The organism is Wolbachia endosymbiont (group A) of Pogonocherus hispidulus, assembly GCF_964028195.1.
In the GTDB taxonomy this organism is placed as follows: Bacteria; Pseudomonadota; Alphaproteobacteria; order Rickettsiales; family Anaplasmataceae; genus Wolbachia.
Window position 1 is genome coordinate 230,685 of the sequence record NZ_OZ034750.1, and the last position, 57,671, is coordinate 288,355.

The window sequence follows — 57,671 nt, forward strand, 5'->3', positions numbered from 1 at the left end:
AGAAATTTTGGTCGTTGCTTTAGTGAGCATAATTGTTCTTGATAGAAATAAGGTGCCTGTATTTATTGATCTTATTAGGAATACATATAGGTATCTTATGATTATAAAATCAAAAGCTAGGAGGTTATTGAAAGACGCAGGAGTTGAAGACTTATATAAAGAGTGTAATACTGAGAAAGTAAATTATATAGTTGGTAAAAATGGCAAGCTTTATCCTACTTACGATATAGATAATACATCTAAAGATAATGACAGCGAAGATTCTGGTAGTAGATGATGTACTATCTAACGTCAAGCTTTTAGAAGCTCGACTAAAAGCAGAGTACTATACGGTTATCGTAGCTCATGATGGTGAAGAAGCTATAGATTTAGTAGCAAAGCAGCAGCCCGATATTATATTACTTGATATCATGATGCCAAAGATGAATGGCTTTCAAGTTTGTAAGGAGCTAAAGAGTGATCCCTTGACAACCCATATTCCAATAATTATGGTAACTGCGCTGCATGACACTCATGATAGAGTGCAAGGTTCTCTAATTGCATGAAAGTCAATAATAATTTTTTGTATCATGAAAAATATTTTTTGATATAAAATTCAGCTCTAATGCAACCTTTTATTTACTATTGTATTATCTTATTCAATCAAAAGGGGTTTTATTGGCAATAAAAACACCAGCACTAAATTTCTAATTAATCTCTTTTAAATTATGCAGCCAATGAATATGTGAATAAGTACGCTACACACACTTAAAGTGCTTATTCACATATTCATTAGGTTTATAAAAATTAAAGTGTCATATTTTCCCCATCACCCTAATGATTTTACATAAGTTAAAGTAGTATGCTTCCATGGTTCTCTCCGCGGTCTAACATGGCCAAAATTTTAATTTGCCAAGCCGCACTATACTTGTTAGGCGGAAGTGGACGGCAACATGTCTTTCACGAAGTCTATGCTTCAACCTAAATTCTTGCTTATCCCTTCCATCGGCATTACTATCTTTACTTTCAGTAAAATTATTGTTTATACTCCTTTAGTGTTTATTGATAACAAAATTCTGTTTTGTTAACCAACATCCTATGCATAATTACAGATAATTTTCTTGCTACAGCAATAATTGCTTTCTTCATACCCTTCTTTTTTGCAAGCTTTAATCCCCAGCTTCTTAATTTAAATGTCCTTTTACATTTTACCAGTAAGACTTGTGCAGCTTCATACAACATATTCCTACATTCCACTGGCCCCATTTTTGATATACTTCCGTGTCGATCAATCTCACCAGAAGCGTACTGTCTTGGGCTTAATCCCATATAGGCTCCAACCGTATAGGATGTTTCAAACCTATATGGATTATCTATTGCAGCTTTATATGTCATTGCTACTATAATACCAACTCCTGGAACAGTAGTTAATAATTTACAATCCTCATCTTTTTTACCTTGCTTTGAGAGCATTTTATCAAGTTTTCTTATCGATTCTTCTATTGTTTCTAAACTATGTACTAATGATTCAATTGAGTTTTTGCTAATTTCATCTAGATTGTTAATTGTTTCTTGCATTTTGAAAGCAAAGTTTGCAGAACTAAGACGTTGATTAACTTTTATTCCGTATATTTTCAGTAATCCTCTTATTGTCCCCGCAATTTGCTCTCTGCTACGTATTAATTGTCTTCTGCTTCCAAGCATTATTTTAACCTGACAAGCTTCGTCTGATTTTACTAATACCTCCTTAAATAGCCCAACTCTCATCATTTGTGCTATACCTCTTGCATCATTTTTATCATTCTTATTGATCCTTGCAGATAATGCTGCTGCCATATGTCTCGCATCTACACAAATTACTGGCAATCCAAGATTCCTTAACTCTTTGCACATTGGTATTGATAACTGTCCACTTTCTATTCCTATGGCTTCATATTTTTTGCATTGACTAAGCAAATACTCTGCTATTGCCTTGCTTTCGCTTGCAACAACTTCCTCTTTAACAATCTTACCTTTCTCATCAACGATACTAATAAAAGTTTCTTTGAGTGAGACATCTAATCCACTATAATATTTCATGAGACTACTCCTACCGTAAAAGTTTAAATTATTTTTGAAGAACTCATTCTATTGAATTTGTTACTTCGCGCTAAAATAATGGAGTATGTCTCTCCATCATTCAATTGCAATTACAGTATGTCTTTCAGAAATTTTGGTCGTTGCTTTAGTGAGCATAATTGTTCTTGATAGAAATAAGGTGCCTGTATTTATTGATCTTATTAGGAATACATATAGGTATCTTATGATTATAAAATCAAAAGCTAGGAGGTTATTGAAAGACGCAGGAGTTGAAGACTTATATAAAGAGTGTAATACTGAGAAAGTAAATTATATAGTTGGTAAAAATGGCAAGCTTTATCCTACTTACGATATAGATAATACATCTAAAGATAATGACAGCGAAGATTCTGGTAGTAGATGATGTACTATCTAACGTCAAGCTTTTAGAAGCTCGACTAAAAGCAGAGTACTATACGGTTATCGTAGCTCATGATGGTGAAGAAGCTATAGATTTAGTAGCAAAGCAGCAGCCCGATATTATATTACTTGATATCATGATGCCAAAGATGAATGGCTTTCAAGTTTGTAAGGAGCTAAAGAGTGATCCCTTGACAACCCATATTCCAATAATTATGGTAACTGCGCTGCATGACACTCATGATAGAGTGCAAGGTATTAATGCTGGCGCGGATGATTTTCTGACTAAACCAATAAACGAAACTGCTTTATCTGCACGAATTAAGTCTCTCACGCGCTTAAAAATGATTATAGATGAATTGCGTTTAAGAGGAGAAACCAACGCTGAGATTGGCGGAGTAGCAGGAAACAGTATTATGGATTATTCTAATCAGATTTTTGATGCTAACATACTTGTTGTAGATGAAGATGTCTTTCAAGCAGAGCAGATATATAATGTACTAAAGCACCGCTTTAGGTCAATTAAAATATTGAGTGATCCAGTGGAAGCATTAAAGGTTGGTATTAAGAATAATTACGACCTGATCATTTCTGATATGCAGTTTTCAAAAACTGACGGCCTGCGTTTGTGTTCTGAGTTTCGTAGTAAAGTAGAAACACGTTATACACCAATTCTAATTCTTTCTGAGGATTATGATAAAAACAATTTAGTAAAAGCACTTGATGTAGGTGCTAATGATTATTTAACAGTACCTTTGGATGAGGGTGAGTTAATAGCAAGGGTTAATTCGCAAGTAAAACGCAAAAGATATCAAGATGCCTTGAGAATGAATTTATTTAATAATGCGGAAATGTCTATAAAGGACCCATTAACTAACTGTTATAATAGAAGATATTTTGATGCACACTTAAGAAACATTGTTAAGGACTCTGTGGAAAAGGATAGAAGGTTGTCTCTTATGATACTTGATATAGACTATTTTAAGGTAGTGAATGACAGTTTTGGGCATAGTGCTGGAGATGAACTTTTAAAGCAAATACAGAGAAGAATTTCTGAAAATATTAGAGTGACAGATTTGTTAGCTAGATTTGGTGGTGAGGAATTTGTTGTTGTAATGCCAGATACCGATACATCAGATGCGTATACTATTGCGGAGAGAATACGAAAAATTATTGCTAAAGAACCTTTTATACTTGCGGACAAAAATACAACCCATAACATAACTGTGAGCATTGGAATTGCAGAAATGCAAGGATCTGACTTTGATGATATTAAAAAATTTATAGTACGCGCTGACAGATATTTATATAAGGCAAAAAACAGTGGTAGAAATAGAGTGGTTACTGGCTATGGCTAAAGTGGCTTAAGTTTACCGACAACCGTCATTCCACTACTCGTTAGCGGAATCTATGCTGAGATACCGCGAATGAATCGCGGTATGACGTGTTGCTTGGGTTAGCTATAGATTTCTGAAATGATTTCAAAAAAATGATAACTAAGGTTAAAGCGACAACATGAGGTTTCTCAGCTCCGGAAATTTCATGTTTAACTGCAAAAATAGATACTTATTTAAAAAATATCCTGTGACTTTCAGTCCTAACTGAAATTCTTGGAATGAGTAGCTGCTTTGTAGGTTATTATTGTATACATCATACAACATTTGTGGAAAAGGTAGGAGTTTATCTGCATAATAATCTCCTGCTTTTTTTGACACTGCTCTACCAGTTTTTGGAGAAATAAATTGTAAATTTTCCTTAACACCTGTTATAGCGCATTTGGATAAGTCTAACTTGAATCCCAATTGCGTAAGAAGCAGAAGCTCTAAGTTAAGATAATGGCTTTGCCAAGACTGATTGTTGTGTTTAATTACATCGATGAAATATCGAAAATTGTCATACAGCACGGCACAGGGTTCACTTTCTGGAAGCACTTTTTCTAAAATAGAGGAGAAAGAGACAATAGTAATGCTTTTTAACCTATCTTGAAAGAAATGATGGAATGGAGATTCGATTAATTCGCACTTTAAAAAACCTAGATTTTCAGGTAACTTAGCACTCCATTCTGCATGTAATAGATTACTTATTTGAAACTTATAATTGCTATTGTTTGTTAGCTTAGTTAATCCCCTGCGCTTTCCATGATTTTTTGTAAACAGAGAAAGAATTAAGTTTTTATCGCCGTATTTTTTAGCAGCTATAATGATGCCTTCATCTTTCCATCTCATTTAGAGTATATTGACCGTATGATATTATAGGATAGTACACCTAGAGCTTGTAATCCATAAAAATCGCTTACTCTGTTACTGTTTGCTTCCAAAGTTTCAAGGCTATGAGAGAGTAAGTTATTGGCTGCCACTCTTCTTCCTGAGCCTCCATGCTGAGCTTTTGGTTTTTGGTTTGCTAAATAATTGTTTGAATGATTTTAGTAACATTACTTTTCCTTATCTGAAATTTTGGATAATTCAGCTTCTAATTCTTCTATCGTCGGTAGAGCTGTTTTTATGTTCTCTGGTAGATTTTCAGTTATTCGGTATTCTGCAAGACCTATTGGCTTTGTCATGTCTCGCAGTGTATATTCGGCCAGTACATTATTTTTTGATTTACATAAAATTAATCCTATAGATGGCTGGTCTGTTGAGTGTTTTAGCAAATTATCCACTGCAGAAAGATAAAAATTCATTTTTCCAGCGTATTCTGGTTTGAATTTATTATCTTTCAACTCAATCACTATAAAGCAACGTAATTTTAAATGGTAGAATAATAAATCAATATAAAAGTCTTCATCTCCAACATCTAAATGAAATTGTCTGCCAACAAAAGCAAATCCTTCACCGAGTTCTAACAGAAATTTTTCCATATGTCCTACGAGTCCTTTTTCTACTTCTCTTTCATGAGCATCCTTACCTATACTTAAAAAATCAAAAATATACGGATCTTTTAATGTATAATGTGCTAAATCTGATTGAGAGGATGGTAATTTTTCTTCAGTGCGACCCGGAAAGCCGTGGTTTTGTGATGGTTAAATTCCATCTTCCCTAGACGTCGGGGATAATGTATGTCTCACATTTCAAAGGGTGGCAACCTTTGGGATGCAAGCATGAGATAAAAGCAGGTAACACTAAACCTCATCCTGCAAACAGAGTTAGATATGATTACGAGAGGAACCTATGTTTGAATTGTCGTCAAAGCATAGTATGCGAAAAGAGGTTGAACTACGCATAGACCAAAATGGTACGAAGCAAAAGGGGAACTAAAGATTGAAGACTTTAGTTATTGATGTTCCCAGCTTCCGGCAAATAGTAGGAATCTAAGTTTAACGTGAAACGAAGCCATGGAACGGGGTAACCACATAAAAGCTCTTATATTCATTAAAATATAAGTAGGTAGCCAACCACAAGCTGCTATCTTACTATTACCCACAAATATGAGGTTGATGAGCGAGCCTCCACCCTTCTGATAAATCAAAGAGACGTTTCCATCCTTTCCAAAGAGCAGAAGGTCCTGGTTCTGGATCATTTTTCCTTGCTAAGTAACCACCTAATTGAGCAATCCATGAAACAGCCTCTTTTATCGTAGGTGTTACATTTGGAAATGGTTTTTTGTGTATTTTAACGTATAAAACTTTCCACTCTTCTTCAGCTAACAAGGCAGTACACGGTAATGTTGCTTGCAATTGATGTAATAAATAAAATTCTCCAAGCAATAATACTCATCACTGTTAAATACCGCACTAATCTTTCTGCTGTTCCAAGTCTACATTCCTCAACTTTTAGACCAGATTTTAAGATTTTATGAAATATCTCTATCTTCCATCTAAGGCAATACCAACTAACTTTTTCAACAGCTTCGTCAAAGGTATTGACTGGAAGGTTTGTTAAAAGCATCCACTCTAGTGGATCTGCTCCAGAGAAAGGATCTTTTTCAGCAACATAAACTGCATAAAATGGTAGGTCAGGTAATTTCTCCGTCCTATGCCTAATATTATTTTTAGATGGATTCATCATAAATTTTTCAAACCTAACCTCTAAGAACCTGTCTTGAAAAGGAATGAGGAAAAGAATATGATAGTGTAAGTAAAAAATAGGAGGGGAAATTGTATCTAAGTGATAAGGAATGGGAAATTTTGGAGCCACATGTTGCACAAGGAGAGATAGGGAGGCCAAGGAAGCACAATATCAGAACGATTATTAATGCAATAAGGTATATAATGAGAGGTGGTTGCCAGTGGAGAATGCTGCCAAAAGATTTTCCGCCATGGAAAACGGTGTATGATTATTTTCTCAGGTGGCGTAATAGTGGCAAATTGGAAGAAATACACGATATGTTAGTAAAAAAGGTAAGAAAAATGGTTGGCAAAAATGAAATACCTTCGGTAGGAATAATTAATCAGTGAAAACCACTCAAAAAGGGGATCCAGAGGATATGATGCTGGCAAGAAGATAAAGGGTAGAAAACGTCACATTGTTGTGGATACTGTAGGTCTTATAATTGCTGCTGAAGTACACAGTGCAAGCATTCAGGATCGTGATGGTGCCCCAAATCTTTTTGTTCAAGCCAAATGCAAAGCTCCAACTTTACGTAAGTTTTTTGCTGATCAAGGATACATAGCAAAACCGCTGTTTATTGAAAACAGGATGTTTATTAACCATTACCAAGAAAGCTGTTGATGTTACAGGATTCCAGGTTATTCCTAAGCGTTGAGAGAACCTTTGCTTGGCTTTCCAATTTTAGACGTATGAGCAAGGATTATTCCTCTTACTTCAAAAACTAATATCTCCTTTAATATGATTACTATTATGCTTGCTAAATTAGCTACTTAAGCCCTTTCAAGACAGGCTCTAAAGATGCAGTCCTTTTTGGCTTATTATCTTTTGCAGGAATTTCAACTTTTATTATACCTGCACAAGTGGAGGATTTAATAACTTCCCACAACTTTTGTTCGTTTTTTCTAGGACATCGATATTTTCTATTTACTACTCTATTTTGGCAAGCTCTTACTAAAACTGCTGAGTTAAGACTATGTGCAAGTTCAAAAAAATCATAAATATCTGCTTCCCTATCGCATACAGTTATAGCTTCAGTCTGAGATGAATCTAGACTAATGTTTGTTTCTTTTAACGTTTCTATCCATTTTATACTCTCTTTATCTTCAATATGGACACTATCGTTTTTTTTAACATGGCTTTTGTCTTCTTCAGAAATAGTAGACCTCAAATAAACCTTTTGATCTAATATTCCTAGCGCCAAGCCTTCTGTACTCACAGTAAAGAAATACCTCAATCAATTAATCTCTGGTTATCACGGCTTTATTTAACAGATAAACTATACAAACTTTACTTAATGGTAAAAGATTATTATGAAAGATTTGAGCTTGATATACAGGTATCTTTAGATGATGGAAAATCGATAATAAAGCTGAAAAAAGCATTGTCTAACTGCAGCACAAAACTGAGCATTTTATCTGATATGGGAATGCTGTCCGAATACATACCTGAGCTAGAAAGATCGATTGACGACAGCAGTAGATTACTGTTTAGCTTAGATGATTTTGCACCATTGTTTTTAAATATCTTGCCGGTGTTAAAAGCAATTGGCGTTATAGTTATCTTACCGAAATCACTGGAAAAAATCCTAAAGCCAAAGTTGAGTCTTAATTTATCTGCTAAAGGCAAAATTGAAGAAGATCGGAAAAGTTTCTTAACGCTTGAAAAATTATTGAAGTTTGATTGGAAAATAGCGATAGGTGATAAAGAGATAAGCATTACAGAATTTAAAAAGCTACTGAAAGATTCTCGTGGACTTATAAAGATTATAGACCAATATGTGCTTTTGGATGATAAGGAGGTAGAAGCTCTACTGAAAAAATTTGATAAGTTACCTGAACGCTTGAGTCAAGCAGAGCTGATGCAAGCTGCTTTAGGAGGTGAACTAGATGGAGCAAAGGTAGGACTTGATCAGCAGATTAAAAGCCTATTTGAAAAGCTTAACACTTATGTACCTGTTGATGTACCAAGTAACCTAACAGCACAGTTACGTCCATATCAAAAACGTGGATTTAGTTGGCTTGTGCAGAACATAGAGACGGGGTTTGGTAGTATAATTGCTGATGACATGGGTCTTGGTAAAACACTACAAGTTATTGCAGCCATTTTATACTGTAAGAATGCAGGATTTTTAGATGAAGATAAAGTCTTGATAGTAGCACCAACAAGCATATTAAGCAATTGGCAACGAGAGATGGAACGTTTTGCACCAGAATTAAAGCTTTTTATCTATCATGGACAAAATCGAGAATTGGCAAATGATTATGATGTAGCTCTCACATCCTATGGTCTTGCACGTCGTGATAAAAAAGAGCTTAACAGAGTAGGATGGTTTTTGCTCGTGATTGATGAAGCCCAAAATATAAAGAATCCCCATAGTGAACAGAGTAAAGCTATAAAAGCTATTGCAGCAAAAAATAAAATAGCTATGAGTGGTACACCTGTTGAAAATAGGCTACTAGAATATTGGAGTATTTTTGATTTTACTAATAAATATTACCTTGGTACTCCTAAGGAATTTAAAACTCGTTTTGCAACGCCAATTGAAAAAGCGAGAGATAAAGTTTGTCTAGAGAGGTTCATGAAAGTTACTCATCCCTTTATGCTACGTAGGGTAAAAAGTGATAAAAGCATTATAGAGGATCTACCAGATAAAATTGAAAATAATCGTTATTGTTCTCTAACTCCAGAGCAAACAGCACTTTATCAAGAAGTAGTTAACACAACTATGAAAAAGATAGAAAGGAGTGAAGGAATTGAACGTAAGGGTCTAATTCTTAAGCTTATCAATGCTTTAAAGCAAGTTTGTAACCATCCATCGCATTTTGGCAAGAAAAAGCGTGCAAGTATTGAACAGTCAGGAAAGATGCAGATGCTAGAAGAGATATTGATAGGAATTAGTGAGCTTGCAGAAAAATCATTGATATTTACTCAATACACTGAAATGGGTGAGATTATAGCTAGGCTACTTGAAGAAAAGTTTGAATCAAAAGTGCCATTTTTGCATGGAAGTTTATCCCGTAAAGCACGAGACAAAATGGTTAATGATTTTGAAAACTCATTTCGATCAAATATTCTCATAGTATCTTTAAAAGCTGGTGGAACAGGGCTTAATTTAACAGCAGCAAACCATGTAATACATTACGATTTATGGTGGAATCCAGCAGTGGAAGCACAAGCAACAGATAGAGCGTACCGTATTGGACAAGAACGTAATGTTATGGTGTACAGGCTACTTTCAACAGGTACTTTTGAAGAGCGTATTGATGAGATGATTCAAAGCAAGAAAGAGTTAGCAAACTTAACTATAAGTAGCGGTGAAAGTTGGATTACAGAATTTAGCAATAATCAATTGAAAGATTTGATCAATATAAGAAATGCTGTATAAAAAACAAGTTCAGCTATCCACTTCTTATCTTAAAAATGTAAAAAAACAACATTTGGCCTGCTAACACATATCTTATCGCATTCGGACTATTATAAGAAAGGCTATATAGAGTATGAATCTGATTTTGATGAATTAATTAAAGCAGGTGAGAAAATAACTACAACAAAGACCAGCTTGTAGTTGAGTTATCTGTGTTTGACATCTTGTCTACCACCTTTTGTTTTAATTTCAAGGGGGGTGACCCACCCTTTAGAAAGCCCTATCTGCCAATAAATAGTGAAAACATAAATCTTTGTCTCCATTGTACGCGATGAAATTGGAGACGTAAATAAATAAATTTAGATCTTTATCTCCATTTTAAGCAGTTTACGAGCTCCATAGCTTATGTTTATGGCAAAACTTTTTTTCTTTAACTTCACCTACAATTTATTTATAGAGATTATCTAAAATAACCAGCTTTTATTGCACCGATTTAAAAGATCGTCCACTTTTTTTGAAAAAATATTTTACAACAAATAAAAAACGTGATAGACTAGAGTAAGCCTTTTTTATAGCAAGTAAAAGTTTAAGGTAAGAAATAATTTAAAAATGACTCTTAACCGGGTTTTGAGCTACCTTACATGAGTAACTTAGGTTCTGATTGTACAATTGTACCCTGAAGTCGTAGAATCTCTTTAAAACGCTATTATTAGCCATCTTGTCTTTTGTAAGCATTTATCTTTTTCAGGTTATCCAAAATGCAATAGTAGGTTTTTCATATTTTTGTCTCTGTGTTGTATTTTTATTTAGGGCGATCTGATTCATTAAGTCTTTTGGAAATGGAAAAATAACGTCTTATAGGTATTAAATGGATAAAAATGCAGAATTTCAATGGTTTAAGTGTATTATATTTCTATTTCCTTATTTTGAAATTTTGCTGGAAAACTCAGAACGGCTTTTTACTCCTTAAAACCTTACTTTGAAGAATAGGCCACAGTAGTAGATTAGGCATTTACCATAAAAATGTTACCTTTAGCTATTTTTAAAGGCTATTAAAGTTTAGTGATACCTTTAATTATCTTACAATAACTCGGTTTATGTCTACTAATATCATGAAATGCAGCTGGTCCACCTGTATGCATAAGTAGTTAGAGTAGGTTATAGGCGGCTTTAAAAAACCGGTTAGTTGCCACTTGAGTTTATTTTTTAAATGACTTTTATATTTCGGTTAAAAATTTAAATGGACGGTATATTAGCCTTTTTGAAAACCATTTCAGTTGAGCAGACGGCTACCGCGGAACTTCTCTTAAGGTTTATATTATAATAAACTTATTACAGTTCATGTTTTTTTGCTTAACTTGTTATTTAAAAATTAAAAAAGTAATAAATTAAACACTTAAGCGCGTTAATAATATTTAGGTAGGTATTATGAAAGGTACATATCCTATATGTTCTATTATTATATATTATTATTTATTATATATATAATATATAAGGTTTTACCTGAAACTGGGCTACACTCAAAAACCCTCTATAATCCTAGCTTTTAAAGCAATTAAGAAGTTTTTTTGAATTTCAAACTTAAATTACTCTTAACCCTTTAATATAGCCGGGTTTTTCCTTTTAGGAGATTTCATTTTCCAATCTAAAATGGCTTAAACTGCCAAAAATCTATGTAATCTCGAATCTAAAGTACTTAATTCACAAGTAATTATTATGAATACCTTTACCAATATAGCGTTTTGTGGCTACTTCTTATAGACGGAAAATCTCTCCCCTGAGTATATTGTAAACACGTTAAGCTCTATTAAAGTTTAATAGAAAAATCGTAATGAAAAAAATTTTAGAGCAAATCATATTTCAGACTGCATTTCTAGTATATATCTGTTATGGAGGAGAAAAAAGGATGGCTTATTTGGTTATTCTCATAAGCAAAGTATAGTATATTTTGCAACATAATGCAGATGCAACTTATAGGCGGCCTTTTTGTTTAAAGTTAAAATGAAATTAAATTTTGTAATTTTTTTGAGGAGTGTAAGTTGAGAGCAGAGTTAAATTTTCAATACCACCATTTACCTCTACAGAAGAGAACTTTTTTAGTGTTGCCTATATATTTTTGTAGTTTTTCGGACGAATTTGAAATTGAACGTGTATATATACTACAGGGGAATATGAAAGATAAGAGAACGGAGTTGTGCAAAATTTTCTAAAAAGTGAACAGTTTTTGTAATTTTGTTGAACTTACTATAGTAAGACCTAGCAGACCTGGTCTTCTGAATTGTAAATATTTGGGGTAAATATGGACAGTGTCAACTTACGCTTGAAAAAAATTTCTCCACTCTTCCGGAAAAACCTATGAGAAATCCGGTATTACTATAGTAAAAGGTACAGAGACATCTCTCTACCCATTTATGACTGTATTTTAAATTACCAGCCTTTAAAAACATCATCATGAGCTATGTAGCAGAGACATTTTGTCAACAAACATAGCTTATTTTAACAGGAGAAAACAATATGCATGACAAGCAAGCTTTATTTGAAAGAGCAGCAGAAGTAAAAGCAGAACTACTCTCAAGAATAGAATCATCTTTATCCTACTTATTACCAAATGGTACTTTCCACGGTGGTAAGTTCTATGTTGGTAATATTAGAGGAGATAAAGGGAAAAGTTTAGTAGTAGAAACAAGAGGAGAAAGAGCCGGATTATGGCACGATTTTGCTACTGGTGAAGGCGGAGATATACTTAATCTCTGGTGGGATGTTACTAGTCAGACTAAGTTTCTTGATACCATAGAAGATATAGAAAAATGGCTTGGTCACTCAACAAACCATAAAGAAGAATTTTCAGAACATTTAATAGCATGTTGGGACTATCATGATGAAAATAATCAAGTAATAGCTAAAATTTACCGTTATGATAGCACTTCAGGGAAAAAACGATATAGCTGTTTTGATGTAAAAAACTCAAGTAGTACTGCTCCAGATCCAAGGCCTTTGTACAATGTTCCAGGTATAATTAAATCCGATAAAATTGTTTTCGTTGAAGGTGAAAAATGTGCTGAAAGTTTAATCAGTAAGGGCATAACAGCCACAACAATGATGTTTGGAGCAAATTCACCTGTAAATAAAACAGATTGGGCTCCACTCAAAGGTAAACACATAACCATATGGCCAGACAACGATAGTTCAGGTCAGAAATATGCTGAAAATGTTGCAAAGAAGCTTTTAGATATAGGCGTTGCATCGCTTTCTATTCTTAAAATTCCACAAGATAAACCAAAAGCTTGGGATGCTGCTGATTGTATTAAAGAAGGAGTAGACGTAAAAAGATTTTTAACCTCAACTGTTTCTCTCCCATATACAAAAAACGTTACTTCATTTCCTGTATTGCAGTACCTAAATGACAAATCACCAATGCCAGAAGACATAATTGCTCCTAGAGTTTTAACTCCTAGTGGTCTTTTAGTTTTTGCTGGCGCGCCTAAAGTGGGAAAAAGTGACTTTCTTATTTCTTGGCTTTTTCATATGGCATCTGGAACTCCATTTTTTGATATGGTGCCAAAAAGGCCCTTAAGAATCTTCTACCTTCAGACTGAAATCGGTTACCACTATATGCGTGAACGGTTGCAACAGATGAAACTTAGTGAAGAACTTATTAAACTTGCTGCAAACAATTTAGTTATTACACCACAGACTAAGCTGCTTTTAAATGAAAATGGCATTAAAGATATCGTAACTGAAGCAGAAAGAAACTTTGACCTAAACACCATTGATATCATAGCGGTAGATCCATTGCGTAACGTTTTTGATGCTGATGAATACGGTAACGAAAATGATAATAATGCCATGATTTTCTTTCTCCAGGAGAGAGTTGAAAAACTGCGTTCTCTAATCAATCCAGATGCTGGAGTTATTCTTGTGCACCATACAAAGAAAATGCAAAAGAAACTATTAGAAGAAGATCCATTTCAAAGTTTTAGTGGCGCTAGCAGCTTACGAGGATTCTATACCACTGGAATGATCATGTTTAGGCCTGATGAGAAGAACAGCTATCGTCAACTGATGTTTGAGTTACGTAATGGAAATTCTGTTATGCCAAAATTTGTTGATAAAATTAATGGTCATTGGTACGAAGTTGACGCTGAGTCACAAAGGTTAATAAATAAAGACTATGGTGAAAAACTAGATGCCGAACGTTCTCGCAGATATGACATCATCTTGGACTTAATATGTGCAGAAGGACGTAAGGGTCATGCTTATACAATTAATCAGTTTTGTCAGGCATTTGAAAATAAAGAAGGTCTCGGCAGTACACATTCTATTCGTGATCGTCTCGATGTTCTTGCTACCAAAGGCTACGTTAAATTCAACAAAGAAGGCAAAAACGCTGCAAGAAACAAATACGGAGTACTTTGCGTTGAAGGTATGGAATTTGGGCAAAAAATATTTGATCCAGAGAAGAACAAAAAGGTTACAGTCTATCACAGATTACTACCCACACACTACAAGTCACCACACTATGGCAGCGTAATTCCTGTAGAAAATCCAAATACTTGGGTTTATCACAATTAACACTTTAATCATTTCTTAATTAGAGGGAGAAAATATGCATTCTAAAAATTCCTATACTGGTATTAACCCAAAAGTTGTTAAACACATACGACACTATGCTAAACTTCTGAAAAGAGGTAAAGCTTTTGCTTATAAAGACATTGAAGATGTTGAGCAAGATCTTTTACTTGACTGTTTGCCTGGCCTTAATGAACTTGAAGGGCATTTTATAAAACAGTACGTTAAATGCCGTGCCCTCAATTTAAAAGAAAAAGAACTATGTAAAAAACGTACCATTAATTTTGTTGATGAAACTTTACACGAAGAGAGTGATGAAAGTCTTGAATATAGCTCCGCGGTACGGATTGATGTAAATGAGGCAATTGCAAAGTTACCTCGAGAGTTAAGAAAAATATGTAAACTATTGGCAGAAGATCACAGCATTTGTGAAATTTCCAGAAGGACTGGTATACCAAAATCAACTCTCTACGACACAATTAACAAATTACGCAAAGAGTTTTCCCACCTTAAAACATACCTAAAACGAGATTTCTAACTATAAGGGGGGAAAATATGAAAATAATAAACAGCAAAGAAAGAGCAAAAATGGTCACAGGTGTGAAGGTAGTAATCTTTGGACCTTATGGAATCGGTAAAACTAGCCTACTTAAAACTCTTGATGAGTCAACAACACTTTGTCTTGATTTTGAGGCAGGTTTACTTGCTGTTCAAGATTGGCAAGGGGATTCTGTAAGTATTCGTACTTGGAATGAGGCAAGAGATATTGCATGTCTCATAGGTGGTCCGAACCCTGCACTAAAATCTGATCAAGCGTATAGTCAAAAACACTATGAGCATGCCTGTAGCAAGCACAAAGATCTTCTTTCTGAAGTTTCTAAATACCGATGCATCTTTGTGGATAGTATAACCGTTGCTTCACGTTTATGTCTTTTATGGGCAAGGATGCAACCTGAGTGTTTTTCTGATAGATCGGGAAAAGAAGATAAAAGAGCTGCTTATGGGTTGCTTGCACAAGAGATGATGGCTTGGCTCAATCAGTTTCAACATATCAGAGATAAAGACATCATCATAGTTGGCACATTAGGTCAATATCTCGATGACTGCAATCGTCCAACCTGGCTACCTCAATGTGAAGGAGCTAAAACTGCCAGTGAGATTCCAGGGATAGTTGATGAAGTAATTAGCATGGTTGGAATCAAGAAAGATGATGGCACAGAGGTTCGCTCATTTGTCTGTCAGACTATTAATACTTGGGGATATCCAGCTAAAGATCGCAGTGGCTGCCTTGATATGGTTGAAGAACCGCATCTTGGTAGATTATTTGCGAAAATTAAAGCCAAAACCTTGGCTTCTGTTGCCTAATTTTAAAAGGAGTAATATGGAACAAAGCTTTTTCAACATCGGTCAAAAAATCCCTTTTTATAGCGTAAAGGAATATTTAAGTGATCAATCGCCAATACCAGAAGATATAATTTCACCAAGGATTTTAACAAAAAGAGGTCTATTGGTGCTGGGTGGCCCACCTAAAATCGGCAAGAGTGACTTTTTGATCTCTTGGCTTGTTTACATGGCTGCTGGTAGATCATTTCTCGGTATGACACCAAATAGACCTTTGAAAATCTTCTACATGCAAACTGAAATTGAGTATGAATATATGAAAGAACGTTTGCAACAACTTCAACTGGATAACGAACTTTTGAATGTAGCTGCCAATAACTTAATTATCACGCCAAGAGTGCAATTATCATTTAGTAGTGAAGAAATAGATGAAATTAAAAATGTTGTTAAAGAGCGTTTCAAACCTGATATTATTGCGATTGATCCTCTTCGTAACATTTTTAACTCAAGTGAATATGGTAATGAAAATGACAACAGCGCTATGCTATTCTTTTTGCAAAAAACGCTTGAAAGACTGAGAAATGTTATCAATCCAGATTCGGGCATAATACTCACTCACCATACAAAAAAACTATCCAAAAAAATGTTAGAAGAAGATCCATTTCAAGGCCTAAGCGGTGCTGGATCTTTACGTGGATTTTATAGCACTGGCATGGTGATGTTTGCTCATGATGAAGAAAGCACTACCCGTCAAATAGTGTTTGAGCTGCGAAATGGTGAACGTGTGGCAAGCAAGCTTGTCAATAAGATAAATGGTCGCTGGAAGGTTGTAGACCAATGGAGTAACTGATTCTTTTTTTCACTTAATTTATAGGAGACAATATGTTATCAGATTTTTTAACTGATTTTAATACTGCAAAGTCGCAAAGTAATTTAATACCGAAAGGTACAATGGTCAAGGTAAAAATGGCAATAAAGCCTGGAGGTTATGAAAATTGGTTCACGAAAAGCTACACTACTGGCAGCATCTATTTAAACGCTGAATTTACTGTCACTGAAGGTCCATATGCAAAACGCAAGATTTTTCAAGTAATTGGTATTAAAAGTGGCAAAGCAGAAGGTGAAGAAGACATCTGGGGAGAATCTGGTCGTTCTATGCTTAGAAGCATTTTGGAGTCAGCACGAAATATTCATGCACATGACACTTCAGAGAAAGCAGTTACTGCTAGAAAAATCAACTCTATAGCTGATTTTAACGGGTTAGAGTTTACAGCAAAAGTTGGTATTGAAGCTGATCGGTATGGAGAAAAGAACAAGATTGCTACGGTTATTACTCCAGAACAATCTGAAGTTGATTGGTTGCCATTTTGAAGTACGACGAATATGGATTGCTGCCATTGAGAGGGCTATGAAAGATGCAGCAGGAAAAAACGTAAAGCTGAAAGAAGAAGCGATAAAATGCAGAGTCTTTTGAAACTGTTTGTGAGCTTTGATTTTCAATATGTCAAAAAGCATTGTTTCGATATTCTCAAAAGAAAAAAGTAGTTCTGGTTTCTTAAGATAAAAGAATATTTAAGCATAGAAATGCACTTCAAAAAAAAATTTCATTTTTTCCGGAAAAACCTGTGAGAAATCCGGTATATATATAATAAGAGGGGCAAACATGTCAATACTCACACAATCGGGTCGAGCAGCAATAGCAGCAAGCATAAAAAAGCAATCTCTACATCTTGCTTGGGGCAGTGGTGATGCCAATTGGGAAAGTAGTCATCAAGTCGAAAAAGTTTTTGTTGAGGATGAAATAGCCCTAGATCAACATCCCATTAAAGACGTAAAAGTTTTTATCGGACAAACAACTTATCAGCCAAGTGTTGACTATACAGTTGATAGTAGTACTGGTCTAATAAAACGTACGGAAAATAGCTCTATTCCAGTAAGTGATAAAGTTACTGTACAGTATACTGAAAGCACACCACCTGAACCTATAAATTCTATAAAGCTCTTGAATGAACTTGGCAGACGTACTGCAGATGAAGTGCTATTCTGCACAGGTGATGAAAATGGCGAACTTATAACTCCTTCTGGAAGGTTTAGGCCCTTAAATGTACCAACTAATAACTTGTACCTTAAATTTACTTTCGATTTCACGGACGCAGCAAATCAAGTTATACGGGAATTAGGGGTTATGGTTGGTACTAAAATAAAAGAAGGATTACCTGAAGGACAGAGATATTTCGAGCCAAAAGACGTGGAAAATACTGGAATTTTGTTAGTTTTAGAACATACCGTACCACTTATCAGAACATCTGCAACTCGGGAAACTTTTTCATTTGTTGTAACTTTTTGAAACAAAATGACCTTAAATAGTTATTATAACCGCTTTAATCCTGACAAAGAATACGAAAAAAGTTTGTTCCTGGCAGGAAGAGGTCTACAATCAGCAGAATTAAACGAGACTCAGGAGTATGCTCTCTCTAAGCTTAAAGGCATAGGTGATGCAATATTTCGTGATGGTGATGTTATAACAGGAAGCAATTGTATTATAGATAGAGAAACTGGTAAAGTTACACTTGAATCAGGAAAAATCTATCTTCGTGGAGCGGTTAGAAAAGTCGAAAAAGAAGAGTTTGTTATTCCTCTTAATACTATAGTTCGAATAGGTGTTTATTATCTAGAATCTACGATTACAGAACTTGAGGATGAAAACCTTCGTGATCCTGCAGTTGGTACAAGAAATTATCAGGAAGTAGGCGCAGCAAGGCTTAAAGTTTCCATCATTTGGGGATACCAAGTAGAAAGTGTTACTGTTAACTCTACAAATGGCGAATTTTATCCAATTTACAATATTGAAAATGGAGTATTGATAGAACATTCACCTCCACCACAAGCAAACATAGTAACTACTGCTCTTGCTCGTTATGATAAAGAAGCAAATGGTTCCTACGTCGTAAATGGCCTTGAAGTGATGTTCCTCCACAAAGAAGAAAAGGGAGAAGAAGGGGTAAAAAAAGGTAAAAAAGAAATATTTGTGATTAATGAGGGTAAAGCTCATGTTGATGGTTATGAGATTGAGTTACCTCACAGTATTCGCATTTCTTTTGATGAAGATCCAGATATAAAATCAGTTGAATCAGAACCGCATACTTTTCAGCCAAATAGCCAAAGAGTAATGGAACTTAAAGTTAATGATTTTCCAATAAGTGAAATCAAAAAAGTAGATATAACCGTTCAAAAAACCATTACCATTACTCATGGTTCATATTCAGGAGCTGTTGATCCAATACCTGACTCTGCGGTACTTGAGATTATTCAAATTAAACAAGGCAATGTTATTTATGAAAATAGTATAGCAGTTGTGTTAAAAGTCAATAGAAAAATGAAAAATATCAAAGAAATTTAGCCCGTTAAATATAATGTGCTCTTCAATGTATTTTTACATAATATAAGCTATAACTCTTAATTGATGTAGCTGTGTATAAGTACTTATAGTTTATGTGGGCGTACTTATCCACAGCTACACTAACTTACTAGAGAAGTAGACTTAGGGCTATATTCCTCAGTGAACACTCTACCGTCTCTTACCAAGGAGTTAGCAAGTAAAAGTAACTTTCTCATAGCAGCGGTAGAAGCAACTTTATATGGTTTTTTATATTGATTATACAACCTATCAAAAAAAGTTTTTATGTAAGAATTCCATTCCCGCGCACTAAGAATACACATATACAAAACTGTTCTAATTTGTGACCTACCGCCTTGAATACACCTTTTTCCTTTACTAAAACCACTGTCTCGATTAAAAGGTGCAACCCCGGCAAGGCTGGATATTTGCTTTTCTTGAAGCGTCCCTAGTTCTGGTAGATAACAAATCATAGTAATAGCTGTGATTTTACTTGCACCTGGTATACTAGTTATTGATATGTATTTTCTTTTAAGCTCTTGACTTTGATCAATCAACTCCATCATCTCATCTTCTAAGGCTTGGATTTGATTTTGTAAAATGGCAAGTAGCTCTTCCATTTGTTTTATTATGGATATATCAGTTACCTGGTAAGCTTGGGTTTTTTGTATTTTTGCTATTTCTACAAGTTGATTTCTACGAGATAGCTTTTGCCTCAAACAATCAACATTACTAACTTTTAAAGGAGTAACACGCATATCTGTATTATTAATATAACGTGAGATGATACTACAGTCTATTTTATCGGTTTTAGTAGCAACGCCAAGGCTTTTTGCATAATCTCTAACCCATCTAGGTTGAATAACATATACCTCAAAACCATTGCTTAGTAAAGTATAGGCACATAATTTTTCATATCCACCTGTTGCTTCAAGACCAACTTTGCTTACATTATGCAAACGTAAAAAGTCGAGTATTTGATCAATAGCTTGCACGTTATTTTCAAATACTTTATGATATCCAAGTGGATGGATATGAATATCAAGTTTAGCTTTGCTAACATCAATGCCAGCAATAATATTTGATGAATTCATAATTCCTCCGTAAATGTTGATAAACAATATATACTGTATTTTCCACCCTTATATACGAGTCTAAAAACTCAATCAGTTGTTCGGAACTTCAGTATAAACCAGAGAAGAAAACCTTGCTATACTACGGTCCTTATGACCAAGACTGGACACGGTTCCTCTTCTCTGTATGTCTTTACATTACTACTTTGTAGTACTTATAAAAACCTATTTTTAACATATAAGACTATAAGTTAAATGCAGGAAACGTTGATTGGTCATTACCAGGTAAAGAGGCAGCTCCTGGAAGTAGTTATCAAATAACTTACCGCTGTCGTACTCATGTAAGCCCTGAAGATATAAGTGAAGAGGGATGCAAAGTAAAAGGAGCAGTTGATAATAGCTTGGTTCTGATTGATTACACCTGGAAAATGCCCCGCTATGATTTAATTACTATCGATAGCAAAGGAGTAGTAAGGAGAATAAAAGGTATAGCTCACCCTTGGCGACCATCAATGCCTAAAGCACCTAGCGGACAACTTTTGCTCTGCTACATTCATCAGACATGGAAAAACGGAGAAAAAGAAGGGGTAAAAATAGTGAATAATGCTATTCATGCTGTACCGATGAATGAGCTTGAAGCAATGAAAAAAGGAATAAATGATCTTTATGCGCTGGTTGCACAGGAACGTCTACGCAATGATGCAAATTCAAGAGAACCTACCACCAAAAAAGGAGTATTTGTTGATTCATTCTTTGATGATGATATGCGTGATCAAGGAATTTTGCAATCTGCAGCAATAGTAAATAAGGAACTAATTTTACCGATAGACGTAGAAATTATTGATGTTGAAAAGAGCACAAAACCTTATCTTTTACCGTATGAACTTGAGCCGGTACTGGAGCAGCTTTTACAGACTAGTGAGGCTAAAATCAATCCTTATCAAGCCTTTGATCCAGTTCCGGCAAAAGTTACCATGAACAAAAACATAGATCACTGGACGGAAGTTACCACAAACTGGAAAAGTCTAGTAACTAGAGAATTTAATACTAGAGAAACAACAGAGCTGCTGTCAAGTACTTCATATGAAGCTGAATTTATGAGAGAAGCAGTACAGAATTTTGAAATTGAAGGTTTTGAGCCAAGTGAGAAGCTTAAAGAGATAAAATTTGACGGAACAATTATTCAACCCACAGCGTAAAAAAAGATGTTAACAGCTAACAACCAGGGAAAATTAAAGGGAAAGGTGAAAGTACCAGCAAACATTCCAGCAGGTACTAAATTAGTACAGTTTTATGGGGATAAAGGAAGCTATGGAGAGGCAACTTATACTGGTAAAAAAACTATTACTATAGAAGAAAGAAGAAGAGTGATCGCAGCAAGAAGAGTTGATCCTTTAGCGCAAACATTTACTTTAAATGAGAGCAGACACATAGGAGGTCTAGAGTTATGGTTTGTAAATAACGGCAAAAAACGTGTTGCTGTGCAGATTAGAGAAACAGCAGTGGGAATGCCCTCGCAGACTGTCATTGCTGAAAGTTATATTGAGCCAAAAGATATAAAGATAGATGGCACAGCAACACGTATAACTTGGTCACCAGTGTTTTGCCATGCAGGAGAGGAGTATGCAATAGTACTGCTTACTGATGATCCTGGTACTGCAGTAAAGATAGCAGAACTTGGCAAATATGATGCAGTAAATAGCCGTTGGGTAACAAGTCAGCCATATCAAGTAGGAGTATTACTATCATCGAGCAATGCAAGCACCTGGACTCCACATCAAAATTTAGATTTAACGTTTCGACTACTAGCTGCAAAATTTAGTGAAGTTTCTCATGTTGTTGATCTGGGCAAAGTTACTGTAAATAATGTATCAGATTTAATTGTTTTGACGAACGTCGAAAAAGTAGCATTTGATACCAATGTGGAATTTATCTTAACAGATGAAGAGGGAAAAGAAAATTTTCTATCTGATAACTTGCCGCTCGCGCTGCGTGAAAGACTATCTGGAGAGTTAACAGTAAAGGCAAATTTAAAAGGGTCAAAAGAAAAAAGTCCAGTGCTATATCCAGGGTTACAGCTAGTTCTAGGTAATCTTTCAGAGTCTGGAGATTATGTTACAAGAAGTATTACAGCAGGAGCTAACACTAAAATTACCATAACATATGATGCGCTAATACCTGGCACTGCAGATGTTAAAGCATATGTACAAAAAAACGTGGATTGGCAATTAGTAAATTTAACATCAGGAAAACCAATTGGAGAAAATTTGGTAGAGAGAACTCATGTGCTATCAAATTTTAATGGCAATGAGACTAGGGTAAAATTAGTTTTAAGTGGAACAGTTGTTTATCGCCCTAAGGTAAAAAATCTCAGAGTGATTGTCACATAATGACTGTTGACCAAACCAAACGAGGATATCCACTGCCTCATCCAGAAAATATTGCAGTTCAAGATGTGGTACGTATTCGAAGAGCTATAGAAAAAATAGATGAAGATATTACCGAAAGAGAAGATGAGCATAATCAACTTAAGAGTAATTTTGAGCGGTTTAATTTTGAGACTTTTTTAAATTTTTGGAAATGAAAGAAGCAATATACCAAAGGATAAAGGATTTAGCAGCAAGTAGCACACCTGATCAACTGGCATATCTTGCAAAATCGCTGGAATTGATAGCAGATAAAAAAGCTATTTCCAACGTTGTGCAGATGACTGAAGTAAAAGGAATAATTGATGCACTACAAAAGAGGCTTAAGGATTTAGCAGCAAACAGTACACCAGATCAATTAGCATATCTTGCTAAAGCATTGGAATCAATAGTCGACAAAAGTGCAGTTTCTGAAATTGTACAGATGACTGATGGTAAGCTAAAAGAACTTCTTGATAGTGCAAAAAAACACCTAAATGATATAAACAGCAATAAAACAAACTCAATATCAGCAATAACTGCAGTAAAAACAGATTCTGTTAATGAAATCAACAAGCTTAGGGATAATTCCTTAAATACTTTAAAAGCATCATCAGATTCACATATATCACTACTTGATACGAGAAAGAATGCCAATATTACAGCAATAAATAGCATTAGTAATAGTCATAAAGATGGTCTTAAAGGTTTAGTAGAAGATTTTCGTGCTGTTAATAATGTACCACCTGGCTCATCAATTATAGGAGAAATAGAAACTCGAATTGAAAACATCTCTAATGAGGTAAAAACTCGGGATGAACAGTTAAAAGCGTCTCTTATAAATGAAATAAGAAAGCGCAACATGGTTGAACCAGGGTCATTACCTTTCTTATTTGGTGTACTTGGCAGAAAAAATAATTATTTTGGCCACGGAACTTTTACGACAGAGCTTGGAAAGTGGAGTAGTGATATAACAAAAACTGACTATATGTTACAACTACTAGCAGGTAGCCATACGTACAATACAGATTACGTTAGTTTTTATCGGCCAAGACAACTCTATTTTATAGAGGGAAGTAAAGGAACATTTATTTACGGAGAGTTATGCACAAAAAGTTTTTCGGGTAGTTATGATGAGATATACTATTACCCATATGCTGCACTTGGAGTAGTATTTATAAAAAATACAACGAATGTGAACATAAATAAAACAATAGAATTTGTTGGATCATCATACTCTAGTACGGAGTATGGGGGTGCAGGACTATTTGTGGGAACACCAGATAATACCAATTCTAATAAATCAAGAATTTCAAGAATAATATGGAAAAATGTTTACCAATACACGAGTTCTGATAGCAAGTTAGCCGGATCTGGTAATGTGGAGATTCCAGCAGGAAAAACAGTTGCAACATTACTTTACACATCATCTTACCTATGTTCCAGAACACAAGTCAGTCAAGGTATGCTTGCATCAAATTATGTATACAACTATGGTCAATTTATCCAGTGGGGAATATATAACATACGTAGCAATTTTCTAACCACAGGGCTTGAGGTGGATGTAGAGAGAACACTAAAGGCTTGGCAATGTCCAGGATTATCTAACACGCATGAGATTTGGAGGTAACAAACAATGTCTATCTACATTAGATTTGAAAATGATAAACAAGTAGAAACAACAACACTTGAAAGCAAGCCAACTGGAAATAATTGGTATGAAGCACCAGAAGATTTTGATTGGCAAAAAAGTTATTGTTTAACAGAGGGAGGAGAAATTGCTCAGCGTACTAAAGAAGATATACAAAAGGAGTTACTGGATAATGCGAAGCTTTGTGCATTTGATAGTATGCGTTTCTATTATGATAATCATACTCACCAATATGCAGGTCATTCTCACCAAAAAGCTAAATCTTATGAGATTCAAGCGGAAGCCGCAAAAAGCATTCTAGCAGCACCAGAATCTATGAATAAAAAGGATAAAGAAATTATAGAACCTTTAGCAAAAGTCCGTGGTATTACGGTTATTGAAATGGCAAGAATAATTGAGGAAAAAGTGAAAAAAGCAGTAAAAGCAATAATTAAATGTGAAGAGCTTGAAGATTTAGCCAAAAGAAAGATTGAAGAAGCTAGAAGTGAAGTAGAGCTACAGACTTTGCTAGATGATTTCAGGAAAAAAATACAAAGAAATGGCTGAAGAATTTTTACATGGCGTAAATGTTATTGAGGTAACCTCAGGAGCAAAGACAGTACGTACAGCTAAATCATCAGTGATAGGTGTAATTGGTACTGCACCTGAAGCAGATGAGCAAAAATTTCCACTGAATAAGCCAGTGTTAATTGCAGGAAGCTTAAAAGAGGCTGCGAAGCTTGGTAAAACAGGTACCCTTCCACAAGCAGTAAGCTCTATCTTTACACAAATTGGTGCAACAGTAGTGGTTATTCGAGTTAAAGAAAGTGAAAACAGCGATCCAAAACTAAAAGAAGAAGAGACGCTGAAGAGTATAATTGGCGGTGTTGATAAAGAGACTGGAGAGTATCAAGGGATAGAGGCATTCCTCAGCAGTGAAAGTATAATTCATGTTGCTCCAAGAATATTAATTGCACCTCAATTTACTCATCAATTGCCTGAATCTGAAAATCCTAAAAACCCAGTAGTAGCAGCTTTGATAGGAGTAGCAGAAAAGCTGAGAAGCATAATAGTAGCAGATGGTCCAAATACCAATGATGAAGAAGCAATAAAATGGAGAAAAAGTGTAGGCAGCTCAAGAGTTTACGTTGTTGACCCATGGGTTAAGGTGTTTATTGAAGGAAAAGAAGGAACCTTGCCAGCAAGCCCATTTGTAGCTGGTTTAATAGCAAAAGTAGATAGCGAACAAGGATTTTGGCACTCACCTTCAAATAAAGAGATAAATGGTATTGTTGGAACAAGCAGGCCTATTGATTTTAGCTTAGGTTATGCAAATTGTAGAGCAAACCATTTAAATGAAAATGAAGTAACAACGATAATTCATCAAAATGGCTACAGGCTTTGGGGAAATAGAACATGTTCAAATGACTCAAAATGGGCTTTTTTATCAGTGAGAAGGACTGCAGATTTAATCAATGATAGTTTACTTCGAGCTCATTTATGGGCAGTTGATCGCAATATTACCAAAACTTATATAGATGATGTAATTGAGGGGGTGAATTCCTATCTGGCAAACTTAAAAGCACAAGGAGCAATTTTAAGTGGAAAGTGCTATGCAACTCCGGAACTTAATACTCCAGCAAATATTGCAAGTGGAAAAGTATTCTTTGACTTTGAATTTACACCACCATATCCAGCGGAGCAGATAACATTTCGCTCTCGTCTTGTAAATAATGAAATTTTATAAATGAAAAAAAGAAAATGCTGCCAAAAATATTGAGAAACTTTAATGTCTTTGTAGATGGAAGGGGCTATGCAGGAAAAATAGAGGAAATTACTCTACCAAAGCTTACCATAAAAACGGAAGAGTATAGAGCTGGTGGTATGGATATTCCAGTAAGCATTGACATGGGAATGGAGAAACTTGAAGCAGACTTTACTTTCGCTGAGTATGATTCAGAACTATTTAGACTTTTTGGCTTGATAGATGGAAACTCAGTATCTTTAACGCTCCGTGGAGGGATGCAAGGAAGTGGTAGCAATGATATTGAAGGAGTAATAATCAACCTTAGGGGCATATTCAGAGAATTTGATTTTGGCAGCTGGAAACCTGCTGAAAAAGCCACTCTCAAATGCACTGTAGCTGCCCATTACTATAAACTTACGATAGGTGGTAATGAATTAATAGAAATCGATGCTGAAAATATGATTAGAAAGATAAATGGTGTTGATCAAATGGCCTTGCTGCAAACGGTTTTAGGTATTTAGGTTTAGTTTTAAAAAGATTTTAGAATTTTATTTTTTAGGAGAAAGTATGACAACAGTAAAACTTAATAACCCAATAACAGTTGATGGAATTTCTGTCTCAGAACTTACCATTAGACGTCCAAAAGTTAGAGATTATTTAGCTATTGAGAGACTTAATGGTAGTGATCTAAGTAAGGAAGTAACTTTGACTGCCAATCTGACATCAGTTGCAAAAGAAGCAATTGAAGAGTTGGATATTGCTGATTATGTAAAAATGCAAGAAGTATTAAAGGATTTTTTTTCACCAATTATCCAAAAAACTTGAGATTAGAAATACTAGTGCTTGGCTCTATCATAGGTGGTGGAGTTGAGCACATTCTTGATATGGAGATTAGTGAATTTATTTCATGGAGCAAATTAGCAAGGGAGCTTAAATGTCAACGTTATCTATAAAAATCGGAGCTGTTTTAGATGGCAGTTTTAATACTGTAATAAAGGGCAGTAGTAATCAACTTACTTATCTTGGTGAGAACATAAGGAAGCTTGACTCATCTTTAAAATCAGTATCAAAATTTAAGCAGTTGGGTCATGATGTTTTGACTAGCAGGAGGTCGTGGAAGGGCTTTGAAGATCAAGTAAAATCTTTAGCTAAACAAATGAAGGCAATAGAGAAACCGAGCAAAACCTTAAAAGCAGAATTTGACAAGGCCAAAACCTCCGCAATAAAAGCAAAAGAAGCATATTTGAAAAAGAGAGATGCTTTGCATTCATTTAATGAAGCAGTAAGAAAAAGTGGAAGAAATATTAAGTCATTAGTAAGTGATCAATATAAACTTGGTTCTTCTATTGAAGTGCTAAAAGGTAAGTATGGTAAGCTTGGGTCTGCAATACGTAGCCACCAAAGTTTTTTAGCAAGCAAAGCACATTTTAAGTCACAAATTATAGAGACTATTGGGCTAGGGCTAACGCTTGCAGCGCCAATTAAAGTTGCTGTTGATTTTGAATCGGCTATGGCTGATGTAAAGAAAGTAGTAAAATTTGTGCAAAATGACACTAAAGATGAAGCATTAAAGTTTGCTAAAGAGTTAAAGAAATTATCTCGGGAGATACCCTTGTCAGCTGCAGAATTAGCACAAATAGCTGCAAGTGGTGGTCAACTTGGTATTGACAAAAATGATCTTATTAAGTTTACAACAGTAGTTGCCAAAATGACCACAGCGTTTGATATGTCGGCAGAAGAAGCTGGTAATGCTATTGCGAAAATATCCAACGTCTATGGAATTAAAGTTGATGGTATGGAAAATGTAGGTAACATAATAAACCATCTCTCAGACAATACCGCTGCTAAAGCACAAGAAGTGGTTCTTACATTAAATAGAATTGGTGGTAATGCTAAACAGTTTGGTTTAGAAGTTGATCAAGCAAGTAGCTTAGCAAGTACGTTCATAAGTTTAGGTAAACAACCTGAAAAAGCAGCAACTGCTATAAATAACTTTCTTAGTAAACTACAGACTGCAAGAGAGCAAAGTCCTGAATTTCACGATGCATTAGATGAGATGGGAACAAGTATAGAAGAGCTCGAACAAACCATTAAAAAAAATCCTCAAGAGGCAATATTACAATTCCTTAAAACTTTAAAAAGAATAGACGATCAAGAGCGTGCCGGTATTCTTATGAATCTATTTGGCGCTGGGTTTCAAGATGACATTGCTCTTTTAGTAGGAAGCTTAGACATTTATAAGAAAGCTATTGAACAGGTAGCTGATAAAGGAAAGTACCGCTCCTCAATGCAGAAAGAATTTGAAAATCGGGCAAACACTACAGCTAATAAATTACAATTACTTAAAAATGCAGTATTTGAAGCTGGAATGAATCTAGGGTCAGTGATGTTGCCTACTTTAAATTATGTAGCTGGAAGTTTGAAAGCAATAACAGAGCGTATAGCTTCTTTTGCAGAAAAATATCCAACTTTAACTACAGTAATCATGAGTACTTTAGCAGCTTTGATAAGTTTGAAAGTCTTAGTAGTGGGAGTAGGCTATGGAATTACTTTATTAGGAAGTACAATTTTTGGTCTTAAAGCAACGATATTGGCAACATTTTCATTTTTATCAGCCATAGTTTTCCCTGCAGTAATAACAGGGCTAAGAGCAATAACACTAGCTGTAATGACTAACCCAATTGGACTTTTAATAGCGAGTCTTGTTTCTGGTGCAGCTTATGTTCTAACTAACTGGCAAAAAGTGAAAGACTTTTTCTCTAGCTTTTGGAAATCACTCATTGAACCTATAGGAAAAGCTTTTTCATGGATGGGAAATACAGTTAGTAGCATATTTGCTGAGAATAACCCGATTAGAAAATTTGAAAATAATGGAAATTTTGTTAATAAGCTTTCTAAAAATAGCATTTTCAGTAACGGAAACCCATTGACAAGTAATAGTGCTATTAAACAATTTTCAGAAAATAGTAAAGGCAATTTTGAGAGTTTTAAAGTTAAAGGTGTTATAGAAGAAAAAAGAGCTATAGAACAAGAAGAAATTGAGAAAGCATTCAAGAAAAGTAGATATGAAAATAGGGAATCTAAAGTATATAACCAAGCATTCTATCAAACGTTTAATATCAACATTAAGTCTGAAGATGTCCGCAGCGTTGCTGATGCAGTAATAGAACGATTTAGAGAACAAGCACGTGGGGCACTTTTTGATATAGTTGAAGAGTTACATTGATGTTGCTTGGAAAATGTAAGCTTGAACCAATAAGCCTAAGATACAGTAAAGAAAAAAGGTGGTATACAATTGAATGTATTGAAAAAACGTCGCTACAAAACATTGGTTCAGGAATTGAATGTATTGATTTAACAGGAGTGATTTATTCACGTTATCAGAGTAATGGCTTAGAACAGCTAAAAAATATACGTAACACTCAAGAACCACACGTTCTAGTTGATAATTCAGGAAGTGTATTTGGAAATTTTGTCATTACTAATGTAGAAGAAAAGCAGATATTATTTTTTCCTGATGGAAAACCGAGAAAAGTTGAGTTTATTTTGAAGTTAAAAAGTTACAGTAAGTGATTTATTATTACACGAAAGAAAACGAAATGTTGGATTACATTTGCTGGAAACATTATGGATACAGTAGTGGAGCAGTGGAGGAAGTATTGCTTGAAAATCCAGGCCTTGCAGAATACGCAAGCTTTTTGCCCGCTGGATTAAGAATTAAGCTTCCTAAAATTCAGAAAATATCGAAAGAATCTGTCATAAATATTTTAGATGAATGACGCCAGACTTTGATATAGTAGCAAAAAATAACCCAGTAACAGAGGTTTTAAAAAAGAGTTTAATATTATTACGTGTTACTGATGGATCCGGTACTACAAGTGACGAAGCTGAGATATATATTAGTTATAACTCTAGCGCTTTAGAACTTAAGGGTAATTTACAGGTTTTTCTAGGATATAAAGAAACAGGTTTATTACCTATGGGGGTATATAAGGCAAATCAAATTACAATACAAAGTCCACCACAAACTTTAAGAATAAAATGTGACGCTGCAAGTTTAAGAGGATCATTAAAGGAAAGAAAATCAAAGGAATGGAAAGACATTACCTTGGAAGATTTGATTAAAGAAATAGCACAAGAACATGGGTATGAAGGTAAAGTCGCTGAAAGATTTGAAAATATATTTATACCACATACCATTCAAGCAGATGAAAGCGACATGAGTTTTTTGGAAGGATTAGGCAAAAAATATGATGCACTAGTAAAACCAGCAGGAGGATATATAATTTTTATTCCAAAGGGAGAAGCAAGATCAGCGACTGGAAAGATGTTAGGTACAACAGTATTAACACCTAAAGATATTATAAATTGGGAGGTAAATTTTAATGTGCGTAACAAATATGGATCTGTTATTGCAAAATGGCACAGTTATGAAAAGGGAGAAACTATAGAAGAGAAAGTGGGAAATGAGGGTCCAAGTTATACCCTGCAAACGCTTTACTCTACCGCAGAATCAGCAATTAGTGCAGCAGCAGCTAAGTTAAAACAACTAAAACGTAGTACATCAAATTTAAATGTAACTGTTCCTGGTAATCCAGAATTATTTGCAGAAGCTAAGATCAGCCTTTCAGGATTTTGTCAGGAAATTGAAGGTGAATGGATAATTAGCAAGGCAGAACATATTCTGAATAATAGAGGATATCAAACTATAGTAGAGGCAACAGTGAGCAAAGCTGTTTAAGTGAAACTTAAGCAAATGGTCATTTAATTCCAAATAAATATATAATACATGAACATAAATTCGATCATATATAAAAATAGACTAATTTTATTAATAGCACTAGCAGTATGTATTGTAATCGTATGTATTTCCTTATCTGAAAAGAGATATAAAGATAGCATTACTAAATTAGAGATTGCATCTGAAACTTGTGACCTAGAAAATATCGAGCTCTTGATACAAAATAATGTAAATATTGGCGAAAAAGCATTGCATTATGCTGCAGAAAAAGGATGTTTAGAAATTATAAAATTTTTAGTAGAAAAGGATGTTGATATAAATACTGCCAATAAATTTAAGCGAACAGCACTACATTATGCTGCAGATAATGGACATTTAGAAATTGTCAAATTCTTATTAGATAAAGGATCAAATCCTATAGCTACAGATCGAGATGGAAGAAGACCAAGAGATATGGCTGTAGTGGAATTGCGATATGATAAAAACAAAGGCAAAACATATAGAGAAATCATAAAGCTACTTGCTAAAGCAGAGGATCAATATGAATCAACAAAAAGTAATCACTAAAGCTGTAAGTTTTCTATAATCTATACATAAATTTCTAAAACTATCCATAACAAGTTAATATTTTCACATGAAAAAGCAAAAAATCCCAATTACGGTAATTATTACCATATTAATCCAAACCGTAGCATTGATATGGTGGTTATCCAAGCTAGACTCAAGGGTACAATTTCACGATAAACTCATTGAATATGGTTTAATGGAAAAAGTGTTAGTACTTGAGGAAAGGGTAAAAAATCTTTCTGAGGAATTGGATGAACTTAAAGCTGATTTAAAGTAATTATTCTTCTACTTTTGGTGTATAAGGATCAGATTGAGATTGACGATCCTTCCAGTTTTCGATGTATTGCTCAACTAATTGAGGATCCCCTGTTATAATCAGTAGATTCTCAGCATTTCTTGATTCAGCTGCATAGGTGAAATTAAAAGAGCCAGTTATTATTTTGTTATCATCAATAATCATTATTTTACTATGAGCAATCGCTGGTTTAAAGTCTACCCAAATTGGGATTTTTTGCTCAAACAGCTCATTGATAACACTATACTTTGAGCTAACTTGCGATTCGTCGAGAATAACCATGACATCAACTCCACGCTTTTTAGCTTGAACCAAGGATTCAGCAATAGGCTTCGAGGTAAATTGGTATGCCTGAACCAACACGGATTTTTTAGCATGACCCACAGAATCAATTATTAGATTGGTGCAATTTTCTCTAGGAGTGAAACATACAGTAGTACTAGGACAAGAAACACAACCTGATAAAAGCAAACAAGTTAATAAAATTATTAAATATCTAAACATGATTAAATATATCCTTTCAGTTGACGGAGGAGGCATAAGGGGCATAATACCAACCATAATATTAGCAGAAATAGAAAAAAGAACAAGAAGAACTATAGCTGAAATCTTTGACTTAATGGCAGGAACCTCAACCGGTGGAATTGTTGTAGCAGGATTATGTAAAAAAGATAAACAAGGAAACCCTCAATATTCAGCCAATGATTTAGTCGAGCTTTACCAAAAATACGGGTCATATATTTTCAAGTCTTCATTCTTCAGGCGATCAATATTATCTTGGTTTAACTGTGCACAATACCCACATAAAAATATTGAATTTGTACTGGATAAATATTTTGGTGATGATACTTTACAAAGCACCTTAAATAATGTACTGATTGCAAGTTACGATATTAACAATAATTGTCCGTTTTTCTTCAAAAGCTGGAAAGAAGGTAATATTAAGCTGAAAGATGCACTCAGAGCTACAACAGCTGCACCTACTTATTTCATACCAAAACATCTAAAAATCAACCAGATAGACAGAGTATTAGTGGATGGGGGGGTTTTTGCCAATAATCCAGCGGCTTGTGCATATGCAAGTAGTAAAAGGTTATTTCCAAATGATGATATTCTACTGTTATCGATAGGTACTGGCAGAACAGATAGAAGCATAGAGTATGCCAATTCAAAGAGATTTGGAAAAATAGGCTGGATAAAACCACTATTACATGTGATGTTTGCCTCAAGTTTAGATTCAGTAAATTACCAACTTGATCAAGTTATAGGTGATAAATATATACGCATACAATCGCAATTAAAAATAGCATCACCTGACATGGATAATATTACATCAAAAAATATCAAATCTCTTCAGCAAGAGGCAAAGGCAATGATAGAGGATAATCAAAAAGTGATAGAGAAATTTTGTGATGTTATATCTTGATAAGTAGAGATGCCAAATTCTGCAGAGCTAAACAAGAGTTTAGAGTAGATATATTAACTACTTTTATTTATATCTTAATATATTATTTCTGAGTCAATAAACTATCGCTGTTTTTAACCCAGGTTAAGTTTTGAAAACATAATTCTCAAGCTCCTCAATAGATAAGCCCGTTATTTCAGAAATAGCATCAATAGAAACGTCCAACATACGTAAATTATTCGCAACCTTTATTGCCTCCGCTTTGTAAATCTTTTCTTTGTAAACTTGCTTTCTTTGCGATAAAAATTCTACCCATATGTCCAGTTCATCTCGTGATTCTTGATTGTTAATTTTTTTTAACTCTCTTGCCAAGCTTAATAGCTCTTTTTTTCCTTCATCATCCTCATAACAATCTTTTTCCCTTATCAAATCTTCAGCATTCACCGATAATTTTTCTGCTATTTCCCATAGCCTTTCACTTAAAATTGTCACACTCCCCTGTTCATAATGATGTATCTGCGAGGGTCCCACATTAAGCTTTTTTGCTAACTCTTCCTGCGTATATCCTCTTATTATTCTCCACTTTTTTATCTCTTGTCCTCCGTTTTGGCTTGTATAATGTATACTCTCTTTATCAGAATATTCTTCAGTTGATAAACCTACTGCTCGGTAAATTATATCATTAGTAAACCCTGCCTTTAAAATATTTTTTGCTATTTTTATTCTTGCAGCTTTTACATTACTTTCCTCTTCAGCTCCAATAGATTTAGTTAATGCATAAATTGCCTTGCGTCCTCTTGTTTTTGCTATAAAATTATACATCCATTCGATCTTACTTTCGTCAAAACAACCACTTTCTCTTAGCGCTTTTCGCCTAGGAAATAGATTTCTAACATGGATTGATAATTCCTCTGCTATCACTTTTAACTTTTCAATTGGAATGCCACATGCTCCTTGCTCATATCTTAGCAATGTATGATATTTTATGCCGGTTTTATCTACTAAATCTTTTAGGGTATACTTTTGTTTTAGCCTCCAGCTTCTTACTTTTTGTGCTATTTTGTATCTTATAGAGATATTTGCCATATCGTAACAATTTTACCGAAATAAACATCTGTTAGAAAGCCTTTTTCAATTTTATGGTTGTAAGTAAGAAGGGAAGAAAACCTCCCTTCGTTTAAAGTTTCCGAGAAGTTTCTTTACTACCTCCACATACCTTATCAACCCACGATAATGTTTCGCTATTACTAATTGTCTTTTCAACCTTATCTTTACTCCACTTGCCACTCCTAGGAAAACTTCCTTTTTCTACCGCTTCTGTGACCGTCATTCCTCCAAAAAAACACCCTTTTCCTATATTTTCCCCTCTCTTTTGTAGTTCAGACCACATTTCTTTATCTGCTACTCTGACCTCTACTTGACTGTCATTTTTCGCATTATGGTATACTACAATTTTTAGGCTACCAATACTTGTAGGAAATGTTATCTCAAAAGCACTATTGTCAGACACATCAACGTAATTCCTCTCACCTTCTTTTTCACTTCTAACCTCAACCTTACTATTTCCTATTTCTATAACATCACCTCCTAATTTTACCTCTCCTGTGGTTAATCCTAAATTTTTTGTACCTTCCAATATTCTTGCAATATTTACCTTACTACTCTCAGAAAATTTCATAAAAAACGTCTGATTATCCATTTCCACGTCTTCTATGATTCCTTCATTTTCAATAGCACTTTCACCGATTTCTCTCAGTTCTTTAAGCCACTCATCTATCTGTGGACGAATCTCTTGATAGAGTTTGTTATGCATTTCACTTATTCCCTTATCCTGCAATAGATCGTAACTGAATATTGCTCCATTTAGCATCAATTCACATATTATATCTTCCTTCTCATTTTCTTTGCATTTGATCAAAGGCATTTTCGATATTACTGTATCAGCAAAACTCTTCTGCCCTTCGCTATACGCATTTATCCTGATTCCAGCACTTAGTGCTTGGTCTATAGTCTTGTTCAGTTCTTCTACGCTTTTTGCCTTTACCACTCTACTTTTAAACCACCTCAATTCTGCATTTTCACTTGCACTTGGCTCTATCTTGCTTAAAGATGGAATAAACGGATTTTGACGATTTGAAGATTTTTTGTTATAAACCTCACGTCCTTCTCCAAGATTGATTGATTTTTCAGAAACATCGCTAGGGGAAGGCACACCTTCAGGCTTCTCAAACCTGCTTTTATCATCAAATATTTTCGGATCAGTCTCGTCTACAAGTATAAGCTGCTGATTTTTTTTGCTAGTACGCCTAATAGCACTATATAGTCCTTTTGGTAACTTTTTAGAATCAATGATTAACTCATAAGTATTTCCATCCATATCATCAAATGATACTGCTTTTTTAGTAGTCATATAACCTCTCATATTAAGCATATTATTCAAGTCTATAGAGCAATTTATTGCTTTATAATTAACTTAATACGCAAATTATAAAAAGATCTTGTATATCTTGCAACTATTTATAATAAAAGAATAGCTTTATCAGGACTTTTATTCTTTAATCACAACTTAATATACAAACTATACAAAGATCTTTTATATTTTGTAATTCTCCAATATCTCTCTTCAGATTCTTGACTAAGTTTTTTTGCTACTTATGCTCTTTGTATTGTTTTGTAGTAGTTGGTAGCCAAACTTCTCAAGCAATTGAAACTTGTTTTATAACAGCTCTCTTTCCTTAAAACTGCAGTATCCTTTGTCTGTCATAATAATGTGATCCTCTAGTTCAATTCCCACTCCTTGACATGCTGATACTAATTCTCTAGTCATTACTTTATCATCTTCTGATGGTTCTAAACTCCCTCCTGGATGGTTATGCGATTATACATATTGATACTCCTATAAAAAATTTGGGTTGTTGAGTTTACCATTTTTAAAATCCATAAGGGTTCTAACAGTTTCTGGTCTATCTTCAAATAAATACTTGCCTCTGGTTTTGCTATAGTCTTTTTGTATTTTTATTTTATCTCTCCTTATTCTATCGTAAAGCCACTGCCTGGAAACTTCAAGGATTTTTGCAACTTGTGAAATAGTAAGGTAGCCAGGCACTTTAATGGGGTGTGATTGCTCCTTTTTTCGCATAATATTATTTTTTAACCGAATATTTTTTACTGTATTTTCTAAAACAATATTCTTTGATTGTGAGGGAGAACGATACCCTTGTGTTTCTAAGTACTTGGCAATTTCTATATCCGTTTTACCCTCTTTACTTGACTTTATTATCGATTGCTCCATTTCTGTTGCAGTAGTCAATGCACGAAAGGAGCTTACTGGAATAGGAGCATGGAAAGTGGTAGTTTCTCTACCATGCCATACAATACGTATCTGCAAGCAATCACGCATGATTCGGTGTGCTACTACCTTATCAATCAGACAACGAACAAAAGATTTTCTTTGCTGACGTGACAGAACTGACTTATGCCAAATTTCTGGTAGTTTCTTACCTACATCTAAAAATATTGTTTTCAGTTCCTCGGATAATTGAGGAGTAGGTTTACTTGGATACTGACGTTCAAATGTAATTTCCGCTTGCTTGAGTTCATTCAATGCCTGTTCCCAACGTCTTTCAAGTTCTGCAGCTACAAGACGATTGTCAGGATCAACTTGATTAAATTGTCGTTCTGCCAATCTTACTTGGTATCTTAAGCGTTCTAATTGTTGTAAATGAGCTTTATTAATTTCTTGTTCAGATTGTAGCTGCGAGTTAATAGCCTTAGTATAAGCATCTAGCTCAATTTGACTAAGTGCTGCAAAAAATTTAGGAATTACTTCATTATCAATAATATCAGCAGGTAAAAACTGACATGAAGGGGAAAGATCACGTTGATGTTGGTAACTGCATTTATAATGATTTCCTCCTTTATACTGTACTATCATTTTGTGTCCACATTCTCCACAATAGATTATTCCATGTAATAATGCTGCACCTGGTCTAGCTATTCCACGTGTTCTACAGCGACGGTAATCCGCATGATTATCTTTAAGTATGATCTGAATCTTTGTAAAGGTTTCCCAATCTATGTAAGCTGGGTATTTATCTTTAATTAGAACTTTCCATTCTTCCATTGGTAGTCTTTTTGTTGTTTTATTAGCAGAAGATAGTTTGTGACGCGTAGTACAAGAACGACCATAAGCAAATGCTCCAGCATAAGCAGGGTTTTTGAGCATTGAGATAATTGCGTCAAAAGTTGGTTTTTTCCAATGCACTTCTTTAAAATTGTCATACCTAGGAATGGTAAGTTGGTTATTGTTAAAATACCTTACAACTTGTGCTGCTGTTCGTTTTTCTAGAAAAGTGTCAAAAACAAGCTTAATATGCTGCTGAACTTCAAGGTTAGGATCCTTACTCACGGAATCATCAATGTTACGAACGAAACCCACTGGAAGAGATAAGGCTAAATCTCCTCTGGTTGCCTTATTTACTAGTCCAGCATTTAGTCTGGCTCTTATAGTAGATAACTCCATTTCAGCAAGCTGTCCTTTCAGACCAAGTAACAACCGACCATTAATAGTACCAGGGTCATACACACCATCCCGATCAGCTATCAAACACTGTTTATAGCCACATATATCCAATAACGGATACCAATCAGAACAATTACGTGACAAACGAGTCACATCGTAGGATAGGATAATCCCTACCTTTGATAAAGTGACTTTAGCGAGAATCTCTTTATACCCTTCACGCTTTTCAGCACTAGCACCTGTTAAGCCGAGATCATTATCAATAACAACAATATTATCAGCTTTCCACCCAAGATCAATAGCTCTTTGTTTCAGCGCATACTGTAACTCCAAACTTTCTTGATTGCTCAGTGCTTGATGAGGTGTTGATTGTCTTATGTAAATTATCGCTTCGCGTGTTAAATGTTGTGCTGTAATTAGCTCTGATGTATTCATGGATGACCTCTTTGGACACTAATAATATGTTTTCTAAAATTTCTGATTTGAGACATTGCGGCATTTTTTTCCACACTCTATTTGGTTTACATGGCATAATTTATACTCCTTTGCTAAAGAAACAAATTCGTATAATGAATCCCATGTTAATTTACTTGTGAGAAAATCTTGCTTACTGGCTAAGTTGGTAGCAAGAAACGGGATACGCAGAATTATGTTATTACGATGAATAACAAATACATTACTACTACAATGGGCTCTTGAACTGATAAAGGATATAGGAAAAGTTCTGCCAAATAGCGGATGAGTTGGATCTGTAACTGTAATCTCTTTTTGGTTGTTGAATGGGGTATTAAGGTGGTTGATCGTGCGATTATACATATTGATACTCCTATAAAAAATTTGGGTTGTTGAGTTTACCATTTTTAAAATCCATAAGGGTTCTAACAGTTTCTGGTCTATCTTCAAATAAATACTTGCCTCTGGTTTTGCTATAGTCTTTTTGTATTTTTATTTTATCTCTCCTTATTCTATCGTAAAGCCACTGCCTGGAAACTTCAAGGATTTTTGCAACTTGTGAAATAGTAAGGTAGCCAGGCACTTTAATGGGGTGTGATTGCTCCTTTTTTCGCATAATATTATTTTTTAACCGAATATTTTTTACTGTATTTTCTAAAACAATATTCTTTGATTGTGAGGGAGAACGATACCCTTGTGTTTCTAAGTACTTGGCAATTTCTATATCCGTTTTACCCTCTTTACTTGACTTTATTATCGATTGCTCCATTTCTGTTGCAGTAGTCAATGCACGAAAGGAGCTTACTGGAATAGGAGCATGGAAAGTGGTAGTTTCTCTACCATGCCATACAATACGTATCTGCAAGCAATCACGCATGATTCGGTGTGCTACTACCTTATCAATCAGACAACGAACAAAAGATTTTCTTTGCTGACGTGACAGAACTGACTTATGCCAAATTTCTGGTAGTTTCTTACCTACATCTAAAAATATTGTTTTCAGTTCCTCGGATAATTGAGGAGTAGGTTTACTTGGATACTGACGTTCAAATGTAATTTCCGCTTGCTTGAGTTCATTCAATGCCTGTTCCCAACGTCTTTCAAGTTCTGCAGCTACAAGACGATTGTCAGGATCAACTTGATTAAATTGTCGTTCTGCCAATCTTACTTGGTATCTTAAGCGTTCTAATTGTTGTAAATGAGCTTTATTAATTTCTTGTTCAGATTGTAGCTGCGAGTTAATAGCCTTAGTATAAGCATCTAGCTCAATTTGACTAAGTGCTGCAAAAAATTTAGGAATTACTTCATTATCAATAATATCAGCAGGTAAAAACTGACATGAAGGGGAAAGATCACGTTGATGTTGGTAACTGCATTTATAATGATTTCCTCCTTTATACTGTACTATCATTTTGTGTCCACATTCTCCACAATAGATTATTCCATGTAATAATGCTGCACCTGGTCTAGCTATTCCACGTGTTCTACAGCGACGGTAATCCGCATGATTATCTTTAAGTATGATCTGAATCTTTGTAAAGGTTTCCCAATCTATGTAAGCTGGGTATTTATCTTTAATTAGAACTTTCCATTCTTCCATTGGTAGTCTTTTTGTTGTTTTATTAGCAGAAGATAGTTTGTGACGCGTAGTACAAGAACGACCATAAGCAAATGCTCCAGCATAAGCAGGGTTTTTGAGCATTGAGATAATTGCGTCAAAAGTTGGTTTTTTCCAATGCACTTCTTTAAAATTGTCATACCTAGGAATGGTAAGTTGGTTATTGTTAAAATACCTTACAACTTGTGCTGCTGTTCGTTTTTCTAGAAAAGTGTCAAAAACAAGCTTAATATGCTGCTGAACTTCAAGGTTAGGATCCTTACTCACGGAATCATCAATGTTACGAACGAAACCCACTGGAAGAGATAAGGCTAAATCTCCTCTGGTTGCCTTATTTACTAGTCCAGCATTTAGTCTGGCTCTTATAGTAGATAACTCCATTTCAGCAAGCTGTCCTTTCAGACCAAGTAACAACCGACCATTAATAGTACCAGGGTCATACACACCATCCCGATCAGCTATCAAACACTGTTTATAGCCACATATATCCAATAACGGATACCAATCAGAACAATTACGTGACAAACGAGTCACATCGTAGGATAGGATAATCCCTACCTTTGATAAAGTGACTTTAGCGAGAATCTCTTTATACCCTTCACGCTTTTCAGCACTAGCACCTGTTAAGCCGAGATCATTATCAATAACAACAATATTATCAGCTTTCCACCCAAGATCAATAGCTCTTTGTTTCAGCGCATACTGTAACTCCAAACTTTCTTGATTGCTCAGTGCTTGATGAGGTGTTGATTGTCTTATGTAAATTATCGCTTCGCGTGTTAAATGTTGTGCTGTAATTAGCTCTGATGTATTCATGGATGACCTCTTTGGACACTAATAATATGTTTTCTAAAATTTCTGATTTGAGACATTGCGGCATTTTTTTCCACACTCTATTTGGTTTACATGGCATAATTTATACTCCTTTGCTAAAGAAACAAATTCGTATAATGAATCCCATGTTAATTTACTTGTGAGAAAATCTTGCTTACTGGCTAAGTTGGTAGCAAGAAACGGGATACGCAGAATTATGTTATTACGATGAATAACAAATACATTACTACTACAATGGGCTCTTGAACTGATAAAGGATATAGGAAAAGTTCTGCCAAATAGCGGATGAGTTGGATCTGTAACTGTAATCTCTTTTTGGTTGTTGAATGGGGTATTAAGGTGGTTGATCGTGAGCTAATATTATTGACGCTGCTTCCATTGATAACGCCTTTTTTACCACTTTCCTTTCAGATAAGTGTACTTCATCTATTGTACCAAAATACACTTCATCTCTTATCAAACGGTTCTGCTTATCCAAATATATTATCAGGACAGCTTCTTTTGCTGAAAAGCCTATGTTTACCCTTACATACTCTATCAGCTTTTCTTGGCTATCCATTACCGGGCCTCTCTTTAACCCTTCTCTGAGTGCTCTTTTATAAGCTTCTTTAACACATTCAATTGCTGCGGCTGCATGTTCGGTCATTCCTTCTATCATTTTCAGATCATCGATTTCTCGTCCCAAAATTTCTCCTATTCCTGGGCAGTTATCCATTAGAGTTTTAGTAACATCTTGTGCTTGCTTTCTGTCGTGAACTGCTCCTAGAAGCACTGACACTATCTCACGATCAAATAGAGCACTTCCTCCTCCACTCTGTAATACTCTCTCTATTTCTTCTGTAAGTTTTTCACTATTATTCATAAAATATACTCCTCGTTAATAACAAATTGTTTTTAATTATTTACTGCTGTTTTTTATCAGCATTGGCATAGAGCCATAGCTTTCGAGTGAAGTCAAATCAATTTTTCAATCTTTTTTACTTATTTTTTTATGAATAGGTTAAGATATTAATACATATTTATTTTCAAGTTATGTAAAAAGGTTGTTGTTAATCAATTATTTTAGAAATAACATCAGTAGAAAAACCTAACAGAAGTAAATTATTTGTAACTTTCATTCTCTCTACTTTATCAATCTTCTCTTTGTAAATTTGCTTTCTTTGCAAGAAAAATTCTACCCATATATTCAGTTCATCTCGTGATTCTTGATTATCAATTTTTTTATATTCTCTTGCCAAACTTAATAATTCATTTTCTCCTTCACAATCACTTTCTTTGTATTCCTTTATTAGATCTTCAGCATCTACTGACAATTCTTTTGCTATTTCCCATAACCTTTCACTTAAAATGGTGACACTACCTTGTTCATAGTGATGTATCTGTGAGGGTCCTATATTAAGCTTTTTTGCCAATTCTTCTTGTGTATATCCTCTTATTATTCTCCACTTTTTTATCTCTTGTCCTCCGTTTGGCTCGTATCTCTCTTTATCAGCATATTCTTCAGTTGATAAGCCCGTTGCTCGATAGATAATGTCATTATCAAACTCTGCCTTAACTAGATTCTTTGCAATTCTTATTCTTGCTGCTTTTATATTACTTTCTTCTTCAGCTCGGACAGACTTGGTTAATACATAAATTGCTTTGTGTCCTCCTGTTTTTTCTATGAAATTATACATTTCCTGGCTTCTAGCTTCATCAAAACAACAGCTCTCTTTTAGTACTTTTCGTCTTGGAAAGAGATTTCCAACAGGAATTGATAATGCCCCTGCTAATATTTTTAACTTTTCAATTGGAATGCCACATGTTCCTTGTTCATATCTTAGCAGTGTATGATAGTTTATGTTTGCTTTGCCTGCTAAGTTTTTCAGGGCATATTTTCTTTTTAACCTCCAGCTCCTTACTTTTTGTGCTATCTGATACCTTATCGAGATATTTGCCATAAATATTATACAGGTTAATACTACCAAATAAAGATATACAAAATGTTTGCATTTTAGTTGAATATTTCTTCACAATTGTGTATAATTATTAATGCTTTTTATCTTACTTTCTCATGGCTCTTTCTAAGTTTCTCGATCCAAAAAATGATATATCGTTCAAGCGCATCTTTGGCACTGAAAAAAATAAGGACATTCTTATTCACTTCCTTAATGATATCCTTGGCTTCACTGGCAAAAGTACAATACAGGATATAGAGTTCTTAAGTACTATTCAAGACCCTGATATTGCTTCTAAAAAACAAAGCATTGTTGATGTTCTTTGTAGGGATGAAAATGGGCTACAAGTCATAGTCGAAATGCAGGTCGCTAAAACTAAGGGCTTTGAAAAACGTGCTCAATACTATGCTGCTAAAGCCTATTCAAGACAGGCTGACAAAGGCGATCAATATCATGACCTTAAGGAAATTATCTTTATTGCTATAGCAGACTGTATTTTATTTCCTGATAAGTCTGAGTATAAATCAAAGCATACTATTCGCGATGAAGATACTAATGAACATGATCTAAAAGATTTTTACTTTATATTTATTGAGTTGCCTAAATTTCCAAAAACCAAAGAAGATCAGCTTTCAAGTATAGTTGAAAAATGGGTATACTTTTTCAGATATGCAGACGAAACTAGTGAAGAAGAGCTAGAGAGAATAATAGGAAGTGATCTAATAATTAAAAGAGCATATGAAGAACTAAATAGATTCAACTGGTCAGAAAAAGAATTTATCGCCTATGAACAGGAGATCAAGCGTATTCGTGATGAACAGGCTGTCCTCGCTCAAAAACTCGATGATGCCACTCAAAAAGGTAGACTAGAAGGTAGACAAGAAGGCATCCTCATCGGCCATGAAAAAGGTAAAATTGAAGGTAAAATCGAAGTTGCAAAAAACTTACTTAAAGCTGGCATCTCTATTGACGTCGTATCGCAAACTACAGGCCTTTCTTCTGATGAGATCAAGCAGTTACAAGCAGAAAAGATCCCCCTCGACTCATAGCTCTAACACACTGCTTATTCCTTTAGCTACTGATGTTCCATTTAAGAAAGTATCAGGCTTTTTAGGTAACTCTACTTTTCCTGAAACCTGCTGATCTAAGATCTTAGAAGGCTTTTCTACTTTCTGTTGTAGCAGTACAGCTTCCTTCTCCCCCTCTAAGCTGCTTCTTAAATGAGCTAAAAACTTACCAGTTTGTTTAAATTCTGAACACGCCTCTTTTGCAGATTAGTATAGGGTTTTTGATATTTCTAAAAATCTCCCATTTATTATTTGTCCAACTATAGCTAACTGTGTTTTTACAGAATAAAAATTTAAATTCGTTACTGATATACCTGACTTAATAGCTGCTTCATTCAACACTTTCTCAAATGCCTTTGTAATATTCAATGCATAACCCTGTGCTTCTCGTGGAGATATAGATTGATCTGTTGTAGAAATATACTTTTTTTATCTACCTCTTTCCTATACTTCTAGAAGAAGCTGTATGCTTTTCTGTTTCTAAATTATCTAGACTACTAGAGGGACGAGAGCTAGATCTTGAAGGAGGCATGTCACTACTTTTGTTTTTTACCTTCTGCCCTTTGGAAGTACATTTAGATATATCTGTAGCGCTAAACTCATCACTGACTGATTTACTAGTACGCGAAGATGATCGACTGAATCCAGATGTACTTCTACCCTGAATTGAGGAAAAAGAACTTAATCTTTCTACTCTTCTACTACCATTGCCCAATCCTGCCGCTGCAGAAACATTTTGCTGTGAACTACCGGAACTTTGTTTTTGTTCTGTTCTACCGGATACGCTACTCGGTAATTTGGCTATTTTACCTCTCTCACTAATACTCTGCTCTGAGAAAGCAGAAAAACCACTCTCAAAGCCAGATGATGAACTCAAACTCGAACCATAACTACTCTTACCTTTATCTACTATTGGTACACTTTGAAAATTACTTGATACAGATTTTGAGAAAGGTTCTATTTGTTTTTCCCCAGGTTGTACAAACAATTCTTTTCCCTGTTTTTTTAATACCACATCAATATTATATTCAATGTCTGCAGCATAATGATGACTAGGGCCTAACTTATCAAGCATTTCCCTGAAAATGTCTAAAGCCTGCTTAGGTTCGTCTAGTACGTAAAACAGTGCTGCCATATTATGACGAGCCATTATAGTATTGAAATTTTTATAACCTAAAACACTATTTCTTCTGTCAAATACTTGTTCATAGATATCAAGAGCCTTACGGTACTCACCTTTTTCGCATAAATCTGCTGCAATATTAAAACAATCACCTAAAAGCTTACCATCGCTTGATTTATCATGCACAAACAAAGATAATCGACGGCTAGATTCAAACATTCTGCTATTCCTGCTACTTAACCTAGTACTAGTACCTGGATCAGCATTGAAGAATTCACTAGCGTCGACAAAAGGTTCTAGCTCGTTATCATCTTGAAAATTAATAGCCGTATTAGCAGCTCTTGGTCTAGATAATAGCGCTTGACTACTACTTGACGGTATAACAATTTCCTTTACCTTTGAAGATGGAGTTGAAGGATACTTAAAAACGTCAGACGTACTTTCATCCAGACTCTGTAATTGTAATGTTTCAGCAGCCGAACGTCGTCTAGTACTTATTGACTTAGTAGTATTGGTAGATGAGAGACTACTAGAACGTCTTCTTTGTACATCAATACTCACTTTACTTAGTTCTGCTATTAGTGACAACATTTCCGCTTGTGAAGAACCATCTAGTTGTTTCTCAACTTCTTCTTCTAAATTGTAATATAGTTGCTGTAGTGGTAAAAGATCTTTCTCATCAAGAGATGATATGTTGTTTAGTTGTTGCAGCACAAGTAACAGGTTTTGCGATTGTTGAATAGTTATTTTGCTATCTTTTAAGTTCCTACGTAGCTGTTCTAGCATAGATGGTAACTCTTGAGCATATAACTTATCACTACCCTTTGTTTTAAGTACAGAACCCACATATTTTAATGTTTGTAGTACATCACTTAATAGATTTTTAGAACATTCTTTGCCTTTTTCTATTGCTTTTTCTAACTTTTCCAATTGATTTTTGTCACAATTGTTTTGTAAAATACCCCTAGCCTTTTGTTCATCATATTGTACATAAGGATTACTCTTGTTAATGTATTCATAAGCAACAAAAATCGATACTTTTTCTTTGAGATAATTTTGTTTCAAACTCTTATCATCATGCATTACATTTATAAAATCTTCTAAATAACTCCAATAATTATTGGATCTAACAAACTCATACCCCTTTTTAAAAAGCAATATCCCTAAGAGAAGCATTGCTTCTGGATGTTTACAACTAGCAGCTTTACTAAGCAAATCGTGAACTTTTTGTTCCTTTTTAACTCCTCTTTGATCAAGTCTACCGTTGAACAGCGCAACCGCATACGAATATTGCGCATCAGAAAAAGATTTGCTAGATAATTGTCGAAACAGATACCCTGCAGTAACAAGATCTGTTTTATTTGATACCATATCTTTTGCCAACTCATATTCTACATGATCGATCATCGATTCTAATTCTTTCATTCCTTTCTCTTTTCCTACCATCTCCAGATAATCACTTGAATCAGTAAAATCCAAATTAGCTGCTCCAACACAAGCCAAGAGATTGTGCTCTGCAATCGGATCTATAAAAGGGGTATTTTTAGTACTCCGCAAGACATCAGCGAAATGCATTTTCCATGACTTTTGCGATGTATGTTGAATCACTTTGCAATAATTTCCTACATTGTATAATTCCATAATTCCAAGTATCAAACTATTCAAAGGGGAAAAAGACCTTCCTGACTTAACCATACATTCAACAGCTTCTTTGACCACTTCTTGCGGAGCACAGTTTACTCCCAACATGTTTGTAGTGATATTACCTTCCATAGCTTCCTTAAACTTTATTATCGCATATGCGTACATTCCACATTCAAATCCCTTAACTGCCGACTCACGAATCTTATTTTTAGCTCGACTCTCGTCTCCTTCTTTTAGCAGATCAAGTCCTGTAATGTAATCTTGCGATTATACATATTGATACTCCTATAAAAAATTTGGGTTGTTGAGTTTACCATTTTTAAAATCCATAAGGGTTCTAACAGTTTCTGGTCTATCTTCAAATAAATACTTGCCTCTGGTTTTGCTATAGTCTTTTTGTATTTTTATTTTATCTCTCCTTATTCTATCGTAAAGCCACTGCCTGGAAACTTCAAGGATTTTTGCAACTTGTGAAATAGTAAGGTAGCCAGGCACTTTAATGGGGTGTGATTGCTCCTTTTTTCGCATAATATTATTTTTTAACCGAATATTTTTTACTGTATTTTCTAAAACAATATTCTTTGATTGTGAGGGAGAACGATACCCTTGTGTTTCTAAGTACTTGGCAATTTCTATATCCGTTTTACCCTCTTTACTTGACTTTATTATCGATTGCTCCATTTCTGTTGCAGTAGTCAATGCACGAAAGGAGCTTACTGGAATAGGAGCATGGAAAGTGGTAGTTTCTCTACCATGCCATACAATACGTATCTGCAAGCAATCACGCATGATTCGGTGTGCTACTACCTTATCAATCAGACAACGAACAAAAGATTTTCTTTGCTGACGTGACAGAACTGACTTATGCCAAATTTCTGGTAGTTTCTTACCTACATCTAAAAATATTGTTTTCAGTTCCTCGGATAATTGAGGAGTAGGTTTACTTGGATACTGACGTTCAAATGTAATTTCCGCTTGCTTGAGTTCATTCAATGCCTGTTCCCAACGTCTTTCAAGTTCTGCAGCTACAAGACGATTGTCAGGATCAACTTGATTAAATTGTCGTTCTGCCAATCTTACTTGGTATCTTAAGCGTTCTAATTGTTGTAAATGAGCTTTATTAATTTCTTGTTCAGATTGTAGCTGCGAGTTAATAGCCTTAGTATAAGCATCTAGCTCAATTTGACTAAGTGCTGCAAAAAATTTAGGAATTACTTCATTATCAATAATATCAGCAGGTAAAAACTGACATGAAGGGGAAAGATCACGTTGATGTTGGTAACTGCATTTATAATGATTTCCTCCTTTATACTGTACTATCATTTTGTGTCCACATTCTCCACAATAGATTATTCCATGTAATAATGCTGCACCTGGTCTAGCTATTCCACGTGTTCTACAGCGACGGTAATCCGCATGATTATCTTTAAGTATGATCTGAATCTTTGTAAAGGTTTCCCAATCTATGTAAGCTGGGTATTTATCTTTAATTAGAACTTTCCATTCTTCCATTGGTAGTCTTTTTGTTGTTTTATTAGCAGAAGATAGTTTGTGACGCGTAGTACAAGAACGACCATAAGCAAATGCTCCAGCATAAGCAGGGTTTTTGAGCATTGAGATAATTGCGTCAAAAGTTGGTTTTTTCCAATGCACTTCTTTAAAATTGTCATACCTAGGAATGGTAAGTTGGTTATTGTTAAAATACCTTACAACTTGTGCTGCTGTTCGTTTTTCTAGAAAAGTGTCAAAAACAAGCTTAATATGCTGCTGAACTTCAAGGTTAGGATCCTTACTCACGGAATCATCAATGTTACGAACGAAACCCACTGGAAGAGATAAGGCTAAATCTCCTCTGGTTGCCTTATTTACTAGTCCAGCATTTAGTCTGGCTCTTATAGTAGATAACTCCATTTCAGCAAGCTGTCCTTTCAGACCAAGTAACAACCGACCATTAATAGTACCAGGGTCATACACACCATCCCGATCAGCTATCAAACACTGTTTATAGCCACATATATCCAATAACGGATACCAATCAGAACAATTACGTGACAAACGAGTCACATCGTAGGATAGGATAATCCCTACCTTTGATAAAGTGACTTTAGCGAGAATCTCTTTATACCCTTCACGCTTTTCAGCACTAGCACCTGTTAAGCCGAGATCATTATCAATAACAACAATATTATCAGCTTTCCACCCAAGATCAATAGCTCTTTGTTTCAGCGCATACTGTAACTCCAAACTTTCTTGATTGCTCAGTGCTTGATGAGGTGTTGATTGTCTTATGTAAATTATCGCTTCGCGTGTTAAATGTTGTGCTGTAATTAGCTCTGATGTATTCATGGATGACCTCTTTGGACACTAATAATATGTTTTCTAAAATTTCTGATTTGAGACATTGCGGCATTTTTTTCCACACTCTATTTGGTTTACATGGCATAATTTATACTCCTTTGCTAAAGAAACAAATTCGTATAATGAATCCCATGTTAATTTACTTGTGAGAAAATCTTGCTTACTGGCTAAGTTGGTAGCAAGAAACGGGATACGCAGAATTATGTTATTACGATGAATAACAAATACATTACTACTACAATGGGCTCTTGAACTGATAAAGGATATAGGAAAAGTTCTGCCAAATAGCGGATGAGTTGGATCTGTAACTGTAATCTCTTTTTGGTTGTTGAATGGGGTATTAAGGTGGTTGATCGTGCATGCCATCTAGATAAGGATCATCTTCGCGCGATTCATCCCTTGAATCATTTATACTAACTGATGAAATATCTAGTGAAGTACTTGATGAATTATTCAATGATGAGCGATCCATTTCTGTATTTTGACCTTCCACCGATAACATAGAAGAATCTATAAATTTATTATAATTAAACACCTTATTTAGAAACGCTTTTCTATATCTCTCATAATGAGCATCCTCTAAGTAACTAACTTTTGGTAACCGATCATCAGATGACTTTTTTCGCAATGACTCCCGTTGCTTAGAGCGGATCTTATTTAATATTCCCCCTTGTTGCGATTTCTCCATTCTAACCCCCATAGAACTATTTCTTACATTCAGGTAGTAAATCTCTCTACCCGTATTTACACTATAACAAGGATTTCCACCTTGTACACAATTATTTTGCATAACACCTTCATTATTTTTTTCTGCCACTCTTGAACTAGGTAAATTTGATGCAGAACAGCTCTTTTTTGATGCAGCAGAAGGTATAGATTTTCCTCCTTGACTTATAGGTACTGTACTGCTTTGTGGATCATGATCAGCAGATGATTGTCGACTTGATGAACTAATACTCTTCTCTGATCTATTGCTTACAGTCTCTTCAATGCTTTGTGAATTCCTAACTAATGCATCATCACTATTTCCTGGTATACTTTTTTCTAGTAAAAAATCTTTTTCCACACCAAAAAACTGTAAAACATCAATCACATTTTCATGAACTTTCTCATCCTTTAGCAGTTCTTTCATTGGCTCTTTACAGATAGCATCACAAACTGCTTTTAACTTATCTAAATTCTCATTCACAATTTTTGCTAACACTTCTCTAAAGAACCAGTTATTAAAATAATGACTAGCTGAGTTTAATGATTGGATTAATTCTAATACTGCGCCGTTTATAGATTCTCCACTATTTATCTTTTGATTTAATTCGTTAAGTTTTTTTTCTTTCTTACTCTTCTCATTTGATGAGATTTTTAGTATAAATGGCTCGTTTTTTACTACTTTTATTGCTTCATCTTGATGCTTAAAAAACAACGTCGATATTAAAGCACCTACTACAGTTGGTCTTAGTCTTACTTCTCCTTTTTCCTTTTCTAGTTCCTTTAGCTCTTTCATTAATTTTTCTTTGTTAAATCTCTCTCTGTTAATCACTTCTTTTCCTAGATATTCTAGCTGCCATATGATACTCTCTTTGCTCATGTCCTCCATGTCTATCTTTATTCCTTGGTCTAATAAATTTTGTACAGAATCTTTGCAAGATTGTTTATCTTCCACCCATGAACTTATTACATCTGCTACTGTTTCTTTTATCATATCGCAGGCTGCAAGAAATTCTTGATTTTCTTGAAACACTTCCCATTTCATTAAACGAATAGAATGATAAATATCGCCACTTAACATTACTGATACTGCACTTTTGTAACCTAATTTAATTGCTTTCTTTATAAGCCCTTTTGCAACTAAATCTTGGTAGTCAAAGCTTTCTTTTATTCTTCTAGTTTGGCTGCTATCAAGGTACTGTTCTCCATTACACAAAACATGTGCGCTTCCATACATTTTTTCTGCAATACACAGCACTATTTCAGGAGAACATCGATTATCAATTACATATCGTAATAAGTCTATTAGTTTTGAATAACCAGTAAAAGTTCCTGTCCATTTGTATTGATTATCTATACTCTTGCCTCGTTTTGTATCTTTATTCTCTTTTTGACAAATCATTTCCAATAACTGCACATTACCCTTTTGACATACAAGTTCTACAATTTCTTTACGCTTCTCTTTTGTTATTTCGTCGTTAATAAACTCAAAGCCTAGAAATATATCTTTTGCATCTATATTAGCCACAGTACCATCAGCAAGAATATCGATTCCTTTTTTTATCTCACTCACTGCCTTAGATATTAAATCTTCTTTTTCTTTATCTGTGAAATCCTTCTTTTCCTTGAGATCACGTATAATCTTTCTTGTCAATCCACTAAAAGCTAGTTCATCACTACTACAACTCTCTTTTGCTTTTTTCCTAAAATGTATCTCATTTACATCTCTCACAAAGTGATCACCAACACTAGCACAACTATTTGGAATTTCTGACGTTGTAATTTGATTGGGTAATATTTCAACATCAACAAATTTTAGAACATCAATCACATTTTCGTGAACTTTCTCATCCTTTAGCAGTTCTTTCATTGGCTCTTTACATGTAGCAGTACAAACTGCCTTTAACTCATCTAACTTCTCATTCACAACCTTTGCTAACACTTCTCTAAAGAACCAGTTACTATACATATGAGAACATGAGTTCAATGATTTGATTAATTCTAATACTGTGTCGTTTATAGGTTCTCCACTATTTATCTTTTGATTTAATTCGTTAAGTTTTTTTTCTTTCTTACTCTTCTCATCTAGTGTGGTTTTTAGTGTAAATGACTCGTTTTTTACTACTTTTATTGCTTCATCTTGATGCTTAAAAAACAGTGTTGATATTAAAGCACCTACTACAGTTGGTCTTAGTCTTAGTCTTACTTCTCCTTTTTCCTTTCCTAGTTTCTTTAGCTCTTTCATTAATTTCTCTTTGCTAGCAATGTGTTTATCCGTTATCTCTTTTTCTAGACATTCTAGTTGATACATGAGATCTTCTTTCTTCACTTTTTCCATGTCTGTCTTTATTCCTTGATCTAATAAATTTTGTACATCACCTTTGCAAGATTGTTTATCTTCTACCCATGAACTTATTACATTTGCTACCGTTTCTTTTATCATATTGTAGGCTGCAAGAAATTCTTGGTGCTTTTGAAACACTTCCCATTTCATTAAGCGAATAGAGTGATAAATATCACCACTTAACATTACTGATACTGCACTTTTGTAACCTAATTTAATTGCTTTCTTTAAAAGCTCTTTTACAACTGAATCTTGGTAACTAAAGGTTCCTTTTATTTTTATAGTTTGGTCGCTATCAAGGTACTGTTTTCCATTACACAAAACATGTGCGCTTCCATACATTTTTTCTGCAATACACAGCACTATTTCAGGAGAACATCGATTATCAATTACATATCGTAATAAGTCTATTAGTTTTGAATAACCAGTAAAAGTTCCTGTCCATTTGTATTGCTTATCTACACTCTTGCCTCGTTTTGTATCTTTATTCTCTTTTTGACAAATCATTTCCAATAACTGCACGTTACCCTTTTGACAGATAAATTCCACGAAATTCTTACGATCTGAAAGATCTATCAGCTCATTAGCCACTTCAAATAATGCAAATATCCTTTGCGTATCAAATCTTATGTATTTATTATTCTGTTCTTCATTTTCGTTTTCTGGATCATACTCTGTATCTTTAGCCAAACATACTTCGCATGCTAGCCTTATTAGTAATTCAGACTTATTTTGGTAAGCCAACTCTGGATGTTCTTCCATCCACCTTTTCGCATTAACATCAAAACCTATTTTTTCTTTTAATAACTCATACCAACGTTCTCCTTCTCCTTTCATTCCTTCTGTAGAACTTACAACTGGTGGTTCACATCTATCAGTAGATTTACTTCCAGTTTCTTTAGCAGATGTTTTGGAAGATTTTTGCCTTTTTTTGACCGGCTTAGATGATTCATCTCCCTTGGAAGAAGAGGAAAGGTTTGAAGTATTTGGCATAGTTACCCCCTTGCTATGAATGAAAAAACACTGTATATACCATAAAAAACTAATAGTTCAATAGACATATCTTCAAACCCTGTCAATTAGCTTTGCAAACCCTCACTTTTTTGTGATTTTTGGAAAAAGTAAACAATAAAATCTTTTGTGAAGCTAATTAGCATAATGTTTTTGCTGAAAATATTTTTTAAAAAAGTGGTTGATTTATAGCTTTAATTTAATATAAGTATGTTTATTATATAATGTTGAATGGAGGGTAAAATGAATTTTGACCAATATGTTGAAGGTGGTTCCTTAATAATGAGTACTAAAGGTACTGTAGTGGACATAGAAAGATTGGTAAGCTTTTTACAAAATAATACACACATTAAAAAGCTTTCTCTAGTCGATTTAGATATTGGTGATGAAGGTGTAAGAGCATTAGCTAATGGCAATCTTTTAAATCTTACTTCTCTTTATTTAGGTGGTAACAATATAGGTGACCAAGGTGCAGAAGCTTTAACTAAGCTTTCAAACCTTACCAAGCTTAATTTGAAGAATAACAATATTGGTGATGAAGGTGTAAGAGCATTAGCTAAGCTTTCAAAACTTACTGAACTTGATTTAGCTCGTAACAAAATTGGTGACCAAGGTGCAGAGGCCTTAGCTGAGCTTTCAAAACTTACTGAACTTGATTTAGCTCGTAACAAAATTTATAGCCAAGGTGCAGAGGCCTTAGCTAAGCTTTCAAACCTTATTGCACTTGATTTATCTTGTAATAAAATTGGTAACCGAGGTGCAGAGGCTTTAGCTAAGCTTTCAAAACTTACTTTTCTTAATTTATCTAATAACAAAATTCATGGCAGCGGTGCAGAGGCCTTAGCTAATGGTAATTTTCCAAAGCTTGCTTCTCTCTATTTACAGGGTAATAATATAGATAACCAAGGTGCAAAGGCCTTAGCTAATGGCAATCTTTCAAACCTTACTTCTCTCTACTTATATGATAATGATGATATAGATGAACTAGGTAAAGAGGCCTTAGCTAATGGTAATCTTTCAAGTTTTATTTCTCCCTTTATGATAAAAAATAAAAAACCGGTAACTATGCCATGTAGAGATACTTTAGAGAGAAAGCCTTTCTCAGAGCTAGGAACAGCATCTTCTAATCAAGGAGAGAAGCAGCAAGGGGTTCAGGCTTCTGGTGCTAATAAGAGCTTAATGCGCAAATTTATTTCCTGTTGTAGGCCGTCAAGCCTGTCAAGTCCTGGTGGCATCAATGATGATCAGCAAGGTCCAAGTAGTGAGTTAGGTGAAGTACTGCCAATACATAGCCAGCCAAACTCTTTAAAATCTAATGATATTGAGTTTGTTGCGATAGCTAACTAAGAAGAACCAAGCAATAGCAGACTCGAATGTCAGTGAAGTTTATGGAAGCTAAAAATGCAAAAGTTATACTAACCATAATTATTGGAAAGGCAAAAAGGAATCAAGCTGCAAGCAAAGAACGCTCTTTTTAATCTGCCCTGTTGCCATTGAGATTATGCATTAGTTTTTATTCGTACATAATATTTTTATGTGCTGGATGGTAGCTAGGATTCTTTCAAAAGGTTTCTAGTAAGGAGTGATAGAGAAAATTTTGCATACTGCTAAGTGGTAAAAACCCACAAGAGTGCCGAAAATTATGCATTCAGAAATAATTACAATAATCCTTTTCATTATTTTGCTTGCTCAACTATTTTTCGCTTTATTGGGCAGATAACATATTTGTGGATAACAGGTTTATTTTGTTTTTATATGAAAGGGAAGTTTACGTAAACAGATGAACTTACTACAGAAACTCAAAAATTGTAAAATAGTGAAAATATTATGTTGAAATTAGTTTGACTCATGTTATACACCATATACAATATATTATTTATCTATACTAGGAGGGGAGTATGGTTGGGGTTAAAGAATCTGTGGAACATATCTTGCCAGTGGGTAATAAACAAACTAACGCACAAGAACTAAATTATGAATTAAATCCTGAGCAAGAGTATTTTGAAACAGATGAATCATTTAATAATGAATATGAGTTACTTAAATCAGAACATCTATTACAAGTTTTGTGTAATGATCCGTTAGAAACCTTAAGAAAGCGAGGATACTCAGAGAGTGAGATAGATGAAATATACAATCAGGGTGATTCTTGGTATACTCAAATGACTATGCCGACACTTAAGGATAATGTACTACCATCTTTAATGGATAGTCGAGATTCATTACGTAAACAAGTGTGTGTTTGGTTTACTGAAGAACATAATCTTACAGAAAGCCAAGAGAAGTTAAACATGAAGCTGCTAAATATTGTAAAGTATCTAGACTGGTATGATGAAAGTGCTCTTTTTGATTATGATAATGGTAGTGTTGATAAGCTTGAAAAATCTTTAGAAGCTAATAAAAGCAAACGGGATTTAAAAGTTGTTCTTAACCTTAAAAGAGGAGAATCTGATGCAACAGTACTTCATGCAGTTTCAGGGGCTCATATATATGAAGTGGGTCGCAATCAGGAAGATCAAGCTGTAAGTTTACTCTTGGCAGCAGGAGCAGATCCTAACGCAAAAAATAATGAAGGAGAAACGCCTTTGCACTATGCTGCTGCTATTGGTAATGATGAAGGTGTAAATTTACTACTTCGTGGAGGTGCTAATCCAAATATATGTGATAAACAAGGAAAAACTCCACAACAGGTTGCAATCGATAATGGTCATTACAATGTGGCAAGGCTTCTTTTAACTAAAGAACAAGAGGAGTTGCGTAGAGAGTTATATAACATTCTTGTAATTCCTATATTCGGCCCTATTCACCTCAATAAAACTTTAAAAGAGTTTTTGGATAAACACAAGAGTAACCTGGATCTAAAAGTGGTGTTAAATATTCGGAGTGAAAGAGGTGAGTTAGAAGTTCTTGAGTGTGCTGGAAATATTACTTATATTGATAAAGCTATTGGTGCAGAAATAAGAGACTTATTTTTGAAGGCAGGTGCATCATGTGATGTACCTCATTGCATAGTAGAGGAAAAACGTCCCCTCGTTTTATGGCACCGTTTAATGCCAGATCAAAAGAAAAAATTAGATGATTTTTTAGACAGGGTATCTAAAGCTGAAGATATGGACAAACTAGAAAAAGTTGTAGATGAGGCAATCAGATCTGGAGTGCGGCTAAATTTTAACAAAGACTTTTCTCCAGAAGACCCTATTGCATGTAACTGGTATAGTTTCACAGATTATGTGATAAAAAGAATTGGTGAGTTAAATAAGTTAAAAAGGAATTCTAAAGTTGCTAGTGATATAGTGTATAATTTGGTATCAGCAGGGGCAGTATTGTATAATGAAAATAGTATTAATGTAATTAACGAACTGGAATTAGAATTTAAGTATCATAAAAATAATATCTTTGATGCTTATGCGAGCTACGTCGATAATGCTTATAAACTTGTTAAAGTTGCAAGAAGTGCAGCCAATAATAAGCTGAATGATGTAAAAATGGATAACTCTGTTCTTTATTTGGAATATTCAGAAGATAGCACAATAAATGTTGCAATGATCACAGATAAAGTAAGAGATCTAGAGCTAAATCAGAAAGAGGTAGGATATAGAAGAAGTATAATAAAGATCGGAAAAAGCGAGGTGGATATTATAACAGAAAATGGTATAAGGAATTACACTAACCTTGCAGATAATAGTGATATAGTGTTAACTTTCCCTACCAGTCAGGGAGAGTTAGAAGTGAGGTTATGTACTGATATCAAGAATAAAGGTCTAATAATGGTCAAAGTGAATAATCAAGGTTTGCTGGAGCAATTAAAAAATTGTAACGAAAAAATAGGGAAGAATTGTTTACTTGGTGGATATTCGGTTTATGATGCTATTGAGCAGGGGTATTTTGAAAGGTATGGAAAACCTAGTCAATCTCATAGTACATCTAAAACTTGGGCAGATAAAGTACAAGAATCAAGAAGAAATCAAAGCGAGAGCACCAGCGGTATACTAAATTTTATGGGCAAAAAATGAAGCGAAAGATATTGGCTTTGCTATTTCAAAAACATCTTGCTTTATTTTATTATTTTAGTAGTAGTATAATATTTTGGAGGGGTTTATGCATAATGCAATAGAACAAAATAACCTTAGTAAGGTTAAAGAGCTTGTTAGAAATGGAGCAAGTATTCACACTAGAGATGTAAGTGGCAGAAAGCCTATGCATTCAGCTGCCAAGTTTGGTCGTAATAATATTATAGAGTTTTTGTTAAGCAAAAAAGTAAGTATTGATGATGTTAACAGTAATGACAGTACACCACTACACTTTGCTGCTGGATATGGTCAGTTAGATACTGTAAAGTTTCTTGTAGGCAAAGGAGCTAACATTAATTTTAAGAATAGCATTGGTGGCAGAAAACCTATACATGATGCTATCATTGGAGATCATAAAAATATTGTGGAGTTCTTATTAAGCAAGGGAGTGAGTATTAATGATGCTGATGAAATTGGTAGAACCACATTACACTATGCTGCATCCGAGAATAAATTAGAAGTGGCAAAATTTCTAATTGATAAAGGGGCTAATATTTATGCTAATAATACTTGTGGTCAAGAGCCTATGCATCTTGCTGCTTACGCAGGGCACGTAAATATTATAGATTTGTTCTTAAGTAAAGGAGTAAGCATTGAAAATACCGATAAAAATGGTTTAACTCCACTACACTATGCTGCTCGATTTGATCACTTAGATCTTACAAAATTTCTAATTAATAAAGGAGCTAATATTCATGCTAAAACCATTAAGGGTCAAAAACCTATACATCTTGCTGCCCGCGGAGGATACAAAACTGCTAATACTGCTAATATTGTAAAGTGCTTCTTAAGCAGCGGAGTAAGTATTAATGATACTGATACAAATGGGTTAACTCCGCTACATTATGCTGCTAAACATGCTGAATTGGAGGCTGTAAAACTGCTAATAGATGAAGGGGCTGATATTCATGCTCAAACTGTTGATGGTCAAAAGCCTATACATCTTGC

44 protein-coding genes and 6 pseudogenes (2 of these 50 cut by a window edge) are annotated in these 57,671 nt (G+C 34.6%); 33 read left to right on the forward strand and 17 right to left on the reverse strand.

The window, feature by feature from the left end; genetic code table 11:
* Both ABWU58_RS01115 and ABWU58_RS01120 read left to right on the forward strand, forming a co-directional pair.
* Positions 1-277, forward strand: partial view of a hypothetical protein gene (locus ABWU58_RS01115; RefSeq protein WP_353283344.1) — the 3' portion only. The gene continues 20 nt to the left of window position 1, outside the view; only the last 277 of its 297 coding nucleotides appear in the window; the start codon falls outside the window, past its left edge; its stop codon occupies positions 275-277.
* Positions 249-530, forward strand: a pseudogene (locus ABWU58_RS01120) (response regulator); the annotation flags it as partial. The gene ABWU58_RS01115 and the pseudogene ABWU58_RS01120, both read left to right, overlap by 29 nt.
* Before the next feature lie 508 nt (positions 531-1,038).
* On the opposite strand, the gene ABWU58_RS01125 reads toward ABWU58_RS01120, so the two are convergent.
* On the reverse strand, positions 1,039-2,058 hold the full coding sequence (locus ABWU58_RS01125; protein ID WP_353282737.1) for an IS110 family transposase: 1,020 nt from the start codon (positions 2,056-2,058) through the stop codon (positions 1,039-1,041).
* Between the two features lie 85 nt (positions 2,059-2,143).
* Between ABWU58_RS01125 and ABWU58_RS01130 the strand changes: the two genes are divergently transcribed.
* Complete coding sequence (locus ABWU58_RS01130; protein WP_353283345.1) at positions 2,144-2,461, forward strand: hypothetical protein; 318 nt, start codon at positions 2,144-2,146, stop codon at positions 2,459-2,461.
* A complete protein-coding gene (locus ABWU58_RS01135; RefSeq protein ID WP_353283346.1) occupies positions 2,433-3,815 on the forward strand; it encodes a PleD family two-component system response regulator in 1,383 nt (460 codons plus the stop codon). Before ABWU58_RS01130 ends, ABWU58_RS01135 begins: the two co-directional genes overlap by 29 nt.
* A gap of 144 nt (positions 3,816-3,959) precedes the next feature.
* On the opposite strand, the gene recO is transcribed toward ABWU58_RS01135, so the two are convergent.
* The 3 genes and pseudogenes from recO to ABWU58_RS01150 form a co-directional block, all read right to left on the reverse strand.
* A complete protein-coding gene (gene recO / locus ABWU58_RS01140; RefSeq protein ID WP_353283347.1) occupies positions 3,960-4,682 on the reverse strand; it encodes a DNA repair protein RecO in 723 nt (240 codons plus the stop codon).
* Between the two features lie 206 nt (positions 4,683-4,888).
* Positions 4,889-5,443, reverse strand: a pseudogene (locus ABWU58_RS01145) (PDDEXK nuclease domain-containing protein); the annotation flags it as partial.
* Between the two features lie 426 nt (positions 5,444-5,869).
* Positions 5,870-6,488 (reverse strand): annotated as a pseudogene (locus tag ABWU58_RS01150) (IS4 family transposase); the annotation flags it as partial.
* 62 nt (positions 6,489-6,550) lie between these two features.
* On the opposite strand from ABWU58_RS01150, the gene ABWU58_RS01155 reads away from it, so the two are divergent.
* Positions 6,551-6,850, forward strand: a complete 300-nt coding sequence (locus tag ABWU58_RS01155; RefSeq protein ID WP_353283348.1) for a transposase — start codon at positions 6,551-6,553, stop codon at positions 6,848-6,850.
* A gap of 67 nt (positions 6,851-6,917) precedes the next feature.
* Positions 6,918-7,124 (forward strand): hypothetical protein, encoded by a 207-nt coding sequence (locus ABWU58_RS01160; protein WP_353283684.1) that lies wholly within the window; start codon positions 6,918-6,920, stop codon positions 7,122-7,124.
* 169 nt (positions 7,125-7,293) lie between these two features.
* Here ABWU58_RS01160 and ABWU58_RS01165 read toward each other — a convergent pair.
* Positions 7,294-7,719: pseudogene (locus ABWU58_RS01165) on the reverse strand (IS4 family transposase); the annotation flags it as partial.
* 78 nt (positions 7,720-7,797) lie between these two features.
* Here ABWU58_RS01165 and ABWU58_RS01170 point away from each other — a divergent pair.
* The 8 genes and pseudogenes from ABWU58_RS01170 to ABWU58_RS01205 all read left to right on the forward strand — a co-directional run.
* Positions 7,798-9,888 (forward strand): DEAD/DEAH box helicase, encoded by a 2,091-nt coding sequence (locus tag ABWU58_RS01170; RefSeq protein ID WP_353283349.1) that lies wholly within the window; start codon positions 7,798-7,800, stop codon positions 9,886-9,888.
* Positions 9,889-12,381: 2,493 nt separating this feature from the next.
* Complete coding sequence (locus ABWU58_RS01175) at positions 12,382-14,439, forward strand: AAA family ATPase (RefSeq protein ID WP_264336553.1); 2,058 nt, start codon at positions 12,382-12,384, stop codon at positions 14,437-14,439.
* Positions 14,440-14,473: 34 nt separating this feature from the next.
* Entirely contained in the window at positions 14,474-14,974 is a 501-nt protein-coding gene (locus ABWU58_RS01180) for a hypothetical protein (protein WP_262986507.1), read from the forward strand.
* A 17-nt stretch (positions 14,975-14,991) separates the two neighbouring features.
* A complete protein-coding gene (locus ABWU58_RS01185; RefSeq protein WP_353283350.1) occupies positions 14,992-15,801 on the forward strand; it encodes an ATP-binding protein in 810 nt (269 codons plus the stop codon).
* Between the two features lie 16 nt (positions 15,802-15,817).
* Positions 15,818-16,627 (forward strand): AAA family ATPase, encoded by an 810-nt coding sequence (locus tag ABWU58_RS01190; protein ID WP_353283351.1) that lies wholly within the window; start codon positions 15,818-15,820, stop codon positions 16,625-16,627.
* A gap of 32 nt (positions 16,628-16,659) precedes the next feature.
* Positions 16,660-17,148, forward strand: coding sequence for a hypothetical protein (locus ABWU58_RS01195; protein ID WP_353283352.1), 489 nt, complete (start codon positions 16,660-16,662; stop codon positions 17,146-17,148).
* A gap of 292 nt (positions 17,149-17,440) precedes the next feature.
* On the forward strand, positions 17,441-18,124 hold the full coding sequence (locus tag ABWU58_RS01200) for a hypothetical protein (protein WP_353283353.1): 684 nt from the start codon (positions 17,441-17,443) through the stop codon (positions 18,122-18,124).
* Positions 18,125-18,130: 6 nt separating this feature from the next.
* A pseudogene (locus tag ABWU58_RS01205) lies at positions 18,131-19,126 on the forward strand (DUF4815 domain-containing protein); the annotation flags it as partial.
* Between the two features lie 170 nt (positions 19,127-19,296).
* Here the strand turns inward: ABWU58_RS01205 and ABWU58_RS01210 are convergent.
* The gene (locus ABWU58_RS01210; protein WP_353282680.1) at positions 19,297-20,268 is read right to left on the reverse strand and encodes an IS110 family transposase; all 972 of its coding nucleotides are present in this window, start codon (positions 20,266-20,268) and stop codon (positions 19,297-19,299) included.
* 221 nt (positions 20,269-20,489) lie between these two features.
* Between ABWU58_RS01210 and ABWU58_RS01215 the strand changes: the two are divergent.
* From ABWU58_RS01215 to ABWU58_RS01280, 14 genes and pseudogenes are all read left to right on the forward strand, one after another.
* A pseudogene (locus ABWU58_RS01215) lies at positions 20,490-21,446 on the forward strand (DUF4815 domain-containing protein); the annotation flags it as partial.
* Positions 21,447-21,452: 6 nt separating this feature from the next.
* Positions 21,453-22,637, forward strand: a complete 1,185-nt coding sequence (locus ABWU58_RS01220; RefSeq protein ID WP_353283354.1) for a hypothetical protein — start codon at positions 21,453-21,455, stop codon at positions 22,635-22,637.
* Positions 22,637-22,831: a hypothetical protein gene (locus tag ABWU58_RS01225; protein WP_264376462.1), complete on the forward strand. Its 195-nt coding sequence runs from the start codon at positions 22,637-22,639 to the stop codon at positions 22,829-22,831. Before ABWU58_RS01220 ends, ABWU58_RS01225 begins: the two co-directional genes overlap by 1 nt.
* Positions 22,828-24,282, forward strand: coding sequence for a hypothetical protein (locus tag ABWU58_RS01230; protein ID WP_353283355.1), 1,455 nt, complete (start codon positions 22,828-22,830; stop codon positions 24,280-24,282). The genes ABWU58_RS01225 and ABWU58_RS01230 overlap by 4 nt, the downstream gene beginning before the upstream one ends.
* A gap of 6 nt (positions 24,283-24,288) precedes the next feature.
* Positions 24,289-24,849 (forward strand): hypothetical protein, encoded by a 561-nt coding sequence (locus ABWU58_RS01235; RefSeq protein ID WP_208571692.1) that lies wholly within the window; start codon positions 24,289-24,291, stop codon positions 24,847-24,849.
* On the forward strand, positions 24,842-26,029 hold the full coding sequence (locus ABWU58_RS01240) for a phage tail sheath subtilisin-like domain-containing protein (protein ID WP_353283685.1): 1,188 nt from the start codon (positions 24,842-24,844) through the stop codon (positions 26,027-26,029). Before ABWU58_RS01235 ends, ABWU58_RS01240 begins: the two co-directional genes overlap by 8 nt.
* A gap of 14 nt (positions 26,030-26,043) precedes the next feature.
* Positions 26,044-26,550 (forward strand): phage major tail tube protein, encoded by a 507-nt coding sequence (locus ABWU58_RS01245; protein ID WP_353283356.1) that lies wholly within the window; start codon positions 26,044-26,046, stop codon positions 26,548-26,550.
* Positions 26,551-26,596: 46 nt separating this feature from the next.
* Entirely contained in the window at positions 26,597-26,854 is a 258-nt protein-coding gene (locus tag ABWU58_RS01250; protein ID WP_262986494.1) for a phage tail assembly protein, read from the forward strand.
* A gap of 109 nt (positions 26,855-26,963) precedes the next feature.
* Positions 26,964-29,255, forward strand: a complete 2,292-nt coding sequence (locus ABWU58_RS01255; protein ID WP_353283357.1) for a phage tail tape measure protein — start codon at positions 26,964-26,966, stop codon at positions 29,253-29,255.
* Positions 29,255-29,602, forward strand: a complete 348-nt coding sequence (locus ABWU58_RS01260; protein WP_262986492.1) for a phage tail protein — start codon at positions 29,255-29,257, stop codon at positions 29,600-29,602. Before ABWU58_RS01255 ends, ABWU58_RS01260 begins: the two co-directional genes overlap by 1 nt.
* Positions 29,603-29,628: 26 nt before the next feature.
* A complete protein-coding gene (locus tag ABWU58_RS01265) occupies positions 29,629-29,808 on the forward strand; it encodes a tail protein X (protein ID WP_214303299.1) in 180 nt (59 codons plus the stop codon).
* On the forward strand, positions 29,805-30,770 hold the full coding sequence (locus ABWU58_RS01270; protein ID WP_262986490.1) for a phage late control D family protein: 966 nt from the start codon (positions 29,805-29,807) through the stop codon (positions 30,768-30,770). Before ABWU58_RS01265 ends, ABWU58_RS01270 begins: the two co-directional genes overlap by 4 nt.
* Before the next feature lie 48 nt (positions 30,771-30,818).
* Entirely contained in the window at positions 30,819-31,337 is a 519-nt protein-coding gene (locus ABWU58_RS01275) for an ankyrin repeat domain-containing protein (protein ID WP_262986489.1), read from the forward strand.
* Between the two features lie 67 nt (positions 31,338-31,404).
* Positions 31,405-31,614, forward strand: a complete 210-nt coding sequence (locus tag ABWU58_RS01280) for a hypothetical protein (RefSeq protein WP_262986488.1) — start codon at positions 31,405-31,407, stop codon at positions 31,612-31,614.
* Here ABWU58_RS01280 and ABWU58_RS01285 read toward each other — a convergent pair whose 3' ends face one another.
* Positions 31,615-32,136: a phospholipase D family protein gene (locus tag ABWU58_RS01285; RefSeq protein WP_353283358.1), complete on the reverse strand. Its 522-nt coding sequence runs from the start codon at positions 32,134-32,136 to the stop codon at positions 31,615-31,617.
* On the opposite strand from ABWU58_RS01285, the gene ABWU58_RS01290 reads away from it, so the two are divergent.
* Positions 32,135-33,058 carry a patatin-like phospholipase family protein gene (locus ABWU58_RS01290; RefSeq protein WP_353283359.1) on the forward strand — a complete coding sequence of 308 codons (924 nt, stop codon included), beginning with the start codon at positions 32,135-32,137 and terminating at the stop codon, positions 33,056-33,058. The genes ABWU58_RS01285 and ABWU58_RS01290 overlap by 2 nt on opposite strands.
* Before the next feature lie 123 nt (positions 33,059-33,181).
* Here the strand turns inward: ABWU58_RS01290 and ABWU58_RS01295 are convergent, their stop codons facing one another.
* The 7 genes from ABWU58_RS01295 to ABWU58_RS01325 form a co-directional block, all read right to left on the reverse strand.
* A complete protein-coding gene (locus ABWU58_RS01295) occupies positions 33,182-34,123 on the reverse strand; it encodes a helix-turn-helix domain-containing protein (protein WP_353283360.1) in 942 nt (313 codons plus the stop codon).
* Between the two features lie 91 nt (positions 34,124-34,214).
* Complete coding sequence (locus tag ABWU58_RS01300; protein WP_353283361.1) at positions 34,215-35,447, reverse strand: hypothetical protein; 1,233 nt, start codon at positions 35,445-35,447, stop codon at positions 34,215-34,217.
* Positions 35,448-35,753: 306 nt separating this feature from the next.
* The gene (locus ABWU58_RS01305) at positions 35,754-35,864 is read right to left on the reverse strand and encodes a JAB domain-containing protein (RefSeq protein WP_353283362.1); all 111 of its coding nucleotides are present in this window, start codon (positions 35,862-35,864) and stop codon (positions 35,754-35,756) included.
* A gap of 69 nt (positions 35,865-35,933) precedes the next feature.
* Positions 35,934-37,994 carry a recombinase family protein gene (locus ABWU58_RS01310; protein ID WP_309165575.1) on the reverse strand — a complete coding sequence of 687 codons (2,061 nt, stop codon included), beginning with the start codon at positions 37,992-37,994 and terminating at the stop codon, positions 35,934-35,936.
* Between the two features lie 391 nt (positions 37,995-38,385).
* Positions 38,386-40,446 carry a recombinase family protein gene (locus tag ABWU58_RS01315; RefSeq protein WP_309165575.1) on the reverse strand — a complete coding sequence of 687 codons (2,061 nt, stop codon included), beginning with the start codon at positions 40,444-40,446 and terminating at the stop codon, positions 38,386-38,388.
* 352 nt (positions 40,447-40,798) lie between these two features.
* Positions 40,799-41,326 (reverse strand): JAB domain-containing protein, encoded by a 528-nt coding sequence (locus ABWU58_RS01320; RefSeq protein WP_353283363.1) that lies wholly within the window; start codon positions 41,324-41,326, stop codon positions 40,799-40,801.
* Between the two features lie 187 nt (positions 41,327-41,513).
* Entirely contained in the window at positions 41,514-42,404 is an 891-nt protein-coding gene (locus tag ABWU58_RS01325; protein ID WP_353283364.1) for a helix-turn-helix domain-containing protein, read from the reverse strand.
* Positions 42,405-42,517: 113 nt separating this feature from the next.
* Between ABWU58_RS01325 and ABWU58_RS01330 the strand changes: the two genes are divergently transcribed.
* Positions 42,518-43,450, forward strand: a complete 933-nt coding sequence (locus ABWU58_RS01330) for an Rpn family recombination-promoting nuclease/putative transposase (RefSeq protein ID WP_353283365.1) — start codon at positions 42,518-42,520, stop codon at positions 43,448-43,450.
* A gap of 451 nt (positions 43,451-43,901) precedes the next feature.
* Here the strand turns inward: ABWU58_RS01330 and ABWU58_RS01335 are convergent, their stop codons facing one another.
* The 3 genes from ABWU58_RS01335 to ABWU58_RS01345 all read right to left on the reverse strand — a co-directional run bounded on the left by ABWU58_RS01335 (position 43,902) and on the right by ABWU58_RS01345 (position 52,635).
* Complete coding sequence (locus ABWU58_RS01335; RefSeq protein ID WP_353283366.1) at positions 43,902-46,400, reverse strand: tetratricopeptide repeat protein; 2,499 nt, start codon at positions 46,398-46,400, stop codon at positions 43,902-43,904.
* Between the two features lie 120 nt (positions 46,401-46,520).
* On the reverse strand, positions 46,521-48,581 hold the full coding sequence (locus tag ABWU58_RS01340) for a recombinase family protein (RefSeq protein ID WP_309165575.1): 2,061 nt from the start codon (positions 48,579-48,581) through the stop codon (positions 46,521-46,523).
* A gap of 352 nt (positions 48,582-48,933) precedes the next feature.
* The gene (locus ABWU58_RS01345; RefSeq protein WP_353283367.1) at positions 48,934-52,635 is read right to left on the reverse strand and encodes a hypothetical protein; all 3,702 of its coding nucleotides are present in this window, start codon (positions 52,633-52,635) and stop codon (positions 48,934-48,936) included.
* Between the two features lie 261 nt (positions 52,636-52,896).
* On the opposite strand from ABWU58_RS01345, the gene ABWU58_RS01350 reads away from it, so the two are divergent.
* The 3 genes from ABWU58_RS01350 to ABWU58_RS01360 form a co-directional block, all read left to right on the forward strand.
* Positions 52,897-54,000: a leucine-rich repeat domain-containing protein gene (locus ABWU58_RS01350; protein ID WP_353283368.1), complete on the forward strand. Its 1,104-nt coding sequence runs from the start codon at positions 52,897-52,899 to the stop codon at positions 53,998-54,000.
* Positions 54,001-54,551: 551 nt separating this feature from the next.
* A complete protein-coding gene (locus ABWU58_RS01355; protein WP_353283369.1) occupies positions 54,552-56,666 on the forward strand; it encodes an ankyrin repeat domain-containing protein in 2,115 nt (704 codons plus the stop codon).
* A gap of 85 nt (positions 56,667-56,751) precedes the next feature.
* Positions 56,752-57,671: the 5' portion of an ankyrin repeat domain-containing protein gene (locus ABWU58_RS01360; protein WP_353283370.1), read on the forward strand. The gene runs 325 nt beyond the window's last position; only the first 920 of its 1,245 coding nucleotides appear in the window; the start codon lies at positions 56,752-56,754; its stop codon lies off the right edge, out of view.

Coding starts and splice junctions, on each gene's coding strand:
- ABWU58_RS01175 (WP_264336553.1), top strand. CDS start 12,382: ATGCATGACAAGCAAGCTTTATTTGAAAGAGCAGCAGAAGTAAAAGCA.
- ABWU58_RS01325 (WP_353283364.1), bottom strand. CDS start 42,404: ATGGCAAATATCTCGATAAGGTATCAGATAGCACAAAAAGTAAGGAGC.
- ABWU58_RS01355 (WP_353283369.1), top strand. CDS start 54,552: ATGGTTGGGGTTAAAGAATCTGTGGAACATATCTTGCCAGTGGGTAAT.
- ABWU58_RS01320 (WP_353283363.1), bottom strand. CDS start 41,326: ATGAATAATAGTGAAAAACTTACAGAAGAAATAGAGAGAGTATTACAG.
- ABWU58_RS01180 (WP_262986507.1), top strand. CDS start 14,474: ATGCATTCTAAAAATTCCTATACTGGTATTAACCCAAAAGTTGTTAAA.
- ABWU58_RS01280 (WP_262986488.1), top strand. CDS start 31,405: ATGAAAAAGCAAAAAATCCCAATTACGGTAATTATTACCATATTAATC.
- ABWU58_RS01195 (WP_353283352.1), top strand. CDS start 16,660: ATGTTATCAGATTTTTTAACTGATTTTAATACTGCAAAGTCGCAAAGT.
- ABWU58_RS01340 (WP_309165575.1), bottom strand. CDS start 48,581: ATGAATACATCAGAGCTAATTACAGCACAACATTTAACACGCGAAGCG.
- ABWU58_RS01200 (WP_353283353.1), top strand. CDS start 17,441: ATGTCAATACTCACACAATCGGGTCGAGCAGCAATAGCAGCAAGCATA.
- ABWU58_RS01305 (WP_353283362.1), bottom strand. CDS start 35,864: ATGACTAGAGAATTAGTATCAGCATGTCAAGGAGTGGGAATTGAACTA.
- ABWU58_RS01275 (WP_262986489.1), top strand. CDS start 30,819: ATGAACATAAATTCGATCATATATAAAAATAGACTAATTTTATTAATA.
- ABWU58_RS01310 (WP_309165575.1), bottom strand. CDS start 37,994: ATGAATACATCAGAGCTAATTACAGCACAACATTTAACACGCGAAGCG.
- ABWU58_RS01270 (WP_262986490.1), top strand. CDS start 29,805: ATGACGCCAGACTTTGATATAGTAGCAAAAAATAACCCAGTAACAGAG.
- ABWU58_RS01335 (WP_353283366.1), bottom strand. CDS start 46,400: ATGTACGCATATGCGATAATAAAGTTTAAGGAAGCTATGGAAGGTAAT.
- ABWU58_RS01260 (WP_262986492.1), top strand. CDS start 29,255: ATGTTGCTTGGAAAATGTAAGCTTGAACCAATAAGCCTAAGATACAGT.
- ABWU58_RS01255 (WP_353283357.1), top strand. CDS start 26,964: ATGTCAACGTTATCTATAAAAATCGGAGCTGTTTTAGATGGCAGTTTT.
- ABWU58_RS01345 (WP_353283367.1), bottom strand. CDS start 52,635: ATGCCAAATACTTCAAACCTTTCCTCTTCTTCCAAGGGAGATGAATCA.
- ABWU58_RS01290 (WP_353283359.1), top strand. CDS start 32,135: ATGATTAAATATATCCTTTCAGTTGACGGAGGAGGCATAAGGGGCATA.
- ABWU58_RS01265 (WP_214303299.1), top strand. CDS start 29,629: ATGTTGGATTACATTTGCTGGAAACATTATGGATACAGTAGTGGAGCA.
- ABWU58_RS01220 (WP_353283354.1), top strand. CDS start 21,453: ATGTTAACAGCTAACAACCAGGGAAAATTAAAGGGAAAGGTGAAAGTA.
- ABWU58_RS01240 (WP_353283685.1), top strand. CDS start 24,842: ATGGCTGAAGAATTTTTACATGGCGTAAATGTTATTGAGGTAACCTCA.
- ABWU58_RS01285 (WP_353283358.1), bottom strand. CDS start 32,136: ATGTTTAGATATTTAATAATTTTATTAACTTGTTTGCTTTTATCAGGT.
- ABWU58_RS01295 (WP_353283360.1), bottom strand. CDS start 34,123: ATGGCAAATATCTCTATAAGATACAAAATAGCACAAAAAGTAAGAAGC.
- ABWU58_RS01135 (WP_353283346.1), top strand. CDS start 2,433: ATGACAGCGAAGATTCTGGTAGTAGATGATGTACTATCTAACGTCAAG.
- ABWU58_RS01350 (WP_353283368.1), top strand. CDS start 52,897: ATGAATTTTGACCAATATGTTGAAGGTGGTTCCTTAATAATGAGTACT.
- ABWU58_RS01315 (WP_309165575.1), bottom strand. CDS start 40,446: ATGAATACATCAGAGCTAATTACAGCACAACATTTAACACGCGAAGCG.
- ABWU58_RS01190 (WP_353283351.1), top strand. CDS start 15,818: ATGGAACAAAGCTTTTTCAACATCGGTCAAAAAATCCCTTTTTATAGC.
- ABWU58_RS01225 (WP_264376462.1), top strand. CDS start 22,637: ATGACTGTTGACCAAACCAAACGAGGATATCCACTGCCTCATCCAGAA.
- recO (WP_353283347.1), bottom strand. CDS start 4,682: ATGAGATGGAAAGATGAAGGCATCATTATAGCTGCTAAAAAATACGGC.
- ABWU58_RS01170 (WP_353283349.1), top strand. CDS start 7,798: ATGGTAAAAGATTATTATGAAAGATTTGAGCTTGATATACAGGTATCT.
- ABWU58_RS01185 (WP_353283350.1), top strand. CDS start 14,992: ATGAAAATAATAAACAGCAAAGAAAGAGCAAAAATGGTCACAGGTGTG.
- ABWU58_RS01245 (WP_353283356.1), top strand. CDS start 26,044: ATGCTGCCAAAAATATTGAGAAACTTTAATGTCTTTGTAGATGGAAGG.
- ABWU58_RS01210 (WP_353282680.1), bottom strand. CDS start 20,268: ATGAATTCATCAAATATTATTGCTGGCATTGATGTTAGCAAAGCTAAA.
- ABWU58_RS01125 (WP_353282737.1), bottom strand. CDS start 2,058: ATGAAATATTATAGTGGATTAGATGTCTCACTCAAAGAAACTTTTATT.
- ABWU58_RS01330 (WP_353283365.1), top strand. CDS start 42,518: ATGGCTCTTTCTAAGTTTCTCGATCCAAAAAATGATATATCGTTCAAG.
- ABWU58_RS01235 (WP_208571692.1), top strand. CDS start 24,289: ATGTCTATCTACATTAGATTTGAAAATGATAAACAAGTAGAAACAACA.
- ABWU58_RS01250 (WP_262986494.1), top strand. CDS start 26,597: ATGACAACAGTAAAACTTAATAACCCAATAACAGTTGATGGAATTTCT.
- ABWU58_RS01230 (WP_353283355.1), top strand. CDS start 22,828: ATGAAAGAAGCAATATACCAAAGGATAAAGGATTTAGCAGCAAGTAGC.
- ABWU58_RS01130 (WP_353283345.1), top strand. CDS start 2,144: ATGTCTCTCCATCATTCAATTGCAATTACAGTATGTCTTTCAGAAATT.
- ABWU58_RS01300 (WP_353283361.1), bottom strand. CDS start 35,447: ATGACTACTAAAAAAGCAGTATCATTTGATGATATGGATGGAAATACT.